At 35.3% G+C, this 57,671-nt stretch carries 57 protein-coding genes (1 of these 57 running past the window's edge); 44 read left to right on the top strand and 13 right to left on the bottom strand.

Annotation, left to right across the window (positions count from 1 at the left end):
* The 22 genes from J8281_RS05285 to J8281_RS05180 all read left to right on the top strand — a co-directional run.
* Positions 1-360, top strand: the 3' portion of a protein-coding gene (locus J8281_RS05285; RefSeq protein ID WP_210196564.1) for a TetR/AcrR family transcriptional regulator. Its footprint begins 210 nt before the window's first position; 360 of the gene's 570 nt are visible here — the last part of the coding sequence; its start codon lies beyond the left edge, outside the window; the stop codon is at positions 358-360.
* A 219-nt stretch (positions 361-579) separates the two neighbouring features.
* A complete protein-coding gene (gene paaE / locus J8281_RS05280; RefSeq protein WP_210196563.1) occupies positions 580-1,653 on the top strand; it encodes a 1,2-phenylacetyl-CoA epoxidase subunit PaaE in 1,074 nt (357 codons plus the stop codon).
* 59 nt (positions 1,654-1,712) lie between these two features.
* Positions 1,713-2,669: a 1,2-phenylacetyl-CoA epoxidase subunit PaaA gene (gene paaA, locus J8281_RS05275; protein WP_210196562.1), complete on the top strand. Its 957-nt coding sequence runs from the start codon at positions 1,713-1,715 to the stop codon at positions 2,667-2,669.
* A 26-nt stretch (positions 2,670-2,695) separates the two neighbouring features.
* Complete coding sequence (paaB, locus tag J8281_RS05270) at positions 2,696-2,977, top strand: 1,2-phenylacetyl-CoA epoxidase subunit PaaB (RefSeq protein ID WP_246848981.1); 282 nt, start codon at positions 2,696-2,698, stop codon at positions 2,975-2,977.
* 67 nt (positions 2,978-3,044) lie between these two features.
* The gene (gene paaC / locus J8281_RS05265) at positions 3,045-3,800 is read left to right on the top strand and encodes a 1,2-phenylacetyl-CoA epoxidase subunit PaaC (RefSeq protein ID WP_210196561.1); all 756 of its coding nucleotides are present in this window, start codon (positions 3,045-3,047) and stop codon (positions 3,798-3,800) included.
* Positions 3,801-3,912: 112 nt separating this feature from the next.
* Positions 3,913-4,416 (top strand): 1,2-phenylacetyl-CoA epoxidase subunit PaaD, encoded by a 504-nt coding sequence (gene paaD, locus J8281_RS05260; RefSeq protein WP_210196560.1) that lies wholly within the window; start codon positions 3,913-3,915, stop codon positions 4,414-4,416.
* A gap of 6 nt (positions 4,417-4,422) precedes the next feature.
* Positions 4,423-5,202: an enoyl-CoA hydratase-related protein gene (locus J8281_RS05255; RefSeq protein ID WP_210196559.1), complete on the top strand. Its 780-nt coding sequence runs from the start codon at positions 4,423-4,425 to the stop codon at positions 5,200-5,202.
* Positions 5,203-5,260: 58 nt separating this feature from the next.
* Positions 5,261-5,623, top strand: a complete 363-nt coding sequence (locus tag J8281_RS05250; RefSeq protein WP_371812585.1) for a four helix bundle protein — start codon at positions 5,261-5,263, stop codon at positions 5,621-5,623.
* A 128-nt stretch (positions 5,624-5,751) separates the two neighbouring features.
* Complete coding sequence (locus tag J8281_RS05245) at positions 5,752-6,924, top strand: 3-hydroxyacyl-CoA dehydrogenase NAD-binding domain-containing protein (RefSeq protein ID WP_210196558.1); 1,173 nt, start codon at positions 5,752-5,754, stop codon at positions 6,922-6,924.
* Positions 6,925-7,008: 84 nt separating this feature from the next.
* A complete protein-coding gene (locus J8281_RS05240; RefSeq protein ID WP_210196557.1) occupies positions 7,009-7,383 on the top strand; it encodes a four helix bundle protein in 375 nt (124 codons plus the stop codon).
* A gap of 34 nt (positions 7,384-7,417) precedes the next feature.
* Positions 7,418-7,846: a PaaI family thioesterase gene (locus J8281_RS05235; protein ID WP_210196556.1), complete on the top strand. Its 429-nt coding sequence runs from the start codon at positions 7,418-7,420 to the stop codon at positions 7,844-7,846.
* Between the two features lie 67 nt (positions 7,847-7,913).
* The gene (locus J8281_RS05230; protein WP_210196555.1) at positions 7,914-8,279 is read left to right on the top strand and encodes a four helix bundle protein; all 366 of its coding nucleotides are present in this window, start codon (positions 7,914-7,916) and stop codon (positions 8,277-8,279) included.
* A 69-nt stretch (positions 8,280-8,348) separates the two neighbouring features.
* Positions 8,349-9,554: a 3-oxoadipyl-CoA thiolase gene (gene pcaF, locus J8281_RS05225; protein ID WP_210196554.1), complete on the top strand. Its 1,206-nt coding sequence runs from the start codon at positions 8,349-8,351 to the stop codon at positions 9,552-9,554.
* A 310-nt stretch (positions 9,555-9,864) separates the two neighbouring features.
* Positions 9,865-12,363: a phenylacetic acid degradation bifunctional protein PaaZ gene (gene paaZ, locus J8281_RS05220; protein ID WP_210196553.1), complete on the top strand. Its 2,499-nt coding sequence runs from the start codon at positions 9,865-9,867 to the stop codon at positions 12,361-12,363.
* A gap of 48 nt (positions 12,364-12,411) precedes the next feature.
* A complete protein-coding gene (locus J8281_RS05215) occupies positions 12,412-12,786 on the top strand; it encodes a four helix bundle protein (RefSeq protein ID WP_210196552.1) in 375 nt (124 codons plus the stop codon).
* A 195-nt stretch (positions 12,787-12,981) separates the two neighbouring features.
* Positions 12,982-13,734 (top strand): enoyl-CoA hydratase/isomerase family protein, encoded by a 753-nt coding sequence (locus J8281_RS05210; RefSeq protein WP_210196551.1) that lies wholly within the window; start codon positions 12,982-12,984, stop codon positions 13,732-13,734.
* Between the two features lie 91 nt (positions 13,735-13,825).
* Entirely contained in the window at positions 13,826-14,422 is a 597-nt protein-coding gene (locus J8281_RS05205) for a transferase hexapeptide repeat family protein (RefSeq protein WP_210196550.1), read from the top strand.
* Positions 14,422-15,198, top strand: a complete 777-nt coding sequence (locus J8281_RS05200) for a DUF3050 domain-containing protein (RefSeq protein ID WP_210196549.1) — start codon at positions 14,422-14,424, stop codon at positions 15,196-15,198. Before J8281_RS05205 ends, J8281_RS05200 begins: the two co-directional genes overlap by 1 nt.
* A 63-nt stretch (positions 15,199-15,261) precedes the next feature.
* Entirely contained in the window at positions 15,262-16,599 is a 1,338-nt protein-coding gene (locus J8281_RS05195) for a dihydrolipoamide acetyltransferase family protein (protein WP_210196548.1), read from the top strand.
* A gap of 88 nt (positions 16,600-16,687) precedes the next feature.
* Complete coding sequence (locus J8281_RS05190; protein ID WP_210196547.1) at positions 16,688-17,761, top strand: branched-chain amino acid aminotransferase; 1,074 nt, start codon at positions 16,688-16,690, stop codon at positions 17,759-17,761.
* Between the two features lie 273 nt (positions 17,762-18,034).
* Positions 18,035-20,098 carry a thiamine pyrophosphate-dependent enzyme gene (locus J8281_RS05185; RefSeq protein ID WP_210196546.1) on the top strand — a complete coding sequence of 688 codons (2,064 nt, stop codon included), beginning with the start codon at positions 18,035-18,037 and terminating at the stop codon, positions 20,096-20,098.
* Positions 20,099-20,207: 109 nt separating this feature from the next.
* Entirely contained in the window at positions 20,208-20,495 is a 288-nt protein-coding gene (locus J8281_RS05180) for a hypothetical protein (protein ID WP_210196545.1), read from the top strand.
* Between the two features lie 91 nt (positions 20,496-20,586).
* Here J8281_RS05180 and ppk1 read toward each other — a convergent pair whose 3' ends face one another.
* From ppk1 to J8281_RS05165, 3 genes are all read right to left on the bottom strand, one after another.
* Entirely contained in the window at positions 20,587-22,662 is a 2,076-nt protein-coding gene (gene ppk1, locus J8281_RS05175; protein WP_210196544.1) for a polyphosphate kinase 1, read from the bottom strand.
* A gap of 293 nt (positions 22,663-22,955) precedes the next feature.
* Positions 22,956-23,723 (bottom strand): hypothetical protein, encoded by a 768-nt coding sequence (locus J8281_RS05170; protein WP_210196543.1) that lies wholly within the window; start codon positions 23,721-23,723, stop codon positions 22,956-22,958.
* Positions 23,724-24,225: 502 nt separating this feature from the next.
* Entirely contained in the window at positions 24,226-24,558 is a 333-nt protein-coding gene (locus tag J8281_RS05165) for a single-stranded DNA-binding protein (protein WP_210196542.1), read from the bottom strand.
* 352 nt (positions 24,559-24,910) lie between these two features.
* On the opposite strand from J8281_RS05165, the gene J8281_RS05160 reads away from it, so the two are divergent.
* From J8281_RS05160 to J8281_RS05115, 10 genes are all read left to right on the top strand, one after another.
* A complete protein-coding gene (locus J8281_RS05160; protein WP_210196541.1) occupies positions 24,911-25,309 on the top strand; it encodes a hypothetical protein in 399 nt (132 codons plus the stop codon).
* Between the two features lie 288 nt (positions 25,310-25,597).
* Positions 25,598-26,434 carry a LytTR family DNA-binding domain-containing protein gene (locus J8281_RS19935; RefSeq protein WP_210196540.1) on the top strand — a complete coding sequence of 279 codons (837 nt, stop codon included), beginning with the start codon at positions 25,598-25,600 and terminating at the stop codon, positions 26,432-26,434.
* A 125-nt stretch (positions 26,435-26,559) separates the two neighbouring features.
* Entirely contained in the window at positions 26,560-27,222 is a 663-nt protein-coding gene (locus J8281_RS05150) for a CPBP family intramembrane glutamic endopeptidase (protein ID WP_210196539.1), read from the top strand.
* Between the two features lie 405 nt (positions 27,223-27,627).
* Positions 27,628-27,876, top strand: a complete 249-nt coding sequence (locus tag J8281_RS05145) for a DUF6364 family protein (RefSeq protein WP_210196538.1) — start codon at positions 27,628-27,630, stop codon at positions 27,874-27,876.
* Complete coding sequence (locus J8281_RS05140) at positions 27,873-28,295, top strand: PIN domain-containing protein (RefSeq protein WP_210196537.1); 423 nt, start codon at positions 27,873-27,875, stop codon at positions 28,293-28,295. The genes J8281_RS05145 and J8281_RS05140 overlap by 4 nt, the downstream gene beginning before the upstream one ends.
* Positions 28,296-28,400: 105 nt before the next feature.
* Positions 28,401-28,772, top strand: a complete 372-nt coding sequence (locus J8281_RS05135; protein ID WP_210196536.1) for a cupin domain-containing protein — start codon at positions 28,401-28,403, stop codon at positions 28,770-28,772.
* 249 nt (positions 28,773-29,021) lie between these two features.
* Positions 29,022-29,618 (top strand): RDD family protein, encoded by a 597-nt coding sequence (locus J8281_RS05130; protein WP_210196535.1) that lies wholly within the window; start codon positions 29,022-29,024, stop codon positions 29,616-29,618.
* A gap of 294 nt (positions 29,619-29,912) precedes the next feature.
* Positions 29,913-30,500, top strand: coding sequence for a hypothetical protein (locus J8281_RS05125; protein ID WP_210196534.1), 588 nt, complete (start codon positions 29,913-29,915; stop codon positions 30,498-30,500).
* Positions 30,501-30,644: 144 nt separating this feature from the next.
* Positions 30,645-31,073 (top strand): DUF1801 domain-containing protein, encoded by a 429-nt coding sequence (locus J8281_RS05120; protein ID WP_210196533.1) that lies wholly within the window; start codon positions 30,645-30,647, stop codon positions 31,071-31,073.
* Positions 31,074-31,133: 60 nt separating this feature from the next.
* Positions 31,134-31,691, top strand: a complete 558-nt coding sequence (locus J8281_RS05115; protein WP_210196532.1) for a GNAT family N-acetyltransferase — start codon at positions 31,134-31,136, stop codon at positions 31,689-31,691.
* Here J8281_RS05115 and J8281_RS05110 read toward each other — a convergent pair.
* The 3 genes from J8281_RS05110 to J8281_RS05100 all read right to left on the bottom strand — a co-directional run bounded on the left by J8281_RS05110 (position 31,688) and on the right by J8281_RS05100 (position 33,203).
* Positions 31,688-32,302, bottom strand: coding sequence for a DUF4230 domain-containing protein (locus J8281_RS05110; protein WP_210196531.1), 615 nt, complete (start codon positions 32,300-32,302; stop codon positions 31,688-31,690). The genes J8281_RS05115 and J8281_RS05110 overlap by 4 nt on opposite strands.
* 90 nt (positions 32,303-32,392) lie before the next feature.
* Positions 32,393-32,947: a DUF4136 domain-containing protein gene (locus tag J8281_RS05105; protein WP_210196530.1), complete on the bottom strand. Its 555-nt coding sequence runs from the start codon at positions 32,945-32,947 to the stop codon at positions 32,393-32,395.
* Between the two features lie 85 nt (positions 32,948-33,032).
* A complete protein-coding gene (locus J8281_RS05100) occupies positions 33,033-33,203 on the bottom strand; it encodes a DUF5522 domain-containing protein (protein ID WP_210196529.1) in 171 nt (56 codons plus the stop codon).
* 29 nt (positions 33,204-33,232) lie between these two features.
* Here J8281_RS05100 and J8281_RS05095 point away from each other — a divergent pair, with 29 nt between their 5' ends.
* The 4 genes from J8281_RS05095 to hemL are packed head-to-tail and all read left to right on the top strand — an operon-like array spanning position 33,233 to position 36,681.
* Complete coding sequence (locus J8281_RS05095) at positions 33,233-33,559, top strand: hypothetical protein (RefSeq protein ID WP_210196528.1); 327 nt, start codon at positions 33,233-33,235, stop codon at positions 33,557-33,559.
* Complete coding sequence (locus tag J8281_RS05090) at positions 33,560-34,501, top strand: 1-aminocyclopropane-1-carboxylate deaminase/D-cysteine desulfhydrase (RefSeq protein ID WP_210196527.1); 942 nt, start codon at positions 33,560-33,562, stop codon at positions 34,499-34,501.
* 7 nt (positions 34,502-34,508) lie between these two features.
* Positions 34,509-35,393, top strand: a complete 885-nt coding sequence (locus J8281_RS05085; RefSeq protein WP_210196526.1) for a glucosaminidase domain-containing protein — start codon at positions 34,509-34,511, stop codon at positions 35,391-35,393.
* A 1-nt stretch (position 35,394) separates the two neighbouring features.
* Positions 35,395-36,681 (top strand): glutamate-1-semialdehyde 2,1-aminomutase, encoded by a 1,287-nt coding sequence (hemL, locus tag J8281_RS05080; RefSeq protein ID WP_210196525.1) that lies wholly within the window; start codon positions 35,395-35,397, stop codon positions 36,679-36,681.
* A 41-nt stretch (positions 36,682-36,722) separates the two neighbouring features.
* Here hemL and J8281_RS05075 read toward each other — a convergent pair whose 3' ends face one another.
* Positions 36,723-37,268, bottom strand: a complete 546-nt coding sequence (locus tag J8281_RS05075; protein ID WP_210196524.1) for a hypothetical protein — start codon at positions 37,266-37,268, stop codon at positions 36,723-36,725.
* 209 nt (positions 37,269-37,477) lie between these two features.
* Here J8281_RS05075 and J8281_RS05070 point away from each other — a divergent pair, with 209 nt between their 5' ends.
* Entirely contained in the window at positions 37,478-37,879 is a 402-nt protein-coding gene (locus J8281_RS05070) for a hypothetical protein (RefSeq protein ID WP_210196523.1), read from the top strand.
* Between the two features lie 284 nt (positions 37,880-38,163).
* Complete coding sequence (locus J8281_RS05065; RefSeq protein WP_210196522.1) at positions 38,164-38,451, top strand: GIY-YIG nuclease family protein; 288 nt, start codon at positions 38,164-38,166, stop codon at positions 38,449-38,451.
* Positions 38,452-38,683: 232 nt separating this feature from the next.
* On the opposite strand, the gene J8281_RS05060 is transcribed toward J8281_RS05065, so the two are convergent.
* Positions 38,684-40,168, bottom strand: coding sequence for a hypothetical protein (locus J8281_RS05060; protein ID WP_210196521.1), 1,485 nt, complete (start codon positions 40,166-40,168; stop codon positions 38,684-38,686).
* A 263-nt stretch (positions 40,169-40,431) separates the two neighbouring features.
* On the opposite strand from J8281_RS05060, the gene yiaA reads away from it, so the two are divergent.
* The gene (yiaA, locus tag J8281_RS05055; protein WP_210196520.1) at positions 40,432-40,905 is read left to right on the top strand and encodes an inner membrane protein YiaA; all 474 of its coding nucleotides are present in this window, start codon (positions 40,432-40,434) and stop codon (positions 40,903-40,905) included.
* Positions 40,906-41,214: 309 nt separating this feature from the next.
* On the opposite strand, the gene J8281_RS05050 is transcribed toward yiaA, so the two are convergent.
* The gene (locus J8281_RS05050) at positions 41,215-41,817 is read right to left on the bottom strand and encodes an SPOR domain-containing protein (protein WP_210196519.1); all 603 of its coding nucleotides are present in this window, start codon (positions 41,815-41,817) and stop codon (positions 41,215-41,217) included.
* 243 nt (positions 41,818-42,060) lie between these two features.
* Between J8281_RS05050 and J8281_RS05045 the strand changes: the two genes are divergently transcribed.
* Positions 42,061-43,806 carry an alkaline phosphatase gene (locus J8281_RS05045; protein WP_210196518.1) on the top strand — a complete coding sequence of 582 codons (1,746 nt, stop codon included), beginning with the start codon at positions 42,061-42,063 and terminating at the stop codon, positions 43,804-43,806.
* A gap of 116 nt (positions 43,807-43,922) precedes the next feature.
* Here J8281_RS05045 and J8281_RS05040 read toward each other — a convergent pair whose 3' ends face one another.
* A complete protein-coding gene (locus J8281_RS05040) occupies positions 43,923-45,476 on the bottom strand; it encodes a hypothetical protein (protein ID WP_210196517.1) in 1,554 nt (517 codons plus the stop codon).
* Between the two features lie 36 nt (positions 45,477-45,512).
* Complete coding sequence (lysS, locus tag J8281_RS05035; RefSeq protein WP_210196516.1) at positions 45,513-47,201, bottom strand: lysine--tRNA ligase; 1,689 nt, start codon at positions 47,199-47,201, stop codon at positions 45,513-45,515.
* A 278-nt stretch (positions 47,202-47,479) separates the two neighbouring features.
* Here lysS and J8281_RS05030 point away from each other — a divergent pair, with 278 nt between their 5' ends.
* The gene (locus J8281_RS05030; protein WP_210196515.1) at positions 47,480-47,638 is read left to right on the top strand and encodes a YqaE/Pmp3 family membrane protein; all 159 of its coding nucleotides are present in this window, start codon (positions 47,480-47,482) and stop codon (positions 47,636-47,638) included.
* 230 nt (positions 47,639-47,868) lie between these two features.
* A complete protein-coding gene (gene lipB, locus J8281_RS05025; protein ID WP_210196514.1) occupies positions 47,869-48,573 on the top strand; it encodes a lipoyl(octanoyl) transferase LipB in 705 nt (234 codons plus the stop codon).
* A gap of 351 nt (positions 48,574-48,924) precedes the next feature.
* Here the strand turns inward: lipB and J8281_RS05020 are convergent, their stop codons facing one another.
* Positions 48,925-51,393 carry a hypothetical protein gene (locus J8281_RS05020; RefSeq protein ID WP_210196513.1) on the bottom strand — a complete coding sequence of 823 codons (2,469 nt, stop codon included), beginning with the start codon at positions 51,391-51,393 and terminating at the stop codon, positions 48,925-48,927.
* 443 nt (positions 51,394-51,836) lie between these two features.
* Complete coding sequence (locus tag J8281_RS05015; protein ID WP_210196512.1) at positions 51,837-52,436, bottom strand: ribonuclease HII; 600 nt, start codon at positions 52,434-52,436, stop codon at positions 51,837-51,839.
* A 146-nt stretch (positions 52,437-52,582) separates the two neighbouring features.
* Between J8281_RS05015 and J8281_RS05010 the strand changes: the two genes are divergently transcribed.
* Positions 52,583-54,556, top strand: coding sequence for a putative porin (locus J8281_RS05010; RefSeq protein WP_210196511.1), 1,974 nt, complete (start codon positions 52,583-52,585; stop codon positions 54,554-54,556).
* Between the two features lie 392 nt (positions 54,557-54,948).
* Positions 54,949-57,255 carry an FdhF/YdeP family oxidoreductase gene (locus J8281_RS05005; RefSeq protein ID WP_210196510.1) on the top strand — a complete coding sequence of 769 codons (2,307 nt, stop codon included), beginning with the start codon at positions 54,949-54,951 and terminating at the stop codon, positions 57,253-57,255.
* Positions 57,256-57,671 lie beyond the last annotated feature (416 nt).

Genomic DNA, 57,671 nt, shown 5'->3' with positions numbered 1-57,671 from the left:
ATTGTGAGTTCTGATATTGCAGCCACTCAAAAGTTAGAACAGATCATTGAATTGCATATTGATGTAACGCTTAGCAACGCTGATGGACTAGCTTCGCTTAATAACGACTGGATGCACCTGGAAGAAAAAAATCTTCAATATTTCGAAAAAATGCGTCATGATTATGAAGAAAATTTCAGAAGCATCATCAAAAAAGGGGTATATCAAGGTGATATCCAACCTTTGAATATCGAAATCATGGTATTTTCTACACTTTCAACATTGCGAACCCTATACTTATGGTATCCTAGACAAAACGATATAGAAGCTAAAATTTTAAAGCGCGATATGATAACAGCGCTATTAAAAGGCATTGTTTAATGCAAATCAGTTCAATAGAAAGTTTCTCATATGTAAAAGCTGTAATCCAAAAGTTATTAAAAAATTTGCTTTTAAAACTAACAATTGTTAGTTTTGTTAAACTATAACGTTATAGTAAATAAGCTCAAGACAAGCCCATGAGGCATCTGGTTGAGAACCAGTTGATATTGATGTGCTTTGTCGGATGTTTACATATCGATTATTACGTAAAACGAATCTATGACCGATTTTTATCCCATACGAGTTGCTGATGTTCGAAAAGAAACAAAAGATTGTACGGCAATTACTTTTGATATTCCTGAAGAGCTTAAAGAAAAATTTTTATTTAAGCAAGGGCAATACTTTACCGTTAAAGCAATAATTGAAGGTAAAGAAGTTAGAAGATCCTATTCTCTTTGTTCTAGCCCGATTGAGAATAAATGGCAGGTCGCCGTTAAAAGAATACCCGAAGGTGTGTTTTCTAATTATGCAAACAACCAGTTGCGAGCAGGAGATGTTCTTGAGGTTATGCCGCCGTCTGGTAATTTTTTTGTTGATGTAGCCCCTTCAAAAGCTAAGCAATATATTGTTTTTGCTGCGGGTAGTGGTATTACTCCGGTATTGTCAATTCTAAAAACACATCTTGCTGCTGAGCCTCATAGTACTTTCAAATTATTTTACCTGAATCGAAATGTAAAATCGATTATTTTTAAAGAGGAGATAGAGGCATTAAGAAATATGTATTTTGGAAGATTTGAAATATTTTATTTTCTAACTAAAGAACAAAGAGATATACCTCTATTAAACGGAAGATTTACTTCAGAAAAAATAAAAGAGCTTACTAATAAAATAATTACTGTTTCTGAAGTAGATGAGTGTTTTATTTGTGGTCCAGAAGAAATGATATTTTTGATTCGAGACGAACTGGTTAATGCCGGATTGGCCAAAGATAAAATACATTATGAGCTTTTCTTTTCAGGAATTACAGAAAAAGATAATAAAAAGGCGGCAAAAGCACTAGAACACAAATATGAAGGAACTCAAGTAACTATTATTGATGGCGGAAAAGAATTTCACTTTGCTATGGATAACGATTATGATAATGTTCTAGATGGAGCCTTGGCTGCGGGAGCAGATTTACCTTACGCCTGCAAAGGAGGAGTTTGTAGTACCTGTAAGTGTAAAGTTGTAGAAGGTGAGGTAGAAATGAAGATTAATTATGCTTTAGAAGATGATGAGGTAGCTAAAGGATTGGTGCTATCCTGTCAGGCAGTGCCTACTACAGAGAAAGTGATAGTAGACTTTGATGTATAAAAGCGTTTGTCATTTCTGCCTAGGCTGAAATCCAAAACCAGAATAAAAAAACAATTGTTATGAGCGAAAAAGATGTAAAAAATTTAGAAGAACTCTTTGAGCAAAAAATTGCTAGAGATGAAAAAATTGAGCCCAAAGATTGGATGCCAGAGAAATACCGGCAGACCCATATTCGCCAGATATCACAGCATGCCCATTCTGAAATCGTAGGAATGTTGCCAGAAGGCAATTGGATTACCCGAGCGCCTTCATTAAGAAGAAAAGTTGCTTTATTGGCAAAAGTGCAGGATGAGGCCGGGCACGGATTGTACCTCTATAGTGCTTGTGAGACTCTTGGAATTTCTCGAGACGAATTATATGGCCAATTACATACGGGTAAAGCCAAATATTCTAGCATCTTTAATTATCCCACAATTACATGGGCAGATATTGGTGCTATTGGGTGGTTGGTCGATGGTGCGGCTATTATCAATCAGGTGCCGCTTTGCAGCACATCTTATGGTCCCTACGCCAGAGCAATGATTAGGGTTTGTAAAGAAGAAAGTTTTCACCAACGTCAAGGATATGAGATTATGACCACTTTGGCAAATGGTACACCTGAGCAAAAAGCATTGGCTCAAGATGCTTTAAATAGATGGTGGTGGCCGTCTTTGATGATGCTGGGACCTACAGATGCAGAATCTGTACATACTGAGCAATCTATGAAGTGGAAATTAAAGCGTAAAACCAATGATGAATTGCGTCAACAATTTATTGACCAAACGGTACCGCAAGCAGATTTAATTGGCTTAACAGTTCCAGATCCCGACCTAAAATGGAATGAAGAAACCGGCCATTATGATTTTGGAGAGATCGACTGGGACGAATTCTGGCAAGTGGTAAAGGGTCATGGCCCTTGTAATAAAGAAAGACTATCTGCACGAGTAAATGCCTGGGAAAACGGTGAATGGGTTAGAGATGCCGCTATGGCTTATGCCAAAAAACAAGAAGATAAAGGGTTAAAGAAAGCAATGTAATAATTCAGAATTCTAAAGTCGTAATTATGAAAAATTGGCCACTATGGGAAGTATTTGTAAGAAGTAAAAATGGGTTAGAACATCGTCATTTTGGAAGCCTTCATGCGGCAGATGCAGAAATGGCTTTAGAAAATGCACGAGATGTATACACCCGTAGAAACGAAGGTGTAAGCATTTGGGTGGTAGAGTCGAAGCATATTAAAGCTTCTAATCCAGAGAACAGCGGAGAACTTTTTGAACCTGCTCAGGATAAAGTATATAGACATCCGACTTTTTACACATTACCAGACGAGGTAAAGCATATGTGATTTGATTTGCAAATCACCTTGAGCGAAGTCGAAGGGTAAATTCCTGAAGTAATACAAGTCTTAAAAGATGAAAAACGAAAATTTAATACAATATATCTACGGAATTGCAGATAATGCCCTTATACTAGGACAACGATTATCTGAACTTTGTGGTCACGGCCCCAGTCTCGAGACTGATATCGCTATGACTAATATAGCTTTGGATCTATTAGGGCAGACCCGTAGTTATTTTCAATATGTCGCTCAGCTGTCAGGCGATAATAAAACCGAGGATGATATAGCGTTCTTGCGAACAGAACGGCAATACAAAAATGTATTACTGGTCGAGCAACCCAATACACACTTTGGATATGTAATCACCAGGCAATTTTTGTTTGATGTGTTTCACTTCTTACTGCTTCAAGAATTACAAAATAGTAAAGACGAAATGTTAGCTGCAATCGCTAAAAAAGCAATCAAAGAAGTAAGTTATCATCAACGATTTTCTTCAGATTGGATAAAAAGACTTGGGGATGGTACTGAAGAGAGTCATCAAAAAGTACAGGAAGCAGTGAATGACTTATGGAAATATACTGATGAACTATTTCATATGACCGGTGATGATGTAAAAACAGAAGAGTTAGGCATAGGGATTAATGTAGCTCTATTAAAAGAACGATATTATCAAAAGGTTAGTGAAGTTTTGGAGGAAGCTTCGCTTACTATCCCAGAAATGAAATGGTTTCAAAAAGGAGGTAAACAAGGTATTCATAGTGAGCATATGGGATATATACTATCTGATTTGCAATACATGCAAAGAACCTATCCTAATATGAAGTGGTAAGAGAATTAAACTGCAAAATGTAAAACTAAAAATGCAAAATGTAAAAATATAATTGTGTAAAATCAATTCACTTTAGACTTTTACATTTAGAGTTTGAAATTTATATTTTTTGATGACAATAACGCTAGAACAACATATCGACCCTCAATTAATTCCTATTCTGGAAAAAGTACATGATCCAGAAATACCCGTATTGTCGATCATGGACATGGGCGTCGTACGTTCTGCAAAAATGTTAGAATCAATTGCTCAGGTTAAAATTACACCAACTTATAGTGGTTGTCCGGCGATGGATGTGATGGGAGAAGATATCATCCGGGCTTTCAAAGAGGCTAATATCAAGGCCGAAGTATCTCTGGTATTAACCCCAGCATGGACTACCGATTGGATCACACCAAGAGGTAGAAAAGCACTTGAAGAATACGGTATTGCTGCTCCTTTAGAAGAAAATGCAGACAAAGAAGCACTTTTGGGGAACAAAAAGGTAGTGAAATGCACAAATTGTGGTTCCCACAATACTACGTTGGTGAGTCAATTTGGATCTACAGCTTGCAAAGCACTTTTTCAATGCGAAGATTGCCTGGAACCTTTCGATTATTTTAAATGTTTAAAGTAAAATAAAATGCCTTCAATAGAATTACAGATACAAAACAACATTGCAACAATTACCCTTAACCGACCAGAAACCTTTAATAGCTTCAATCGAGAAATGGCTTTGCTTTTGCAGAAGACTTTAGACGATTGCAAAACAAATAATGAGGTACGAGCTATCGTTCTAACGGGTAATGGAAAGGCTTTTTGTGCAGGTCAGGATCTTAACGAAGTCACGTCTCCAGAGTTAAATCCGGGGTTCAGAAAAATATTGGAAGAGCACTATAATCCTATTGTACAAAGAATTAGAACAATAGAAAAACCAATTATTGCTGCTGTAAACGGCGTAGCAGCCGGAGCAGGAGCCAATATTGCTTTAGCTTGTGATATTGTTGTGGCTGTAGAGTCAGCGAGTTTTATTCAGGCATTTAGTAAAATAGGATTAATTCCTGACAGTGCAGGAACTTTCTTTCTACCTCGACTAATTGGTTTTCAAAAAGCATCTGCACTTATGATGCTTGGCGATAAAGTAAATGCAAAAGAAGCAGAACAATTAGGGATGTTGTACAAGGTGTTTTCTTCAGAAATTTTTGCGGAAGAGGTTCATAAACTGGCAATACAGCTGGCTCAAATGCCCACAAAAGCGCTTGGATTAACAAAAAGATTATTGAATCAGTCTATGACCAATAATCTTGAACAACAATTAGCAATGGAATCTGAATTGCAAATTGAAGCAGCAGAGAGCGAAGATTATCAAGAAGGTGTAAACGCATTTATAGAAAAAAGGAAACCTGTTTTTAAAGGGAAATGAATAACGAATATCGAATATAGCAACGTTGAATGATGAAGGAAAAACCAAATGAAAAAGAGTGATTAGAAAATATGATATAGAAGAAAGATTAATTCAATTTTCGATTGATATAATAGTATTATGTGGAAAAGTGGAAGGAAATTTTGCTTGTCAACACTTATCTAAACAATTAATTCGATCGGTAACATCTTCTGCACTTAACTATGGAGAAGCACAAAGTGCAGAATCATCCAGAGATTTTTTACATAAAATGAAAATTTGTTTAAAGGAGTTGAGAGAGTCTTTGGTGAATTTAAAAATTCAAAAAGGAGCTGACTTACTAAAAAGCAAAGAACAACTAGATAAGTTGATAAATGAAAATAACGAACTCATTGCGATTTTTGTTGCCAGTATTCGGACTTCAAAAAATAAAACAAAATAGAAGTATGTTTTTTATTAACGACATTATAACCTTCAGTATTCGATATTTAACATTTGATATTCGATATTAATTATGACTAATCAACAATCAATAATCAACAATCAATAATCAACAATCAGAAATCAAAAATGCAAAGGATTGGAATCATCGGATCTGGAACCATGGGGAGTGGAATCGCTCAAGTAGCTGCAACCGCAGGCTGTACCGTAAAAGTATTTGATTCTAACGAACAGGCCTTGGAAAAAAGTAAAGATGCGTTAGAAAAAATTCTTTCTCGGTTGGTCGAAAAGGGAAGAATTGATGAGGTGGAGAAAAATCGTATCCAGGGTAATATATTTTATGTTAGTAATTTAAAAGACCTGGGCGACGCTAATTTAACGATAGAGGCAATTATTGAAGATCTGGAAATAAAAAAGAATGTATTTTCAGAACTAGAGAATTATGTATCTGAAAATACCATTATTGCTTCAAATACGTCGTCATTGTCTATTGCATCCATAGCATCATCTTTAAAAAATCCAAAACGATGTATCGGAATTCATTTTTTTAACCCGGCGCCTTTGATGAAATTAGTAGAGGTGATTCCAGCAGTACAAACTTCACCGGGTGTTACTGAAGAGGTTATAAACACTATAAAGGATTGGAAAAAGGTAGTTGCCCTGGCTAAGGACACCCCTGGTTTTATAGTAAACCGGGTGGCGAGACCATTTTATGGAGAATCACTTCGAATTCTTGAAGAAGGCATTGCTGATGTAGCGACCATAGATTGGAGTTTAAAAACTCTAGGCGGTTTCAGGATGGGACCTTTTGAGCTTATGGATTTTATTGGTAATGATGTGAATTATACTGTGACCGAAGCAGTGTTCAAGGCATTTTATTACGATCCTCGCTACAAACCTTCTTTTACACAAAAAAGACTATCTGAAGCAGGATATTTAGGAAGAAAATCAGGAAAAGGATATTATGAGTATGATGAAGGAAGCGAAAAACCTGAACCGATACAAGACGAAATACTCGCTCAATATATTTTTGAAAGAGTTTTAGTGATGTTAATCAATGAAGCAGCAGACGCCCTATTTTGGAATATTGCTTCTGCAGAAGATATAGATAACGCCATGACCAAAGGTGTAAATTACCCCAAAGGTCTTTTAAGTTGGGCAGACGAAAAAGGAATTGATTGGTGCGTCAATACGATTGATAAGCTATATGATGAGTATCGAGAAGATCGCTACAGATGCAGTCCAATATTAAGAAAGATGGTTAAAGAAAAAAGGAGGTTTTTTTATGGAGTGGTGAGTTAGTGAGAGATGAGTTTGTGAGAAATAGTGACAGATTTATAATAATGAAAAAGGTTTTTGTTTTAGTACCTTAAACACTAAAATAAGATGAAGAGTAGATATCATTTTAAATTCGAAGATTTGATAATTTATAATAAAGCAATTGACTTCGGAGAATCTGTGAATGATCAAATAAATGCTTTTCCAAAAGAAGAAACATACCGACTCGCTTCTCAATTTATTAGAGCAGCAGATTCGTTAGCGTTAAATATTGCTGAAGGTTCTTCAAGTTCAAACGCACAATTTAATAGATACTTGCAAATGGCTTGGGATAGTGCACACGAATGTATTGTTTGCAGTACAAAAGCTAAATTAAGAGGATTTATAACGGAAGAGCAAGATGAAAAGAATAGAGCCGATATTACGGAGTTATCCAAAATGATAACTTCTTTCAAAAAACATCTTATGTTAAAAAGTAAATAAAGTTTTCAAATCGTTGAAGAAATTTAATAGTTAAATGAACTCAGAAACTCACATACTCAAAAACTCACAAACCATTCCGGAAAAGATGTTGTCTCTTGACCCTTTCAGTCAATGGTTAGGAATAGAGGTTATTGAAGTCGAAAAAGGAAGATGTAAAGTAGGGATGACGGTGAGAAAAGAAATGCTTAACAGCATGGGCAAAGCACATGGGGGGATATCGTATAGTTTAGCCGATACCGCTTTTGGATTTTCAGCAAATACGCATGGTAAGTATGCAATTTCGATCGAAACATCGATAAATCATATTGAAGCTTTAGAAGAAGGTGACTATTTAACGGCAGAGGCCGTGACAGATATTGCAAAAACCAAAATAGGATTTAATATCGTTGAAGTAAAAAGAGGGGATCAAATTGTTGCTCTGTTCAAGGGAGTTGTATACAGAACAAACAAAGATTGGGAATAATTGAATGTTGAATAACGAATAGAGGAATATCAAATAATGAAGTATTGATTACAACAGGTTTTTAAAAGTGAAAGAAAAGAAGTATGATTTAGAAGCAAGATTAATTCAATTTTCAGTTGAAATTATTTCGACATGTAAAAAATTAGATGGAAATTATGCTTCTGACCATTTATCAAAACAATTAATTCGGTCATCAACGGCTGCCGCTTTAAATTATGGTGAGGCTCAAAGTGCAGAATCCTTTCGTGATTTTCAACATAAAATGAAATTATGTCTTAAAGAATTAAGAGAATCATTAGTGAACTTGAAAATTCAAAAAGGAGCAAAATTGATTAGGGATGATGAAGAACTAGAAAGTCTTTTAAAAGAAAATAATGAACTAATTGCAATTTTCGTTTCAAGCATTCGGACTTCGCAAAATAAAAATAAATAATAATGTTTATGTGCTGTTTTCAAAACATTTCGATATTCAGCATTCAAAATTTAATATTCGATAGTTAAAATGGAAGCATATATCATAGATGGGATTCGTACCCCGATTGGAAATTATAAAGGAACTTTATCTGCTGTTCGAACTGACGATCTAGGAGCCCTGGTAATAGAAAAACTAGTAGAGAAATGTCCGAATATTCCTAAAGAAGCTTATGACGATGTGATTATGGGTTGTGCTAATCAGGCGGGTGAAGATAATCGAAATGTGGCAAGAATGGCGGCACTACTTGCCGGGTTGCCATTTACTGTTCCGGGAGAAACGGTAAATCGATTGTGTAGTTCGGGGTTATCGGCTATTATCCATGCAAATCGGGCTATAAAGGCCGGAGATGGCGATCTTTTTATATCGGGTGGAGTAGAAAATATGACGCGCGGACCTTATGTGATTTCAAAACCGTCCTCTGCATTTGGTAACGATTCTAAAATGTATGATTCTAGCTTTGGATGGCGTTTTGTCAACCAGAAAATGCATGATCTCTATGGAACCGATGGTATGGGTAATACAGCAGAGAACTTAGTTGAAAAATATAATATCTCTAGAGAAGATCAGGATGCATTTGCCTACTGGAGCCAAATGAAAGCCGCTAAGGCTCAAAAATCTGGTAGATTGGCAAAAGAAATTACAACTGTCGAAATTCCACAACGAAAAAAAGATCCAATTTTATTTTCTGAAGACGAATTCATAAAACCATCAACAAGTAAAGAAGTACTAGCCAAGTTAAAACCTGCTTTCAAAAAGGACGGAAGCGTAACAGCTGGAAATTCTTCAGGGCTAAATGATGGGGCTGCCGCAACAATTATTGCTTCCGAAGATGCAGTAAAAAAATACGATTTAAAACCTCTGGCGAGAATTGTGAGCTCTGCCGTGGTTGGTGTAGAGCCTAGAATTATGGGTATTGGACCCGTCCAAGCATCTAATAAAGCATTAGAAAAAGCTGGAATCACTATGAATGATATCGATGTCATAGAGCTTAATGAAGCATTTGCATCGCAGGCATTGGCATGCATACGTGAATGGGGATTGGCAGATGATGATCCTAGAATAAATCCAAATGGTGGATCTATTGCTATTGGACATCCACTGGGAGTTACGGGAGCAAGAATTGCATATTCTGCTGCTTTAGAATTACAAGAACAGCAAAAACGTTATGCTTTAATCACCATGTGTGTTGGAGTAGGACAAGGGTATGCTTGTGTAATTGAGCGAGTGGTGTAGGTTGTGAGTGGTGAGGTCGTTCACTTCGTTTACTTTGAGTGTTGGATTTTTTTGCCTCATTCACTATGTGGTTTGGGCTTCAAAATTCCCATTCCATCGAAGACTGGAATCCGTTACAAATAGAAATATAAAATGTAAAACCGAAAAATGTAAAATTTAAAAGTTAGCGGTGATAACTAATTTAGGCGGTATCATTTTGGATTTAGAATTTTGACTATATGAAGTGTAAAACTGAAAAATGTAAAAGTTTCCAAGTGACTCGTTTATGTACACTTTTAACTTTATCATTTTACATTTAAAATTTAAGATTTTGAAAATATTAGAAAGTTATATCAATGGTAAATGGGTTTCAGGTTCTGGCGAAGGATTGGTAATGCACGATGCCGTCACGGGTGAAGTAATAGGTCACGCTACTACCGGAGGTCTTGATATTCCTGAAGTTTTGCAATATGGCAGAACCAAAGGAGGAGAAGTCCTTAGAAAAATGACGTTTCAAGAGCGTGGTAATATGCTCAAAAAATTGGCTTTATACCTTACCAAAAGAAAAGAAGATTTTTATGAATTGAGTTATCGAACCGGAGCTACGAGAGTAGATAGTTGGATTGATATTGAAGGAGGTTTTGGTAATTTATTTGCAAATGCTTCTTTGCGTAAACTATTCCCTAATCAACCCTATCATGTAGAAGGAGATCCAGTAGATCTTTCAAGAGGAGGTAGATTTATGGCGCACCATATTTTGGTGCCAAAAAGAGGAGTAGCAGTACATATTAATGCCTTCAATTTTCCAATTTGGGGAATGCTAGAAAAATGCGCGGTAAACTGGATGGCAGGTATGCCGGCTGTAGTTTTACCTGCGCCTCAAACTTCATATTTAACCGAAGCTGTAGTAAGGGTTATTGTAGATTCAGGAATTCTTCCTGAAGGTGCACTACAGCTCCTAAGTGGTATGACCAAAAATATATTAGATACCGTAGCATCTCAAGATGTAGTTACTTTTACAGGCTCTGCTCATACCGGAAGATTATTAAAAGCACACCCTAGATTAATTGAAGAATCTGTGCCATTCACTATGGAAGCAGATTCCCTTAATGCTTCAGTACTTGGAAAAGATGCAGTACCAGGAACACCAGAATTTGATTTGTTTATTAAAGAGGTGAGAAAGGAAATGACCGTAAAATCAGGTCAGAAATGTACGGCTATTCGTAGAATTATTGTACCTGCAGATCTTGTTGAAGATGTTCAAATTGCTTTAGGGAAACAACTAGATAAAGTAACCATAGGTGATCCTAGATTGAAAGAAGTAAGAATGGGTGCCTTAGCAAGTAAACAACAGGTTGAAAGCTTCAGAAATAATGTGTCTAAGATTGCCAAAACTGCTCAATTGGTGTATGGCGATTTAGACAAAATAGAAACCGTAGGCGCTGATGCTCAAAAAGGGGCATTTGTAGCTCCGATCCTTTTAAGAGAAGATTATCCTTTCAAGAATACCGAGGCTCACGTGATCGAAGCCTTTGGACCTGTATCTACCATAATGCCATATGATACTTTGGATGATGCCATTGCACTAACTCATATGGGTAAAGGATCTCTTGTATCGTCAATATTTACGTATGATGATAAAATCGCTAAAGAATTCGTTGTGGGAGCAGCTTCACACCACGGACGTATTTTGGTAGGGAATCGAGAAAATGCTAAACAGAGTACAGGTCATGGTTCTCCATTACCTATGCTAACTCATGGAGGTCCTGGTCGTGCAGGAGGTGGAGAAGAAATGGGAGGTATACGAGGTATCAAGCACTATATGCAAAGATGTGCTGTTCAAGGTACTCCAACAACTTTGACCGAAGTTACTGGTATATACCAAGCAAATTCAGCATATAAACCAGCTGATAAACATCCTTTTGCATATCACTGGGAAGATATCGAACCCGGAATGTCGCTCAAAACACATAAGCGTACGGTTACCGATACCGATATTATTAATTTTGCAAACCTTACCTGGGATCACTTTTATGCACATACGGATATTACATCCTTAGGTGGAAGTATTTTCGAAAAACGTACTGCACATGGATATTTTATCCTTGCCGCCGCTGCAGGATTATTTGTATATCCGAATAAAGGTCCGGTTGCAGCCAATTATGGTCTTGAAGAATGCCGTTTCTTAAGGCCTATATATCACAATGATACTGTTTATGTGAGATTAACATGTAAACAAAAGATAGATCGCGATCATAGGGGTAAAGAATTACCTAGCGGCATTGTAAAGTGGTTTGTAGAAGTATTTGATCAAGAAGATGAATTGGCAGCTATTGCGACAATTTTGACAATGGTACAAAAAAAATCACCGTTTGAACAAGTCGATCGATCAAATATTGAAGGATATTTAGCGAAGCTAACTGAAAATTCTAAACCGAAATGGGGAATGATGACCCCGCAGCATATGGTAGAGCATTTGGAGTATACTATTAGGATAGGTTTAGGAGAAATTCAGGATTTCGACATTGCAACACCAGAGGATAAATTAGAAAAGGTTCAGGAAATGATCTATAACCATAGGCCTATGCCTAAAGAACATAATCATCCTTTACTAAAAAAAGGAACGTTGGAAGACTTAAAACATGAAAATTTATCTGCTGCCAAAGATAAATTACTGGAGGCTTATGATGAGTTTGAGACCTATTTTAAAGAAAACCCGGAAGCCATTACCAAAAATGCTGTTTTTGGAGATATGAACAAGTTCGAATGGAATTTACTGAATTCAAAACATTTTAATCATCATTTCGAACAATTTGGAATATTAGAGTAGAATGTAAAATGTAAAACAGGAAAATGTAAAATGTAAAATGTAAAAGTATTGAAAACAATACAGAAATATGACCTTCAACAAAGATTAGTAAAGTTTTCTTCAAGTATTATTTTGAACATCAATACTTTGAAAAAAAGTTTTGCTTCAGAACACTTAGCGAAGCAGCTAATTCGTTCCACCACCTCTGCCGCTCTCAATTATGGAGAAGCTCAGAGTGCAGAATCCAAAAGAGATTTTATTCATAAAATGAAAATATGTCTCAAGGAACTGAGAGAGTCTCAAGTAAATTTGGAGATATTGAAAGAATCAGAATTAATAGAAGATTCAAAAGGTTTTGAAAATATTATACAAGAATGTAAAGAGTTAGTAGCAATTTTTACTTCTAGTATAAAAACAACCAAAGTGAATAATAGTAACAATTAATGTAAAATGTAAAACTGAGAAATGTAAAATCGCAAAATATAAAATGTAAAACTGCAAAATGTAAAAGTTGAAACTGTATTAAAAATTAACTTTTGACTTTATAAGAATATCAAACCGCAATATGTGAAATGTAGAAGTTTTAGGAGATAAATACTTTTAACTTTATCATTTTACATTTAAAATTTAAAATTTAAGTTGACACAGCCATACGTAAACATAGATATAGAAAACGGAGTAGGAACTATAGAGTTTTTTCATCCTGCCCATAATTCGTTACCAGGAGATATTCTAGCAAAATTAGCACAAACGATTGATGATGCCGGTAATAATGATGATATAAAAGTTATTGTACTAAAAAGTGGAAGAGATCGAACTTTTTGTGCAGGAGCGAGTTTTAAAGAGTTAATTACTATTAATGATGCAGAAACGGGGAAAGTATTCTTTTCTGGCTTTGCCAACGTCATTAACGCTATGCGTAAGTGTCCAAAGTTCATTATTGGTCGGGTACAAGGAAAAACAGTTGGCGGTGGAGTTGGAGTGGCTTCAGCTACCGACTATTGTATGGCAACCCAATATGCATCAATTAAACTTAGCGAGCTTAATGTGGGTATTGGACCGTTTGTGGTAGGACCGGCCGTTGAGCGCAAAATAGGACTGTCTGCCATGTCTCAAATTGCCATAGATGCCAATACGTTTTATAGTGCAGAATGGGCTAAAGAAAAAGGACTATTTACTCATGTTTTTGAAGATATAGAAACACTGGATGCTGAAGTTAAAGCGTTTGCAGAGCACTTATGTACCTATAACCCTGAAGCCATGCGAGAAATGAAAAAAGTATTTTGGCAAGGAACTGAAGACTGGGATACGCTTTTGGCTGAACGAGCTGTGATTAGTGGGCGATTGGTGTTAAGCGAGTTTACAAAAGAAACGTTGAAAAGGTTTAAGTAAAAAAATAAAAATGTAAAATTCAAAAGTTGAAACTATAAAATAAGATTAACTTTAGGCTTTATCATTTTATATTTAAAATTTATCATTTACAATGATTTACGCATTCAAAGGATATATACCCGTAGTACACGAAAGTAGTTTTGTGCACCCACTAGCAGCAGTAACTGGTAATGTAATTATTGGTAAAAACTGCTACATAGGTCCAGGAGCTGCTATACGTGGAGATTGGGGAGAAATTATTCTTGAAGATGGAGTAAATGTACAGGAAAATTGTACAGTACATATGTTTCCTGGCAAGTCTATTGTACTTAAAGAAAGTGCGCATATAGGTCATGGAGCAGTGATACATGGTGCAAATCTAGGACGTAATTGTCTAATTGGTATGAATACGGTGATCATGGATGATGCAGAGATAGGGGATGAGTGTATTGTAGGAGCTATGTCTTTTGTAAAGGCAAAAACGGTGTTCCCTAAGCGTAGCTTAATCGTTGGAAATCCAGCAAAAGTTATTAAAGAAGTGAGCGATAAAATGATTGCCTGGAAAACTAAGGGCACTCAATTATATCAACAACTTCCTACAGATTGTTTTGAATCTCTAGAAGAAGTTGAGCCTTTACGAGAAGTTCCTAAAGAAAGACCAACGCAAGAAGCCTTTTATAAAACTTTAGAAGCGTTTAAAAATAAATAATGAATATAGAGAATATTACAAAAGAATTAGAGCCTTTAAGGGTGCAATTACAAACACATTCATTGTATCAAGATATTAAGGATATTGAAGGTGTTCGTGTATTTATGCAGAATCACGTATTTGCTGTATGGGATTTTATGTCCTTATTGAAAAGCTTACAGTTTCACCTTACTACAGTTAATGTTCCTTGGATTCCTTCTTCGAATCCAAAGACAAGACGTTTCATCAACGAAATCGTACTGGCAGAAGAAAGTGATGTGAATCAAGCTGGAGAGTCTGTAAGTCATTTCGAAATGTACCTAAACGCAATGCAGGAAGCGGGTGCAGATACCCTACAAATAAATAGATTATTGCAGCAATTGTGTGATAATAAAACGGTTGAAGAAGGTCTTGAATCAATAGCAACTATAGATGAAGTAAAGGACTTTGTAGAATTTACCTTTCAGGTTATTGCTACCAACAAACCGCATATTATAGCTGCGGTATTCACTTTTGGAAGAGAAGATTTAATACCAGATATGTTTATTGCCTTGGTAAAAAGTATAGCAAGCAGTTCTGGGTCTGCATTAACACATTTGATATATTACCTTGAACGTCATATAGAATTAGATGGTGACGAACATGGTCCGTTGAGCTTAGAAATGGTAGAAACACTTTGTACAAACAAGAAAGAATGGAACGAGGCTTTATATTATAGTAAAAAGGCACTCGAAAAACGCATTACGTTATGGACGGGAATACATACTATGGTAAAGTGTAACATCGTTTCAGTCTAAATTTTAGAATAAATAAAACTAACAAACATTAGTTTGTTTTAAGAAAAATTTGTTTTTATAAGCATGTCAATAGTAGAACTAAAAATGCCCAAGATGGGTGAAAGCATTTCAGAAGCAACTATCCTAAATTGGTTGAAAAAAGTTGGTGATCCCGTAGAAGAGGATGAAACCATACTTGAAGTAGCTACAGATAAAGTAGATTCTGAAGTGCCATCACCCTGCAGCGGTGTACTTTCTGAAATACGATTTGAACCTAATGAAGTGGTGGAAATTGGAGCCGTAATTGCTTTGATTGAGGCTGATGGTAAACAAAATCTAGCTTCTCCCCCTATCCAGGAAGAGATGCCTATAGGAAATAAAGGGTTCAGTACAGCTAAAACTTCAAAAGAAGTTACAATTTCAGCTTCTCTCCCTCAAGTAGAGATGTCCGTAGGACAGAGAGGGCAATATAAGTTGGAAGGCTCTTCTATGAACGATGGATTCTTATCTCCATTAGTAATTAGTATTGCCAAAAAAGAAAATCTTAGTATAGAAGAAGTACAAAGTATAGAAGGTACAGGAGAAGGGGGACGTATTCGCAAAAGCGATATTATGCAATACCTCAAGAACAGACAGTATCCTCTACCTAGCAGACCTCAAGCAGTAACACCAAAGTCAACATATAATGCCCCTCCAATAAATTTTGTTGAAGGTAAAGATCGTATTGTAGAGATGGATCGTATGCGAAAAATGATTGCTGATCATATGGTATACTCCAAACATACCTCTCCTCACGTGACCAGTTATATCGAAGTCGATGTTACCAATATTGTGAATTGGAGAAATGAAGTAAAAAACGAGTTTTTAGAAAAGTACGGAGAAAAACTAACGTTCACTCCCATTTTTGTAGAAGCTGTAGCAAAGGCGATTGCGGCATATCCAATGATCAATGTGTCGGTGGATGGAGATAAAATTGTGGTACATGATGATATCAATGTGGGGATGGCTACAGCATTACCTAGCGGAAATTTAATTGTTCCCGTGGTAAGAAATGCTGATGAAAAGAACCTTCTTGGGTTGGCTAAGAAGGTGAATCATTTAGCTAATAATGCACGTAACAATGCCTTAAAACCTGACGAGATTGGCGGCAGTACATTCACCATTTCTAACGTTGGAACTTTTGGTAGTTTGATGGGAACTCCAATAATTAATCAACCAGAAGTAGCCATATTGGCATTAGGAATTATAAAGAAAAGACCTGAGGTGATTACTACCGAAAATGGTGATGAAATAGCCATTAGAAGCATGATGTATTTGTCATTATCTTTTGATCATAGAGTAGTAGATGGATTTTTAGGAGGTTCATTTTTACGAAATGTAGGTGATGAACTCGAGGCATTTGATAGTAATAGAAAAATATAACTAAAAGATATGCGCAAGGGATAGAAGCAAGCTACCGTGTAGCGCGAATAGCCCGACCCAAAGGGATGCGCCCAAAACAATATAAAAAATGGAACAGCAGATCAAAATTATAAGAACTTCAAATTCGGGATTGCAACACATTGATTTTGATAATATCCCTTTGGGGACAGTATTTACTGATCATATGTTTGTTTGCGATTATGAAAATGGAAATTGGCGAAACCCGCGTATAGAACCTTTACAGATGATTCCTACGCATCCTGCCGCCATGGCTTTGCATTATGGTCAGGCAATTTTTGAAGGAATGAAAGCTACTGTAGGTAATGATAATACTCCTTTATTGTTTAGACCCGAAGAAAATGCAAAGCGTTTTAATCATAGTGCTGTAAGAATGGGTATGCCCATTGTTCCTGAGAAATTGTTTGTTGAAGCGGTAAAGCAAATTGTTGGTATTGAACATCATTGGATACCACCACAGGATGGTAGCGCCTTGTATTTACGACCGTTTATGTATGCAGATGAACCCTTTATAGGGATGAGAGCCGCCACCAGTTATAAGTTTATTGTGATTTGCTCTCCTGCAGGACCATTTTTTACGAAGAAAATTAGGTTGTATGCCGAGACGGAATTTATAAGAGCGGCAGACGGAGGAACAGGAGAGGCTAAAGCAGCAGGAAATTATGCCGCAGCCATATTACCGACTGAAAAAGCAAAGGCCAAAGGGTATGATCAAGTATTATGGCTAGATGCCAATGAGCATAAATATGTGCAAGAAGTCGGTACTATGAATATCTTTTTTAAGGTTGAAGGTAAATTTATTACACCAAGCACAGATGGATCCATTCTAAAAGGGATTACCAGAGATAGTGTTATTACTTTATTGAAAGATAAGGGATTTGAGGTTGAAGAACGACCGATAACTATCGATGAAGTGATCCAATTTTCTAAAGAAAGAAAGTTAGAAGAAGCTTTTGGAACAGGTACCGCTGTTGCTATTGCAATGGTTGAAGCTATTGGGTATAAAGATGAGGTGATTACTTTACCTAGTGATAATCCCGTGAGTCAAGATATGAAAGCCACATTGGATGATATAAAGACGCAAAAGAGAGATGATAAACATGGATGGATCATTCCTGTAGATGTAGAAGAAAAAGTGGAATAAAAAGAAGTTACGAATTACGAATTTGGATTTACAAATGATAGGATTTAATTCTCCATTAGTACTCCTAATACTGAAATTAACGTCATCCTGAATTTATTCCAGAATCTCATATAGCTTGTTTTCAGTAGGGTAGAATGAGAAGCTGAAACAAGCCTGTGCTGAACTCGTTTCAGTATTCAGCTTGACGAATATCGTTTAAACTATGTTGGGAATATTAAATAAATAGAGCCCATAATTCAAAAATCGTAAATCATACATCAAAAAATTAATACTATGTTAGCTGAAAAAACAATTGCCAAAAACGTATTGCAAGAAGCATTTTTGACACTTTGCAAGGCAAAATCAATGGCAGAATTGTATGAAGAAAATTTTAAAGTGGTTTCTAAATATGTACATGCTACATCGCGAGGTCATGAAGCGATACAAATAGCGGTTGCTATGCAATTGCTGCCTCAGGATTTTGCATTTCCATATTATCGAGATGATGCCATGTTGTTGGGAATCAAAATGAGACCTTACGACCTGATGTTACAATTATTAGCTAAGAAAGATGACCCTTTCTCTGGTGGAAGAACGTACTATTCACATCCAAGCTTACGGGATGATGACAAACCTAAAATACCACACCAGTCTTCTGCAACGGGTATGCAGGCGATTCCGGCAACCGGAGTAGCTTTAGGATTGCAGTATAAAGAGTTAGTCGATCTTGATGATAAAAGCCTTAAAGAAAAACCTCTGGTGCTTTGCTCATTGGGTGATGCTTCAGTTACTGAAGGAGAAATTGCCGAAGCTTTTCAGATGGCAGCTTTAAAACAACTTCCTATTTTGTATTTGGTACAAGATAATGGTTGGGATATTTCAGCAAATGAAGCCGAAACTCGTGCGCAGAATGCTTTTGAATATGCGAAAGGGTTTAATGGATTGGATGCCATCTCAATTGATGGAGCTAATTTTACAGAAAGTTATCTGGCAATACAAGAAGTAATTCGAACCATTCGAGAGGAGCGTAGACCTATGTTGGTGCATGCTAAAGTTCCGTTACTGAATCATCATACTTCAGGGGTGCGTATGGAATGGTATCGAGATGACCTTGAAGAAGCTAGAACCAGAGATCCATATCCCTTGCTTCGCAATCAGTTGTTGGATACTGGTTTTACTGAAGAAGAAATTCAGAAAATAGAAGATAAAGCAAAAAATAGTGTAGCAAAAGATCTCGAAGAAGCGATGAAAGCTGAAGATCCCAAGCCCGAGGATTTGTTTACACATGATTTTGCTCCAACCCCGGTTACCGAGGAGAAAGGAGATCGATCACCTTCAGACAAAGAAGAAGTGGTCATGGTTGACTGTGCATTATTTGCTGTAGAAGAATTAATGAGAGAGCACAAAGAGTGTCTGCTATATGGGCAAGATGTAGGAGGAAGATTAGGCGGAGTGTTTCGAGAAGCGGCAACATTAGCCCAGAAATTTGGTGATGAGCGCGTGTTTAATACACCTATCCAAGAGGCCTTTATTGTAGGGTCTACAGTCGGAATGTCTGCTGTTGGACTAAAACCGATTGTTGAAGTACAATTTGCAGATTATATCTGGCCGGGACTTAATCAGTTGTTTACAGAGGTAAGTCGATCGTGTTATCTTTCAAACGGGAAATGGCCGGTATCAATGATTTTACGAGTTCCGATTGGGGCGTATGGTAGCGGAGGACCTTACCATTCTTCTTCAGTCGAGTCGGTAATTACGAATATTCGAGGTATCAAAATTGCCTACCCGAGTAATGGCGCCGATTTAAAGGGGTTGATGAAATCGGCATATCACGATCCCAACCCGGTTGTCATTCTCGAACATAAAGGATTGTATTGGTCCAAGGTCAAAGGAACGGATGCTGCAAGAACCATTGAACCAGCAGAAGATTACATTTTACCTTTTGGAAAAGCAAATGTTGTACAGCGCATATGGCCACAAGATGAGAAAGAAACGGTAACTGTGGTTACTTACGGAATGGGAGTACATTGGGCATTAAATGCAACAAAAGATGGTCAAGATATTGTAGAGATTATAGATTTGCGAACATTATACCCTTTGGATGAAGAAACGATTATGGAGTCGGTAAAGAAAACTAAGAAGTGTTTGGTAGTTACCGAAGAGCCTAGTAACAATTCTTTTGCAAGAGCATTGGCAGGAAAAATTCAAGAAGAGTGTTTTAGATATCTGGATGCTCCTGTATTAACTATTGGTTCAGAAAATATGCCGGCGATTCCTTTGAACAGTACCCTAGAACAAACCATGATTCCTTCCACAGAAAAGGTTAAAGCGAAGATTCAAGAATTGTTAGCATATTGATATATATGTCCTGATATTTCAAATGCATTAATTTTTAATGCTACCCAACACATGAATATGCCATGTCTACACTATCTTTAGTTAAAGTTAAAATTAAAATTTGATAGCTATGGCGACAAAAGAAACATCACAACGTACCAAAGATCATGAGGTAATTAAAGAATGGGTGGTTCAACGAGATGGTACTCCATCTGTTGTAAAAGAGACTCAAAATGATCAGGAAGAAGGAGCAGTGTTGCGAATTGATTTTCCGCGGAATGAAAACCCTGACCTTGAAGAAATCACCTGGGATCGATTTTTTGAAATTTTTGATAGTAGTGATATAGAATTTCTATATCAAGAAGAAACTGAAGATGGTAACAAAAGTAACTTTTGCAAGTTTGTTTCTGCCAATTAGAGACAAAATGTAATATTGGAATAGGAATTTAGAGCAAAAGCATGGTATAGGATAAATAATAACCGTCAGATCAAGTAGTGGCTAATATACCTCATCTATGGCTAGAGTCGTCTACTTGATCGGCGGTAGTTTTTATTTTTTTACAATTAGTTTTAGAAAGTTGCAGTGTTTGTAATTGAGCCCTATTTTTTCCGAAAGGTTGTACAAATGAGTTATCTTGATTTTCATTAATGATTCTAGCCTTTACATTGTCATCAAGCTGTAATTGAAGCATTTTTTTAATTTTAGAAAATACTTCAGGATCGAGGATTGGGGTGATTACTTCAATTCTATGATCCAAATTTCTGGTCATCCAATCTGCCGAACCGATATACATTTTTTCTTCATCGTTATTACAGAATACGTATACTCTTCCATGTTCTAAAAACCGATCAACGATACTGGTGATATAAATGTGTTCACTTTGCCCTTCAATACCAGGAACCAGGCAGCAGATTCCTCTAACGATGAGTCGAATTTTAACTCCGGCATTATTCGCTTTATACAACAATTCAATCATTTCAGGATCCTGCAGACTATTTAATTTCAAAATGATATACGCATTTTTACCGGCTTTGGCGTTTTCAATCTCATTTAAGACTAGCTTTTCAAAACTGTTGCGCGTAGTAAATGGAGAAATTAACAGGTTTTTTGCTTTGGGAATAATAAGGGTTCCCTCTAACAACTGAAAAACCTGACGCAATTCAGAAGTAATTTTGGGATTGGCAGTCATTAACCCGAAATCGGTATAAATTTTTGCTGTTTTTTCGTTAAAATTTCCGGTACTGATGTATCCATACCCTTTTGATATACCGTTTTCTATTCGTTCTAGTAATAGAATTTTCGAATGTACTTTAATACCAGGGTAGCTATACACGACTTTTGCACCATTTTCTTCTAAAGTTTTTCCCCAGCGAATATTGTTTTCTTCATCAAACCGCGCTTTGGTTTCAATAAATACAAAAACGTTTTTCCCGTTTTTTAAAGCCTTTAATAGGGTCTCGGCAAGACTTGATTTTCGTGCTATTCTATACAAAGTAACTTTGATATGAGTGACATTTTTGTCTTCGGAAGCTTGATGTATCCATCGCAAAACATCATCAAAAGACTCATAAGGATAATATAAAAGTCTATCTTTTTTACTGATGGCATCAAATAGACAGGTGAATTTCTGAAGCTCTGGTGAACGAATGGGGTACAAAGGCGCTAGCGCTAGTTGTTTTCCTGTAGGATTCGGAAAATCGAAGAAATCCTTAAAGTTATGGTACCGCCCACCACGCAATACATCAGTTTCGTTGGCATCTAATATCGTTTTAATACGAGTTAACAATTCTTCTGGTATGGCATCATCTACAAGTAAACGGGTAACCTGTCCAATATCCCTTTTTCCTAATGAATTTTCTATTTTAGTCAGCAAATCGCCAGAGTACTCATTGTCGATGTACAATTCGGCATCTCGAGAAATTTTTATAGCATGAAATATAGAAGTGTCTTTTTGTTGATACTTTTGAGCAAGATTATACTTTATAATATCATCAATAAAGGTAATGTAATGATTTTCGTTTTCTTTTGGGAAAATAATAAACCGTGAAGCATCTGAAGGTATTTTTGTAATGATAAAAGTAGCCTTGTTTACCAGAGCGGTTATATATAATTCTTCGTTTTCAATAAAAACAGCTTCATTTTCAGGGGCTGAGTGTATATGAAGTTTGAGTTTCTCTTTTAAATGTTCTTTATAATACTGTGCTGCAAACTTTTTTTGAGTGTCTGAAAATTGCTCACTGTTAATTAAATATATCCCTTCGTTTCTTAATTGCGGTAAAATTTGACCAGTAAAAATATCACCAAACTCTTCTTGCTGAAGATGTACCTGTTTCTTTATTTTCTTTAAAAGCTTGTTGGGTTTTGTAATTAGTTTTTTCCTTAAGGATTTATCAAGGTTTTTAATTTTCCTTATATCAGATACACGAACTTTAAAAAATTCATCAAGATTTGATGAAAAAATAGCAAGAAATTTAATTCGTTCATACAAAGGATTGTTTTCATCTGCGGCTTCCTGCAAAACCCGATGGTTGAAACGTAGCCAAGATAAATCTCTATTATACTGTTTTTCTGAAATCAATTTCATGCTTGCACATTTATCAAGTCGTAGCGTGTAACTAAAACACCCTTTCAATTTTGCAATAATAAATTAGAATTAAGTTATATTCATGTAAAAAAACCATAAAATTTAAAAATCTAAATGAATATCCGTAATCAATCATATCATACTGTCTCCTCGAGCGTAGTCGAGAGGTTAGTAAATTCAACGAGCTTAAAATCAGGTCTCGACTGCGCTCGACCAGACATTAAAGTTAATTTTATGATATATAGCGGATATTCAAAAATCGATGTGTAATGATAAGCAATACGCCTGGATCATCACTTTAACTCGTGTATCTGATGTTGATATACTTTTAGCGCTTCATTAAAGAAGGCTATACCGTCATCTTGAGCCACCCCTGTAATCGGTAGCACAGCCCCTTCGAAACTAGCAGGCAACCATTTTCCTTTTGAGATCGAATTAAATGAAGATGTTGCTATCTTATTACCTCTTTGGTAGCCATTCAGGTAGAAATAGTAGTCATTACAATACGCATCTGGAATAGCAAGGCCTAATCCAATTGAAAATTCAGGACTATTTTTAAGTTGTGCATAGGCACTAGTATCAAAATGATGAGGCCAGATTCTAATTTTAGATGTTAACTGCTGTTGTTCTAAAAAGGCTTGTAGTGTTTGCTGTGCTAACACTCTATGTTCAGCTAACCTATGAAGTTGATCAACACTTTCGAGTTGAAATTCGTAATCATCGTCAATAGAGGGATATGGTAATTGATAATGAAATTTATACACGTAGGGATCAAGGATATTTGCTTCTTCGGCAGTTTCTTGTATCCATTTTACGATTTCGATATGTTTGGTTTGATGTAATCGTAACGAGCTTTTAGAATTTTTTGAGTTCCATTCTAATGTAAACCGTTGGTAGTTTAGGGAAAGTGTATGGCCAGACGTATTGAGCGGGTGTGTAGTTAAGTTTTTGTCGCTGACAGAAAATTTTAGATTCATATGGCTATCGTTCTCTTTTTTTTTGAGAAAGCTAATGGCAGCAGCTGCGAGGTACTGTGCTGCCAGGTGCATTTGAGTCGTCATGTTTGTGTTTATTTATTTAAGTGTTTGACGTGTGATGTGTTTATTAAATTTTATGGGGTAGGGGGTATTAGTATTAAACTCATTTAAAACTTTATCTGATAATAAAAATATAGGATCCAAACTATATTTTATACTCTAGGAACTGGTTTAAACTTTTTTTAATTTGCTAAAAACATGTTGTTTTGCCCTTCTATTTCATAATTTTTGACTTCAGTAGCGCTCTTATGCAAGTAAAAAATTACTTTATTTACGCACAAAATCTTTCGCAATGGCACCATTTGGCACTTTTCTATTGGTCGATCCTGCTTCAATTAAAAAAGTTTACACCTATTCAAGGTTTTAAATGAGTTCATGGTTAAAAATAGTAAATTTTAACAAATTCGCATTTGTTTTAAGGATACAGTAAAAAGCACTTTTTTTGACGTACACCAAAAAGGGTTATGTGGTTTTACTAAAAAAGCAAGGTGAAACATGGCTGCAGCAAACTACAGCCATGTTGGGCTTATTTTCCTAACATCAAAAGTTCATTACAAACCACCTCTGTGATGTATTTTTTTTGACCTGTGTTATCTTCATAACTGCGAGAAGTTAATTTACCTTCGATAGCAATTTCCTGTCCCTTATTTACATATTTCTCTATAATATCTGCTGTTTTTCCCCAGGCTACGATATTATGCCATTGCGTATCTGTAATTTTGTCTCCTTTTTTATCATAGTAATAGTCATTGGTGGCTAATGAGAATTTAGCTAACTTTTTACCAGATTCCAGGTTTACAATTTCAGGTTCTTGTCCTAAATTTCCAATCAACTGTACTTTGTTTTTAAGCGTGTTCATAATTTTAATTTTTCGTGTTAAACAATTGATACGATGTCCTGAACTGATTTCAGGATCTTTTAAACTAATTATCGAATGCTAAGCATTTTAGTATTTTGAATTATGCTTGTTCAGTTCGACGATGCAAACATAGATTTGGAAAATACTAAGACCCGGTTCGGAAGTGTTTAATTTCGTTTGTATTCGTTTGTAAACGTTTGAAAACTTATAAAATATTAGAAATGATAAGTTTATGAGTACGATGATATTTATACTGTTTTGATGAGAAATGGTAATTTTTAGAATATCTAAAAATATGTATGTACTAATGTGTATATTTCGTTGTTAGCAGGAATATAAAAACTAAAATAAAATGCCCGTAGAAATATGGATTTCAATTTTTGGAGCAATCTCAGCTATAATTGTAGCAGCTATTGGAGCCTTTTTGGCCAATAAAAACAGTATAATTCTTCAAATAAGAAAGCTAAAGGAAGAACATTATGCTTCTTACATTGAATCATTACATAATCACGCAGCCGAAAACTCAAAAGACTCTCTGACTGAATTAGTACTTAGTAGAGATAAGATGTTTTTAATTGCAAGCGAACAAGTAATAAAACAAATGCTAGAATATGAAAAGAATGGAATTGGAAACTCATCAGAAAATCATGACAAATACTTAACGGAATTGATAAAAGCGATTCGGAAAGATCTGAAATTAAAGGATAAGGATTTTCCAAGAGTGAGCTTTAAAAAACCAACCCCTGAATAAAAAAAGCTGCTAACAATGCCTATGAGTTTATTGCGGCGAAATTCCTTAACGGAATTTCACGCGCATTTGCTATCTTAGGCTTTTTAACCGGAATTGCACTCTGTGCCATTCCGTAACAAACCATAGCCGAGACGTTGTGCTTCATTACCAGAAATCACTAATCAAAAAAATCTCTACAAAAACTATACGAAATTTGCTCTCATAAAGATAAAACTGGAAAACATTCTAAATCTGAGCTTAGAGAAATTATTCTTATTTTTGGAATCCTGTAAAAAAAGATTTTAGTACGTGTCTATTGAACAGCTAAACAAAAATAATGTAAAAACAATATGGCAAGAATTTCTTAGTAGTTCAACATGGCATTGGGCACAGAAAGGCATTGTATTAATTCTTTTCTCATTAGTTGTAAATCATATAGCAGCAAGCGATAATTTTCAGGATAATGCATCATATAGATTTCCTTTAGAAGGTTTTTTGTTTACCATTGGTTTTTCTACTCTTGTTGGTATTATTGCGCATTTCAATTTTAAATTTCATAAAAAAAAGTATTTTTCCATAAAGGTAGACATAAATAAAATTGTAAGGTTTATGGCGTCTACATTAGGCTATATTACAATACTTTATATTCCTGCAAATGTTTTTATAGCAGTAGTTATAGATGGAGAAATACAATTCTATTATATAGTAATTGGTTTACTAATTACCTTATTAATATGTTTTATTCTTATAGGCTTATGGTATGCCCAAGACTTATACAATTTATATAGGTTATCTTTAAAAGATTCAGAAATTACTATAGATAGTGGAGCGAAAATAAAGAAACTTACCTACCAAAATATTGCGTGCTTTTATAGCAAGAATAAAATTGTGTATACGGTACAAAATAATGGCACGACAATTAATACCGATTTTACGTTAAATGAGCTAGAAGAAAAAATAAACGATCAATTATTTTTTAGAGCCAATCGGCAAATTATTATTCATAAAGATGCTGTTGACCAAATTGAAAAGATTGAAAATGGTAAGCTACGTATTCTATTAAAAACGTTCATTAAAAAAGATACTATTACTGAAATTACTATAAGCCGTTATAAGCGAAGAGCATTTATGGATTGGTTTCAATAAATGTTACCAGAACATTACCTACTATTCAGTTATTAATTTCGACCATTCAGTAAAAACATAAGTATTTAAAGGGAATTTCAGAGATTTTGTTCATTATTTCGTTTAGAATTTAAAGTCAAAAGACAATGAACAAAATCACTTCGAGACAAATATTAATTCCGTTAATTACCATTGCAATTATCCTCTTTTTTTGGTTTGGGCCAATCCATTTAGGTTTTCTAACACTTATCATTTCTTCAATAGTAGTTTTTATAGGTAGCGCTATAGAATATAAAGGAAAATGGCTTTCTGCACTTGGGTTTCAACGAGAAAAGTTAAAATTTAAAAACATATTTGTTTATGCGCCGTTAGTTGCGCTAGGACTTTTTATTTTTTACATTTTTATATTGATTCCTGGGGTTACAGAACTTACAGGAGTTTCTATAGATTATTCGTTTTTTAGGGAAATAACTAAAGACCTGAAAACCTTTCTTATTAGTTTATTATTAATATTAATTGGCTCTGGTTTTGGTGAAGAAATCATTTTTCGTGGGTATTTTATGAGACAGTTTTTAAAAATTTTTGGAGAAAGCAAGATTAGTATTGTATTAGGTATTGTACTTATTACGGCCTTTTTTGGTTTCATGCACAGTGGTCAAGGTATTACAGGGCAAATAGGCACTTTTGTAATTGGATCGCTTATAGCTTTAATATTCTACTTACGTAAATACGATTTGTGGTTTGTTTGCTCTGTGCACTGCTTTTTTAATACTATAGCTTTAACTTGTATTTACTTTGGTTTGGCTTAACGATATAAAAACACTTAATCCTCGTAATTTGCAAGAAAAACGAATTAATAAAAATAATTATAAGAAATAAAATGACGAAAGCACAACAATATATAAGAAAACATAGGGCGGTTTAAGACGATCCTAAAAGTTCTTGATTTCTTGCTAAGACGCCAAATATAACATTTACAACTAGTGTTTTATTTCATATTTTTGAAATTGTAGTCCTTTGGTTGGCGTTTACAAAAATAATAAAAGCAAAATATTTATATTTGGCTTAGTACCAATTCGAAACTTATTGCTTATCACGAGCCCAACGCTTCTTACACTTAACGTTGGGTGTAATTAATCCACACCGGCAAAAGTCAAAACGAAACTCAACGATACGGATTGTTTTATTATATTTGTACGTATAAAATAATCATTATGGATACTAAACTGACATTAAAACTAAATAAAAGTGTTATTGAAAAGGCCAAGAAATATGCTTCTAATAAGAAAATAAGCCTTTCTCGAATAATCGAAGCTTATTTGCAATCTTTGACTTCAGAAACTGAAAATTCAGAATTTGAAATTTCCCCTTTTGTAAAAAGTATAGCAACAGGGGTTGAAATCCCTGCTGATTTAGACTATAAAAAAGACTACTCTGACTATTTAATGGAAAAGTATAAATGAGCAGGAGAATATTTATAGACACTAATATACTATTGGACTTTTTAGGGGAACGAAAACCATTCTATGACCCAATTGCAAAAATTGCAACATTGGCAGAAAAAGTAAAGCTTACAATGGTGGTCTCACCAATTTCATTTGCAACGGTAAATTATTTTCTCGCAAAATTTGAAACAGCTGAAATCGCCAAAGAAAAATTGAGAAAATTCAAGATTATAAGTGAAATATGTTCACTGGATGAACAAACCATTGAAAAAGGACTTAATTCTTCGATAAAGGATTTTGAAGATGCACTTCAATATTTTAGTGCGACGGTATCTGATTGTGAAATAATAATAACAAGAAACGGAAAAGACTTTAAGAAATCGCTTTTGCCAGTAATGACAGCTGATGAATTTTTAAAAAGTCTAAACAAAAAATAACTACACCCAATAAGTTGTATAGTTCATTTGCTCTTCGGGAAGCAAACGCAACATATAAGAGATGTTGTGAGCAATTACTAAAAATCTAAAATAGTAAGCATTACAATGAATTCAATTGTTAATATAAATAGGGAACTTAAAGATATTAAAACCTACTTTTCACCAAAAGTGGTTGGCGAAGTAAATAATCAATACATAAAGCTGGCAAAAATTTTTGGTCAAGATATCCCTTGGCATAATCACGAAAACGAAGACGAATGCTTCTACATAATAGAGGGTGAACTATGTATGGAAATAGAAAATAGGGAATCTTTTACAATGAAGAAAGGAGACTTATTCGTAGTAAAAAGAGGAGTAAATCATAGAGTTTCTTCTGAAAAAGAGTGCCAAATAATGCTAATAGAACCTAAAAGTACCGAACACACTGGAAAAGTAAGCTCTCGTATTACGAAATCAATTAATGATCAATTAAAATAGCTTATAAGCTTAAAGATGCAAATCTATTCATGATATATTGAACAAAATTGATTAAAAAAGGCATACAACCATTACACAACAAAATATAGTTGTTCTTTGTGACAGCAACGTTTGTTATATTCGCCGGTAAGTAGTAAGATTGCATAAGAAATTAATTGTAATAGAAAGAATTTTATGAATTGGAGTTGGGCATTTATTTTCAGGAAGCAAATGTAAAATAAAGAAACGCTAGCATTAATTTAAAACCATATGGAAAACAAATTTCTAGAAGTTATGTCTCAACGAACTGACGAAGAGTTGATAAAAATATTGACCGTAGAAAGAAGGAAATATAATCCCCTTGCTATAGAGGCTGCCGAATTAGAAATTGAAAAAAGGAATATTGATACATCTGACTTTGAAAAAGTTAGAGAGAAGGTTACTATCGAAAAACAAGAGGAAGAACAAGTTTACTCGAATATTGCTGGTTCAGTAACTAGATTTCTAAATTTAATTATTGACACTGTTATATGGTACGTACTCATTATTATTACTTTTTTTATCATTAACTTATTCATTCCATTTGATCCATCTGTGAGTAATTTATTTATAATACTATTTAATCTAATTTTAATTTTCGGAGTTTTTTTCGCGTATCATTCAATTATGGAAATTAAATTCCAAAAAACTGTTGGTAAATTTGTCACAAAAACAAAAGTGGTGAAGATGAATGGTGAAAAACCTACAAACAACGATATTATTACTCGTACATTTTGTAGGCTTATACCATTTGATAGGCTTTCCTTTGTATTTGTAAAAATTGGAATTCACGATTTCTTGTCAAAAACTACCGTTGTGAAGGACTAAATCGAATTAGAATTTATACTCATAGTAGTATAAGAAAGTAGAAGGTTTTTTATGGTAATATTGACTGAAAAAAATAAGGTCAAATATAGTGCTTCTACTACGATTTTTATATACTTAAATGAATATCCGTAATCCATTATATCACTCTGTCTCCTCGAGCGTAGTCGAGAGGTTGGTAAATCCAATAATCTTAAAATCAGGATTCTACTGCGATAGACCAGACGCCAAAGTTAACTTTATGATGTATAGCGGATATTCAATATACTTATTGTTAACAATTTACAAAAATACCAGATGAATAGAATAATAATTTGGCTGATCTTGACATTTAGTTCAACACATATAAGCTTTGGACAAGATCTTCAAAATGGACAAAAACGTTGGAGTCCTGACCAAAAACTAACAGTCGAGGATTTTAAAATAAGAATTAGCGATAAAAATAATGATGTTGTTTTTAGTCAATTTATGATGTCACATGCTATTAGCGGATTTGACTTTATGAAACGCAATTTAGACCAAAAAATAGAAAATATCTTTCTTGGTAATGCCTCATGGATTGATACCACAAAAGTTGCTAATATTCAAAAACAAATTGATTTCCAGCAAATGCAGTTTGATCTTGCCGAAATTCATGCAAGAAAATTTAGAAAACGAGTATTACAGCATAAGAAAAAAATTGCAAAAGGATTTAATGTAATAAACCGTATCAATAATGAAATTATGGCTGAATTTTCAGAGAATCGTTTACTATTGGTTAAGGAAACTGAAGACGCACAAAATGAAGAAAAAATTGCCGAGTGGAAAGATAAAATTACTACTGAATTAGAGCAATTATATGAATTTCGCTACGAGAATAAAAAGAAAATAAAACTGAATAAATAAACAAATTGGCAATAAGGATAGAGTTGTAATTGCTCTCGATTTCAATTACCTTAAAATTAATTCAGGATTGCTAAATTACTATCGTGATGGCCCCCTCAAAACCTATTACAATTACATCCAAGCACACTAACCCTAAACAATCCAATGAACAAACTTAAAATACATACCCGTCCTGATGTCGAATTAAAATTTAAAATATATCCTAAAGCAATTCAATCTAAATTGAATTTTTTGAGAAACATAATTTTTGAGACTGCTAAAGAGAATGCCGATATTGAGGCCATCGAAGAAACCTTAAAATGGGGAGAACCTAGTTATTTGACTTCAAAAGGAAGTACCATAAGAATCGACTGGAAACCAAAAACGCCCAATCAATATGCCATATACTTTAAATGTACCTCTAAGTTGGTTCCTACATTTAAAGAAGTATATGGCGATACTTTTACCTATGAAAAAAATAGAGCAATTTTGTTTACGTTAGACGATCATGTACCTGTACCCGAATTAAAAGAATGCATTCGTTTGGCATTGCAATACCATCAAGTTAAACATAAACCGAGATTGGGCAAATAATACAGAACGCCGTAATAGACAATTTTGAGTCGGTAATAATAAAGAAATCAAGAGATAGCCATGAATAAACAAGCATTACCAACAAGTAGATTAACACTAAGATTGGTAATAGAAACCGATGTAGATTTAATTCATGAGCTACACCTGCTGCCAGAAACCGACAAATTCAACACACTTGGTATTCCTAAAGATAAAAAAGAGACCAAGGCTATTGTAGATCAGTGGATGGTAAACCATAAAAAACCCAAACCTTATGCCTACACCTATGTGATAGAAAAGAAAGATGATCAAAAATTTGTAGGTCTTATGGCACTAACGCTAAGAAATGAAAAATTTAAAAGTGGAGAAGTATGGTACAAATTGCATCCTAAGCATTGGAGAAATGGATATGCTACAGAAGCATTACTGCGACTCTTAGAATTCGCGTTTGTCGAACTCAAATTGCATCGAATTGAAGCCGGTTGTGCAGTCGAAAACATAGGTTCGATTCGAGTGCTTGAAAAAGTAGGGATGATACGAGAAGGTCGAAAAAGAAAAGTTCTTCCTTTACAATCGGGATGGACAGATAATTTTATATACGCTATTTTAGAAACCGACTCAAGAGACAAACAGGGTTAAAAAACTAAGTTTTGTAGCATTTGCCGATTTTGAATGGAAGTGTCGTCGTACGTCAATGTCCACCCTAGAGAATTGGTCAAAATATAGAGCTTTTGTAGTTCACTAATTAGTCTGTTTTCAGAATTAGTGAGCAATGTCGAATTTTTTACTTTTTCTTTTAGGTGTTGTGTCACTTTTTTTCTAATGGTATTGTGATCTTTCGGTACAAATTGATTAAAAAGATCAGCGGTAATAGTATGATACTCAATATCAGGATTGATTTCAATGTTAGGCTTGGGTATTTTATGAATAGCAAGTGTTTTTGTTTCCTGATCAAGCGTGTATTCAATAGCATTAAGGTCGTAAGCTATTTGTACTTTGGCATTTACAACCACCAAAGCTGTTTTTTTAGCAGTGAATAACCCCGACATAAACTCTTTATTATCTTTGTACGAAATAACTTCAGCAAAATGACCTTCGGTAACAATTAATTTGCCAACATTTTTAATCTGATCCAGAATCAAGTCAGAGGATTGCAATTCGGTTTTTTGAACATTCGATTGATCGATGAAATATTTGATTGCGAATGCCAAAAGCGCCATCAAAGTAGCGCCTAATAAAAAATTACGCATAGGTCAAGGTCTATCTTATTCCGTATAAATGTACATAAAAAAAGCCTTTCGGTAGGGAAAGGCAATTACATACAAATTAAAACGGTGCTATTATTTACGCTCTGGCGGATATTTTTCTAATATCGCACTTACGATCTTATTCATGTTTTCCTGCTTTTTCTCAACTTTGTCGGTCAAAGCTGCGGTACCCATTCCTTGCCAGATTAATTCCTTTTTAGAAGCATCGATTAAATCAATATACAAAGTACCTTCAGTTACTCTGGATACAGCATTTTGGTTGGCACCCATAAACCAGGGGTTCCATCCCCAACCGTAACCCCATCCAGGACCCCAGCCCCAGCCCCAATTCCAGTTGTTGTTGTATACATTTACATTTTCCCGGGTTTTGGTAAATATACTTACAAGCATATCGGGATTTTCAGATTTAGAAAATCCTTTAGCAGTCATATCGGCTTCTATAGCTCTTAAAATCCGTTTTTTATCCAGGTCACTAATTTCTGCTTTATCGATTCCCGGTTTATAAAACGCAAAACTTTTATAGGTATTAAAATTCGCCTGCTTGTCGTAATCTGAAGCTACGCGTACCATACTACAAGAACTTAATATCGTAATAAGGAGTAATGATACTAAAGAAAAAACTTTCATAATCCTCGATTTTATGGTTTAACAACAATTTTTTAACATAAATACAGCAATAATCATACCATGTGAAGTATTGAAATTGTTATATTTAGGTATATCGATTTGTCTTTTTATCATAACCGTAAGGACAGTGTCTACAACCACTCTCACAACAGTAGCCCCGTCTTAAATGATATTGTTCTGTAAAACATCTATACCCTTCGGGCGTCATATAATAATCTCCTTCTTTTGGAGTTATTATTTTTTTAGAGTTACTCATGTTATACAAAAATAGTATCTTACCGGTATATGCGCATTGTTGTTAACAAATATTTGATAGGTCGTCATTTTGTAGGACTAGCACTTTGGCCATTTATCGTGGTTAAAGATTCATTCTTAAAAGAAGACGAGGCTTTTATTAATCATGAAAGAATTCATATCAGACAGCAGGCAGAATTATTGGTGTTACCATTTTACGTTCTTTATTTTATAGAGTATGTAATACGCTTATGCCAGTATCAAAATTCGCAACGCGCATATCGAAATATTTCTTTTGAACGGGAAGCTTATTACAATGAAGATGATCTTTATTATCTAAAAACAAGAAAACCCTGGAGCTTCATTAAATATTGGTAAATGCATATATTTCCTTCGGAAGTGGTACACTCTCAAAATCAACAAATATCTCATACCCTTCTCGACCAAGCTGAAGTCTTTTTAGATATTAAAAGAGAAGATCAGTTACATCCTGAAGTTTCAGGAAACAAATTCAGAAAACTTAAATATAATGTATTAGAAGCCAAAAAATTAGGATATGATACCATACTTACCTTTGGGGGTGCTTTTAGCAATCACATAGCAGCCACGGCCGCTGCCGGAAAACTACTTAATTTACAAACCATTGGTGTAATTAGAGGGAATGAATTAGGTGAAGACTTAGAGAAAACCCTATCTCAAAATGATACGTTGCGATTTGCTTCAACCAAGGGGATGCGTTTCAAATTTGTTAGTCGCGAAGGGTATCGAGATAAAAGTTCTCCTACATTTTTAGAAAGCCTAAAAAATGAATATGGATTATTTTATCCAATTGCCGAAGGAGGAACCAATACACTTGCAGTGCAGGGGTGTCAAGAAATCCTGACCACTCAAGATCATAACTATGACATCATATGCTGTGCAGTAGGTACCGGGGGAACTATTGCCGGTATTATAAATTCCTCAAAAGATTATCAAGAAGTTTTAGGATTTCCTGCGTTAAAAGGTGATTTTCTCGATGCGACCATAAAAGACTATACAACTAAAACCAATTGGAGACTTATAAACGAGTATCATTTGGGAGGGTACGCCAAAGTAAATCAAGAACTTATACAGTTTATAAATACGTTTAAAAAGCAACAGCAAATACCATTAGATCCAGTGTATACAGGGAAAATGATGTTCGGAATTTTTGATAGGATTAAAAACCATGTTTTTCCGAAAAATACTCGTATTTTAGCAGTGCATACAGGTGGTTTGCAAGGCATAGCCGGGATGAATAAAAAATTAGTAAAAAAGAGACTACCCCTGATTACAATTTGATGATGACATGAAAAATTTTATTGCACTCTTGTGTATGACTATATTTTTAATGTCCTGTGGTGGAAGTAAAAAAGTGACATTGACCTCTAGGACAGAAAGAACAATATCCAGACCTACTTCAATCACAAAAATCGAACGTAACACTAAAGAGATTATCGGTACCGATGCTCCCAGCGAAGTGATCAAAAAACCAGCTGCTGCACTTTCATATAAAGAACGAGTTCAACATTACATATACGAGTATGCCGAAATCGCCAAAAATGAAATGAAGGCGTATGGGATACCTGCCAGTATTACCCTTGCACAGGGAATTCTCGAATCAGGAGCAGGATACGGGGACTTGACCAGTAGAGCAAAAAATCATTTCGGTATCAAGTGCCATGACTGGGAAGGAGATCGAGTGTATCATGACGATGACAGGTTACAAGAGTGTTTTAGAAAATATGACCGCGCTAGCGAATCGTTTCGGGATCACTCCTTATTTTTGAAAAACAGAAAACGATATGCCCGTTTATTCACCTTCAACCAAAAAGATTACAAATCCTGGGCCAGAGGTTTGCGAGAAGCCGGGTATGCTACCGATCGTAAATATCCTGAAAAACTGATTAGTATCATCGAAAGATATCAATTGTATCAATTTGATGATGAAGTTTTAGGAAAGAGGAGTCGCAAAAAACCACCTAAAAAAGAGGCGGTCATTATCGCTGCTGTAACCAATACACCTAAAGGTGAGTATATTGTACAAAAAGGCGATACGTTATATTCGATTTCGCGAAGACACAAAATATCGGTGCAGGAATTGAAAGCATTCAATAATTTAGAGAATAATACGATAAAGGTCGGTCAGTTACTCAAAGTAGCCACCGAAGAAGAGGAAGAAGATTTTGATTAATATGATCTACCAGAGAAGCAGTGCGCTATTTGCTGCGGCGCAAAAAGTAATTCCGGGCGGCGTAAATTCACCAGTTCGCGCTTTCAATGCCGTGGGTGGTGACCCTATATTTGTAAAAGAGGCCAAAGGAGCCTATCTATATGATGAAGATGGCAATCGATTAATCGATTATATCAACTCTTGGGGGCCTATGATTTTAGGGCATGCATATTCCCCGGTGGTGAATGCAGTTATCGAGAAAGCTAAAAAGGGAACCAGTTTTGGGATGCCTACCGAAATTGAAACAGAAATAGCCGAACTCGCGGTCTCTATGGTGCCAAATATCGATAAAATACGATTCGTAAACTCGGGTACCGAAGCCTGTATGAGCGCTGTACGCCTTGCTCGCGGATATACAAAAAAAGACAAAATCATTAAATTTGCCGGATGCTATCATGGGCATAGTGATTCTTTTCTAATCCAGGCAGGTAGTGGCGCAGTAACATTTGGAAGTCCTAATAGCCCAGGGGTAACCCAGGGAACAGCAAAAGATACTTTACTAGCGAACTATAATAATCTGGAACATGTAGCACGTATCGTTCACTCTAACAAAAATGAGATTGCCTGTATTATTGTAGAACCTGTAGCAGGTAATATGGGATGTATTCCCCCTGCCAAAGGGTTTTTAGAAGGATTGCGATCGATATGTGATCAACATCATATCCTATTGATCTTTGATGAGGTAATGACCGGTTTTAGACTGGCCAAAGGAGGAGTGCAGGAATTGCTAGGAGTACATGCAGATATTGTTACATTCGGAAAAGTTATTGGAGGAGGATTACCCGTAGGAGCGTTTGCAGCAAAGAAAGAAATTATGAAGTATCTCGCTCCAGAAGGACCTGTATATCAAGCCGGGACATTAAGTGGTAATCCACTCGCAATGGCTGCGGGATTAGCAATGCTTACCGAATTAAATAAGAATCCCGAAGTTTTTACCAGTCTTACTCAAAAAACTGAATATTTACATAAAGGTATTCAAAAAGCACTTGAGAATCATGATGTTGAACATACTATCAATAGAATTGGGTCTATGATCTCGGTACACTTTGATAAAGATCCCGTTATAGATTTTGATTCGGCTGCCAAAGGGAATAACGATACCTTTAAAAAGTTCTTTCACGGCATGTTAGAACATGGGATTTATATCGCGCCCAGTGCTTTTGAAAGCTGGTTTATTACCGATGCGTTAACATACGATGACCTTGATGAGACTATTGCAGCTGTAGGTAAAGTAGCTGCTACCTTTTAAGATGTTTACTTACAATATAGAACAGCAAGGAAGAGATAGCTTCAGGAGGCTAGCCAGGCCCCCAGCTCTTTTGCTTCCCCATTAGGATATTTTACACCATAAACCTCGGCTTCTATTTCATGAATGTAAGGATATTTTTGCAGGTATTCTTCTCCGCTATAATCACTATAGTCTCCCCGAATGGGCAAAAGAGCAATGTGATCCATATCTTTTTGTGCATGCAATTGTCCTAAAACCCATTTCCCAAGTTTGGATTCGATAGCTGTTTCGGTAGCCAGGAATATAAATTTTTTATTCTCCTTGATTTTTTCCTTAAACGCGAGATGAATTTTTTTCGTGGCCTCGGTGGTATTGGCATATAGGCTTTCCTCTATCCAATCGGCATACACCAATTCATCAAATCCATTTAAAAAATTAATGGCACTATCTAATTCTTCAAGTTCGTCATGTTTGTGAAAAATAAATACAGAAGTCATAATATCCCGTGGTTCTTCTTTAAAAAGTTGAAGACTCTCAGGTATTGATTTTGTATAGATTCTCGCACTATTGCGATATTGTTTAAGTCCGTATTGTGGTAAAATACTCATGATTTGCCTGAAAATTTTCTGCAATATAACGTTTTTAAAAGAGGTTTTGTTGTAAGCTGTTATTGCAATTAAATTATACGCAATAGAATTTAAAAATAGATCAAAAATATGAAGTTGCTACCTGATCATAATAAATCCTTTGATTAGGAAAAGCCATAATGCGCAACCTTTCATTTGTTTCTTCATCTTACTTATAAACATAGCAAATCATGAAGACAAGTAAATTGGTAGTTGCATTAGTACTATTTTTTGGAATTTTAACAGGATGTACTAGCGATGATACGAGTGTACCGAATCCAAAACAAAAAGAGCAAAATGATTCTCTTGAAGAAATGCTGGGTGAACTTATTAAAATTTCAGAAAGTGTGAATTGCGTAAATGCCGATGATTGGACATTTACACCTATCGGAAGCAAAGCTTGTGGTGGTCCCACGGGTTTTTTGGCGTATTCAACGACTATAGATACCTATGATTTTCTGCAGAAAGTTACTACCTACGCGACCGCGATGAATGCTTACAATATCAAGTGGAATATTGTGTCAGACTGTTCTGTTCCTGCAACCCCTGTAGATGTAGCCTGTGTAGATGGCAAGGCAGAACTTGTATATTAGAGGATAATTAAGAAGTCATATCCCGTGTGACATAGGGATCGCCCTACGTCATATCTAGTGATCCGACGTTAGGAGGATTGTATCGAGATGTTTTATGAAAACGGAAAGAATATAAATTCACTATTGAAAGGTTCTCGATGCAATTTTCTTCCATTTTATTACAGAAAACCACTCGAACTGACGGCACGGTATGATTTGCACACGCTACGTCACATCGAGTGATCCGACGATAGGAGGGTTGTATCGAGATGTTTTATGAAAACGAAAAACTATATATTTACCTGATGAAAATTTCTTATGTCTATATATTGAAATGCGCTGATACTTCTTACTACACAGGGGTAACATCTAATCTCAACAAAAGATTAACTCAGCATAAATCAGGATTTTATAGGGATTGTTTTACTTATAGAAGAAGACCTGTGGAACTTGTATTTTATGCAGAATTCACTAGTATTTCGATGGCGATCGATACGGAGAAACAAATTAAAAAATGGTCTAGAGCTAAAAAGCAAGCGTTGATCGATGGGGACTATGACAAACTTCCTAATCTTGCAAAAAAGAATTTCTAACTCTTATTAGTTCTCGATACAATTTTCCTCCATTTTATTACAGAAAATCACTCCAACTGACGGTAGAGTAAGATTTGTAAATGCTACGTCACATCTAGTGATCCGACGGTAGGAGGATTGTATCGAGATGTTTTATGAAAACGGAAAGAATATAAATTACAATATTGAAAGGTTCTCGATACAATTTTCTTCCATTCCATCACATAAAACTACTCGAAGTTACTGTTATATATTATTGATTTATAAGCTCTAATGTAGTTGTATACAAATCAGTACCATTCGCCTTGGCTTTTAACCAGGCATAAAAACTCATCTCAAATATATCTTCCTGTAGTCGGGATGGGATAGTAAGGGTGTTTGCTATTTTAATTTTAAAAGGTTCAGTGGCAATTACTTCAGGCTTTCGGTAATATTGTAACACAAGTTTTAAGAAATCCAGAACACGTAGTTCTCCTTGACTTTTTAGGTAACTACCATGTTTTTTTCTAAAACTATTGGCACGGGATGCTACCAAATCTAGATGGTCAAGCTCGACATGAAGTAAAATTTCAACTAGGTTTTTTTTGATTACCCATAAGATTCCTGCCTTTTCGGTGTACCAATGATCACTATGATAAAAATTGTTGAGCGCGCTCCAAGCTTCTTTAAAGCGGGATTTCATAAAGTAAAAAACAATCAAACCTAGCTTAATGTCCAAAATATATGTGATTTGTTCTTTGTGGTGATCGTCGTCAAAAGTTTCGAGATGATGAATAGCTTGATCGATATATCCCGTATAGGCAAGATTGAAATTGTGTAATAAAGTATATTGAGGGAAAAACCTACGGTAGTATTTATTTTGCATCTTTTCCATTTGCTGCATCATGAGGTCAAGATACTGTTGCGAGGTCTTAAATTTTTTATTCCTGAAATAGGTGTTAGACACATAATATAGGATCTGGATATGATAAAATAAATGTTTATCAACCAGATTTTCTTTAGTACCCATTTGAGTATAAGCATCTTCAACAAAAGGTAAAATAGTAAAATAATTGCGTGTAGCCTGGGCAGCTTTGTTGGCAATGCTCAAAATCTTAAATAAGGATCTATAAGTAAGGTCTTGGGAGATCGAGATTCCGAATTTTGACAGAGCTTCTTTAATTACGACTCCGTAATCGCTGCGCTGTTTTGTAAGTTCATTTTGTACGCTCGCATAAAAAAGGTTGAGGTTTTCTTCTTGCTGTATAGCGTCTTTATTGTTTTTAAAATCTGTAATGAGCTCATCGAGTACTAGTGTAGCATTCTTGTGTGCATATTGTATTTTGGTATAGTAGATTTCGTTGAGAATTGTAAAGAAATCGTAGCTTTTTGCTTTGTATTCTGCTTTTCGCAATGTTTTAAAGCCAATTTTGTATTGTTTTTGTTCAAAAAAGATTCTGCTGGCGAGTAGAAGTTTCATAATGTCCATCTCTTCAGAAGTTTCACCTTCAAAACTTTTTGAGGCTATAAAATCAATGAGACTATCATGTAATCTTTTACTGAGCGCATGCAACGCTGCTCTGGCAGGTTTTCCATAGAGTTGAATATCAAGATCCTGTATACGTTCTTTGGTGTCTAAAAGCTTAAATAACTGAATGTTTTTGGTGTCGTTTCTTTTGTTTTTTTGACGTAACAATCCAATAAAGTTTCGTTTTTCTTCAGAAGAAAGTGTACCAATAATGGAAGAGGTAGTATTCATTATATCGTAAGTTTTTTATAATATAATCAAAATTTGTATAGTACAGGCTATCAATACCCCAAACAAGTTGACTGCAGGGTAAGATTTATGCACTACCTCACATCGAGTGATCCGACGGTAGGAGGGTTGTATCGAGATATATTATAAAACAAAACAGCCAAAATTTACACTAATTATATCGTAAGTTTTTATCAAAAATTGAGTTTACTACTTCATAAGATCGTTGCACATTTGTACTGTTAAATCATCAAAATTAAATAAGTATGGATTATCAATTTAGCAACGATGTATCTGTAGATACAAAAGACAAAAAGGAAAAGAAACAACCAAAGGTATATGATCAAAAGCCAACACCGGCTTTTATATCAGCTTCATGGTCGGCTCTATTTATCGGTATGATATCCTATTGTATTGGATTATGGAACGCCGACATGCTGCTGAATGAGAAAGGATATTATTTTACAATCTTATTATTTGGATTGTTCTCTGCAGTATCTGTTCAAAAAAGTGTTAGGGATCGATTAGAGGGGATTCCGGTTACCGAAATCTACTATGGGATTAGTTGGTTTACCACACTAACCTCTATTTTACTACTTATTATCGGGTTATGGAATGCAGATCTCGAGCTTAGTGAAAAAGGATTTTATGGAATGTCTTTTACGCTAAGTCTGTTCGCAGCTATTGCCGTGCAAAAAAACACTAGAGATAAAAAGTATATAGACGATAGCAATAAGTAATCAAAAGAAGGAGTCGGGTCAATTTGATATGTTTATTAAATTGATTTTGGGGTAGGCTCTTTGTTTTGATGATCAGAAAAGATGGTCGTATTCTTATGACCATCTTTTTATTGGCACCATCAAAGGGTATCATACCCCAAGGTAGTTTGCTTTTTAAATAAAATCAATAGTGTAAACTCACAAACGAATACTCTCCTGACTTAGCTTAGCATACAAGATTTGAATATGCTCAACAGTAGATACAACAACTTAACCCTATATGGTATTGTACTCAATACTTGGTACTAACTACTCTGTACTGCTAATTGTTTACCAGGCTTCTTCAATTTTGATTCGCTTATCATTTTGATAAGAGGCAATAAACGCATTTCTAAAACCCATTTTAATAAGTTCTCTGCGAAATTTCTTGGCTTCATTCAACGTTTCAAAATTTCCAATGGCGTATTTGTTAAATCCCTCTTTCTTAATTTCTCTAAAATTGACAAAGTTTTCAGAATATAACGACAAATTTCTCTCTTCAAAAGCACCAATTTGAACGGCATATACGATCTGATCATTAAGCGAACCGCTACTTTCTGCTGTATTGCCATCTACTTCCTGATTCATAGAAAGGTTTTGAACCGTCTCTTCCAATTCACTAACCTTCGTATTTAGCTTTGCTACTTGTGCCTTATGATCCTTTTGTGAAATCATGTTTGCCGGAGTATTAAAGTTCATGAAATAAATTGTACCTGCTACTCCCAACAATGCAACGATACCTAGAATAATCGTTGCGATCTTAAATTTATTAGCATTTTCTTTTTCATCTCTAACGGCTTTTTCTCGCATGTAATTTGAGGAACGTTGTGCCTCTTCGGCTTTCTCTATTTGATTCTTGAAATCCTGTAATTCTTCGTCTGTAATAAAAGGCATGGTCGTTTGATTTTATACATTCAAATATAGGAATTCTTGAAAAACTGAACGCTACGAAAGCTTTTATTCAGTAACCGCAGCATATACATCATTTTGATGAATTGGTTAACAGCAACCTCGTTCAACATTCAGGAGGTACTTTTTAAGAGTATACAATACATAAATTAAGATTTATTTAATTAGTGCGTAACATGTATTTATTGAAGTGAAAATACCTTTATGTCTTATTAATTTCACACAACAATGGATAGAAGAAAATTTTTTGAAAAATCACTTTTAGCAACCGGCGGACTGCTACTGGCACCTATATATATTAGTTGCACTAATGATGACGATAGTTTACCCATAGTGCCTACTGATCTTAGGAGAACTAATTTTTTAGAGGGTGTAGCGAGTTTTGATCCAACTGCCAGTCGGGTTATTATCTGGACTAGGTATACTGTAGAGGCCAAAGAGTCTCCCTTAGAAGGTATAGTGCTTAATTGGCAAGTCGCAACCGATGCTGCTTTTGATAACATAGTTCGCAATGGTACCGCTCTGGCTACTGCCGAACATGATTATACGGTAGCCGTAGATGTGCAGGAGTTGGATAGCAATAGTACATGGTATTATCGTTTTTTCAATATAGCATCGAATACAGTTTCTGTAATAGGAGAAACTATTACATTACCAGCAGCTGCAGATAACGTGGCCGATGTAAAATTAGCAGTATGTTCTTGTGCAAATTACGCCGCTGGTCTTTTTAATGTGTATGATGCCATGGCTAATTCTGATGCAGATGTTATTGTTCACCTTGGCGATTATATCTACGAATACGGTGAAGGGGAATACGGTACGAATGAAAATACAGTAGCGTTAGGAAGGGTACACAAACCTAAAAATGAAATTGTAAGCCTGCAGGAGTATCGAGAACGTTATAAACAATACCGAAGTGATAAACAATTACAGTTAGCGCACCAAAAGAAACCGTTTATTTGCGTCTGGGATGACCATGAAATTACGAATGATGCTTATAGTGAAGGTGCAGAGAATCACCAGAGTGATGAGGGTTCTTACGAAGCAAGAAAAAAGACAGCTATACAGGTGTACAGCGAATTTTTACCCATTCGATCATCAGATCCTGCAAAGATATATAGATCTTTTAATTTTGGATCGATGTTGAGCTTACACATGCTGGATACCAGAATTATAGGTAGGGATAGGCAATTATCGTATAATGATTTTTTTAATTTTTCTACAGGTGAGTTGGATAGTGAAGCTTTTCAGGCAGCTCTTTTAGACTCTGGCAGAACGTTATTAGGTGCTGAGCAATTGAATTGGTTGTCTGGTGTAATTTCTTCAAGCACTACAACTTGGCAAGTACTAGGGCAACAGGTATTGATGGGCAAAATGTTTATTCCTTCAGAAGTTTTAATTATTTTAGGGCAGGTTGTTGCAGAAGTAAGCGCCACGGGATCTGTTTCTGCTGAGACTGCGTTTGCATTTCAGAATTCACTATCACAATTAACAGCTATTAAAACGAGACTGATAGCAGGCGATGAGTCCCTTACAACCGAAGAGATTACAAGGATTCGAACCGTACTGCCTTACAATTTGGATGCCTGGGATGGTTATTTTGCAGAAAGAGAGCAGATTTTTACTGCTTTGGCTGATAAGAAAATGGTTTGCCTTGCCGGCGATACACACAATGCATGGCATAGTATTCTTAGAAATTTACAGGGAAATGAAATTGGAGTGGAATTCGCAACCTCTTCTGTAACTTCTCCGGGATTTGAAAATTTTGCAGGTTTACAAGATGATCAAATTCCTGGATTTGAAGCTGCATTAGCTACGCTAATAGATGAGCTACAGTATACCGATGCTTCCAGGAGAGGGTATTTAAAAGTGACATTTACCAAGGGTAACGCTACCGCACAATGGAGCTTTATCGATACTATAGCGCAAAACAATTATTTAGAAACCGTAGGTCATACCTTCTCTTATAGCTAAAAGCTATATGATAAAGAAGCTTTTGAAAAAAACATAACCATATAGGCGTATTCAAAACATGTCAAAATGAATAAAGCTTTCCATAGCACTTTTTTCTTTGTCAAAAGAAAGTGGTATTACTCCTGACAAGCAGAAAGTGCTTTGCAAAATTGAAGTAAGCTATCTTGCGTATTTTTAAATTCATTTTTACTGGCACGCTCGGCAAGATTTACGCATTCACCTGCGTATTTCACTAGCTTTTTTCTTAAGTCAAATATAAATTCTGAACTGAGCGTCGAGGTACCTATCTCACTCTCTGGAGTTTTGAGTATAAGTTCTTTATTGTCATATAGAAACAAGCTGATTTGATCAGATTTATGAATGATTTTAACAAATTTGGGAGTAGTTTTTCCATTTGTAGCTTCTTTGAAGGTAACCGTTGTATAGATATCACCGTTTCCTAAAGCTAATGTTTTGCTGTTTTCGGCATCAAAAGGAGTGGTTCTTACGGCGCCGTTTTCATCCTGTACCTGAAGCGCTACTTGATATCCGATTTCAGTAATTGCGGGTTTCGTGATCTGTGCCGCAATCGTATCATTCGCTGCCGTAATTAAGTAAGCAATAATATGATCTTCTGGTTTTTCTATTTCTTCTACAGTAGTTTCATCATCAAACGGAGTCTCCGTAAGATTTGTAAGATCTTCTGTAAAAATATCAAAATGTCTAGATGATGTTTGATTAATCTCGAATTTCTCTTGTAATAGATCGGCTTTTTTGAGCCACGCTCTACCTTCACTTGCATTAAAATCATTCGTTATCATTTTTAACGCATATTCTCTGGCTTTACCTGGATTATCAAAGAAATAATAGATTTTAGAAATATTGGAATAACTGGCATGGCGCAATTTTCGTTCTTTGCGTTTGGTACTAGTATAGTTTTGAGCGATTTTATCAAATGAGGCAATAATAGGTTGAGCCCTAAGAAAAAGAGCCGATATAGGTGCTTTATAATACATTCTATCAAAGATGTTCTTTAACTCTTCATAGGCTTTTTGATGAGTGCTATACTCGGGATGTTTTTTTGAGCTTACTATTAAAAAGGTTTCATTGTTGCTTTCAGAAGGGATGTATCCATAGGTACTATTGAGGTAGTTACGTATTCGTCTAATGATACGAACCCATTGCTCTGATCGATACCTTTTTTTAATAGTACTATTGTTGTTATAGTAATACTTCTTTGCTTCTTCAGCAGTACTAAATGTATTGCTTCTTAATGTATTGTTTTCAGAAAAAGATTTTTCTACCGCTTCGGCTGTAAGTGAATTACTTATTTGAATAGTAGCATTAGAGTTATAATCGACCAGAATCCTATATAAATAGTATGATGAGGTTATTGTGCCATTGTCGTCCTTTTTCTCTATAAGCTCTCTTTGAATCTCATATTCTCCCGCAGATATACCTTGATAGTCCAAAGTGATATCAAGGGTTGCTCCCGAGTTAACTTTAGAAAAACCTCTTAAAAAAATATACTTTGAATTTGTAGTATATGTTCTTCTGCTATCATCTAAAACGGGTTGCGAGGGTAGCTTAATATATGAAGTTTTGAAAGGTTTATTGGCTAAGTTTGTACTTTGACCGATAGATAAACCCCAACAAAATAGAGCGATAATACAAAATAATTTTTCATTCATACTTTATGGCGTTGATAAAGGGCATACGCACAATGTTTAAAGTAACGCTACCAATAACCCGGCTTCAGTCTTATCTACTTTGGCCAACTTGTTTTTGGTAAGTCCTTTGATTGTTTTGTCCCATTTCTTATTACTTAACCCCGACTTTGATTTTAATTCATTGAGATCAATAGGAGATGAATTTTTTAAAATGTCGAAAACAGCTTTTTCTTCGTCACTAAGCGCGATGGCTTTTTTCTCTGGTCGCATCTGAGGAAAAAATAAAACTTCTTGTATGGATTGATTATCTGTTAGATACATGATTAATCTATCCATGCCAATTCCCATTCCCGATGTAGGAGGCATTCCATACGCTAACGCACGTAAAAAATCCTGGTCGATAAACATGGCTTCGTCATCGCCTTTCTCGGCTAGTTTGAGTTGTTCTTCAAAACGTTCACGTTGATCGATGGGATCATTTAATTCTGAATATGCATTGGCAATCTCTTTCCCACAAACCATCAATTCAAAACGTTCTGTTAGTTCGGGATGATCTCTGTGTTCTTTGCACAATGGGCTCATTTCTTTAGGATAATCGGTTATAAAGGTAGGTTGTATATAATTGCCTTCACACTTTTCACCAAAAATCTCGTCGATAAGTTTTCCTTTACCCATAGTGTCGTCGACCTCAATACCCATATCTTTAGCTGCATGACGAATTTCATCTTCAGTCTTTCCGGTAATATCAAAACCCGTAAAATGTTTAATTGAGTCTGCCATGGTTATCCTGGGATAAGGCGCTTTAAAATCAATCGTATTTCCATCAAAAGTAGCTTCTGTTGTTCCATTAACTGCAATGGCACAATGCTCTAGCAACTGTTCACAAAAATCCATCATCCAATTATAGTCTTTGTACGCCACATAAATCTCCATAGCCGTAAATTCGGGATTGTGAGTGCGATCCATACCTTCATTTCTGAAGTTTTTAGAGAATTCGTACACGCCATCAAAACCACCTACTATTAATCGTTTAAGATATAACTCATTAGCGATTCGCATGTATAATGGAATATCTAAAGAATTGTGATGGGTTATAAAAGGTCGGGCTGCTGCACCACCTGGGATAGGTTGTAAGATCGGAGTTTCTACTTCGAAATAACCACGGTCATTAAAAAACTCGCGCATTGCGTTAAAAAGCTTGGTCCTTTTAATAAAGACATTTTTTACATTAGGATTTACCACCAAGTCGGCATATCGTTGCCTGTAACGTAATTCGGGATCATTAAACTCGTCATAGGTATTCCCTTCTTTATCTGTTTTAGGTAGAGGGAGCGGTTTCAAAGCTTTGCTTAACAGCACAAAATCTTTAACCATCACCGTTTTTTCACCTACCTGAGTGGTGAAAAGTTCGCCTTCTATACCAATAAAATCTCCTATGTCTAAGAGTTTTTTATAGATTTCATTGTATTTTGTTTTGTCTTCGCTTTGGCAGATTTCATCTCTATTAAAATAAACTTGTATACGGCCTTTAGCATCTTGTACCTCTGCAAACGACGCTTTACCTTGTATCCTTCTAGACATCAGTCTACCCGCTATAACCACCTGTTTGCCTTCTTCAAATTCATGTTTAATTTTTTCTGAAGTATGATCAACTGGGTACAGCGCCGCTGGATACGGATTTATCCCCAAGCTGCGTAATGTGTTTAATTTTTCTCTTCTAACAAGTTCTTGTTCCGATAGTTGCATAAATCTGCCTTTTTAAGCCTGCAAAGATACAAACTATGGTCTAATCTTTCAATCCTAATTTTTACGAAAGACTTGTTAGCAAGAGTTCAACGCTATAGGATCATTAATAACTTAATCAATGTAAGATAAAGGGGCTTATTATAGCTAAACCAGTTCTTTTTATTAAGCTATAATCTTTATGCTACCTGAATTGGTTACACGTAAAAATCTTGTAACAAAACTAACTTTGCATAGTCTAATTAGTCAGTAATTAAATCGTAACTTTGTAATTGATCAAAATGAGTATTTGGAGAGTTGTATTGGCTATATTTTTTCCACCTTTGTCCGTTATAGATAAAGGATGTGGATCATTGCTTATCGTATTATTATTAACACTCTGTGGTTGGGTTCCGGGAGTTATTGCCGCATTAGTCATTATAAATAATCCAAATAGTTAAACCTGGATTATGCAGTATACCATCCCCGCCTGCCATTTTATTTAAAAAAAGGCGAGCAGGTATTACGACTTAACATACCTTCAAAAATAAACGCTGTGCTGTATTTTTCAATGTCACCGTAGCGATGCTGGAAAGAAATTGAGAAAACACCTTTTTTATTGGAATTTCAAGCCTTATTACGAAATTCTAATACATAATCTGGGTTAAACTATTGTATTTGAACAATAAATATGAATAAAAACATTGAAGTTAGAGAGTTAGGCAATAAAGACTTTAAAGAAACCTGGTCATATCAGGAACAACTATTTCAGGAAATCTTGAACACCAAAATCAAAAACCGTAGAGAAGCTGCCGGATTAAAAACTTCGAATTATTTTTTGTTTGTAGAACACCCACATGTATATACCCTTGGTAAAAGTGGGGATATGAGCAATCTTTTATTGTCTGATAAGCAACTAAAAGAAAAAAACGCAACATTTTACAAGATCAATCGAGGAGGCGATATCACCTATCACGGACCAGGACAAATCGTTGGGTATCCTATTTTAGATTTGGATAATTTTTTTACCGATATACATAAATATCTTCGACTTTTAGAAGAAATGGTCATTCTCACGCTAGCCGAATACGGTATCAAGGGCACAAGAAGTGAAGGTGAAACAGGAGTTTGGCTTGATGTAAATACTCCATTTGCTCGAAAAATTTGCGCTATGGGAGTTCGTGCAAGTCGTTGGGTAACTATGCATGGATTTGCTTTAAATGTAAACGCAGATTTAGGATATTTTGATCATATTATACCTTGTGGAATAAAAGGGAAAGCAGTGACTTCATTACATGTTGAATTGGGTCTGGACAGGGTAGATACAAATGAAGTTAAAAATAAATTATTAAAGCATTTCAAAGCCTTGTTTGAAGCAAAACTTATACTAAAATGAATGAACTCATTTGACTTATTTTTAGAGTTATTTTAGTAGCATCTTAAATTGAAATTGGTTTTATACTTTATATGATTTCATAGTCCGTTATTATACCCAAAATTCAACTAAGAAGTCATCCTGAATTCATTTCAGGATCTCATCAAGTTTAGTTTAAGTAAATTAAGATAAGAAGCTGAAACAAGCCTGTGCTGAACTCGTTTCAGTATTCAGCTTGACGCAAACCGTTTAGGTTAAATTACGGATATTCATATTATATAATTTTATAAATAACAGAAATTTTGCTCAACATTTCTATGGATATTGCCGGAGGGTTCAATGCCCTCGAGATTTTGCCTCCGAGGTGGTTTACTAATTTATCTGATAGATAAGTAAACCATCTTCTTCTCCTTGCACTACAAATTCTAATTTGTCATCTTTATCCATATTACCAAGACGCAATACAGAATTACCATACACCGGAAAATTTGGAAATAGCTCTGCATTACTGTCATACAAATACACTTTGTTGGACTGTATGTCGGTGATCGTTATGTAAATTTTATTATTAATATAGTACAGTTTAGGTGCCGTATACACCCCGTAATCAAGTGCTAACGTTCTTCCTTTAATGGATAGTTTGTTTTCAGACAGGATAACCCGTGTTTTATTAGTAGCTACTAAGAGATTATCTTTATTTCCGTTTAAGGGCTGCATGGCAACACCACCATTCTCATCGATTTGTATCAGTTTACCATCTTTGGTAAGCGACGTAAACTTATCCTGGTATTGGTACCATTCATTTTTAGAAAAATCGATTTTGTTCTTCACTGCAACGCGGGTTCTTCCTAATCGGTCAAGAATACGTAAGGTTCCATTTTCTTGAGGTATGACTATATAATCTTTCGTGCCTATTCTGATATGTTTAGGAGGTAAAATAAGATCACTTTCAGTTTTTTTAAATTCAAATCCAGATACGATTTTACCTTTAGCATCAAACATTTGTATCTGGTTACCTTGAGTAATAACGATGCGATATCTTTTGCTTTTGTCATAATCGAATAACGCTAGAGGCTGGGTGATTGTTTTTTCAAACTTCTTAGGGTAGGGCGCTACATCTTTTCCGTCGCGGTCGACAAGGTAAAGCGTATTAGAAGTTGTAAAAAGTAGTTGATACCTTCCGTTTTTATAAATATCTATTTGTTGTATGTCTCCCAGGATTTCTCCATCGATTTTTTTCTTCCAAAAAATAGCTCCTTTATCTGAAATCAGGTACAAGTTATTTTTAATATCCTGAACAACAATATCCATTCCTTTGGTGCGATGATTTTTAACGAGAATGGGTGGGGTAAGTAACTTTTCTTCAAGTGTTGTAGAAGCAACTTGTGTTACTGAAGTCGCAGCTCCTTTGGCAATAGTTTTTTGTAGAACACCATGGATATGCGCAAAGTCATTTTCTTTAATAACCTGCAATACCGTGATGGGATACCCTTTAGTCTTAAGTGTATTCCACTGTTTGGTATATTTGCTATCGACATGATCTGTAATATAGTCTTTTAAGAACGACAGGCTGCCTGCAACAAGGATAGAAGAATTATCGGATAGGCCTTTAACAGCATCTTTATAATAGTTTTGTTGATGCATCAGCGTTTGATTTTGAATATTGGCAATAATATCTTTTAAGACGTTTACAGAAGTTCCTAAAACAATAAATTCTTCATAGGCGAAGTAATACTTAGCTTCGAACTCTTTGACTAAGGGATTCAAAATTTGCGAAAAAGCATCAGTATTTTGATAAGAATGAATAGCAATACCTCGATAGGTGTTTATTTTATTTCCTCCCAAGCTTTTGGCAGCGGTCTCTGCATCCAAACACGTTAAATATAAAGCATCTTCTTTTTCCATAAAGGCAAAACCAAACTCAGATACACCTGATAAAATTTCATCCAGGTCATTAGGGATATCCTCTAGCGCTCTATCTTGGGCCATAGCCAGGTTTTTCTTTATTACCTCAAAGTCATCATATGTAAATGAAATAAATCCTTTTGCAGTAACAGGTACTACTCTTGCAATTTTATTTTCTTGAGCAATGGTATTATCAAATATCCCAATGGTGCTATGTAAAGAGTCTTTTTCTATAGCAATTCCATCCACCCGAATAGAATTTTGATCAATAGAGGCATCTAAAGCTGCCCATCCACTAAAATTATCCAAATGCTTTGAAGTGGCTTCAGGGAGTAGAGAATGATAAACATTAGTTAACTTTTTTCCATTGATAAGAATAGACAATGGATTATCTGTGCCCGCAACGTCAAATACCTTTTGCAAGCCTGGTGCTATAGGTAAAGGATTGGCTTGAATGCGTATTGCATTTTCAATAAGAAGTTGAGAAGAAGAAGCTACCAATATACTATCAGAACGAGTAGCGTAGAATGTTTTTCCTTTTGCGGTTACTTTGAAAATCGTTTTATTTGAATAATCGATAGTTTCTACATTTTCGGTAACTGCTCCATCCACATTGAGCGTTGCGGGATCAAATTTTGAAATATAAGTGTAGTCAAAATCATTCTTTCCTCGCGGAGAAAAACAAAGAACCCCTTCTTTTTTAGAGGTCTCATTAAGCACCGATACCTTTTTAAAGTAATCGAAAAAAGCAATATCTGCAGTATTCTTGATAAAGCTATTATCCCGAAGTTTCCCAGAGGCTTCTTCTAAGTCATTTATTTTGATTACAACCTGCGAATCGATTGGGATATGGTCGATTAAAGCATTAGACTCTTCGGTATCCTGGGTACAAGAAATGGTGATACATACCAAAAGATATAGAAGTAGGTGTCTCATGACTTGGGTACGTTTTGTGTGTTTCGGCTTAGTGTCCAAATTTAAAATTTTTGGCTTTCTGGTTTGCAAAATATAAAGTCTGTATGAAAAGCCGAAATATAATTACGATATATTAGCTTTTTTTGTTGATAATTAAGTTTGATCAATAGCATTCTAGCTACGCTCTGCCTTAGGTTTAGCAAATAGACACAAAAGACTTTCAGGATTAAGATCCAAGACAAAAGGATAATCTAGTTTCTTGATTCCCAAAGCGAAGCGGCCTTGATTCTAATACGCTGATAGCACTACCTAGGATAAGCTATTTCATTCTACACTTTAATAAACGTAACTTTTTTGAAACGAGTTTCTGTCCTTATTTATTTTAGAAAATAGAAATAAATAATTTTAAAAATTTTAATGGTACCGCCAAAGGGTATAATGCCCTAAGGTAGTTTACTTTACTATTATAAACGTAACGTAAGCTGATTAGGCAGTAATCTGAAACTCTTTCTGTGATATTTCGTAATACCATGTTTACGAATAGCTTCACGATGTTCTTTAGTAGGATATCCTTTATTTTTTTTCCAATTGTACATTGGGTATTCTTCATGAATACGTTCCATATATTCGTCCCTATATGTTTTTGCCAAAACTGAAGCTGCTGCAATATTTAAGTACTTTCCATCTCCTTTTATAATACAGGTATGTGGGATACTTTGATAGGGTTTAAATTTGTTCCCGTCGACAATAATATGCTCTGGTTGGGGTTTTAATTGTTGAATAGACTGCTGCATGGCAAGAATAGATGCGTTCAATATATTGATCTCATCGATCTTTTCCATAAAAATATGTGTAACACCATAGGCTATAGCGCAGTCTTCTAATAAAGGTTTTAAGTGTTTTCTTTTGATTTCTGTAAGCTGTTTAGAATCATTTAAAATGATGTTGCTAAAATCGGAAGGAAGAATAATAGCAGCCGCAGTAACTGGTCCGGCCAAACAACCTCGACCAGCTTCGTCGGTTCCGCATTCTAATAGATTGGGATGTAGTTGTAATGTTAGCATATTGCGAATATACAGTAAGGATAAAATTACAAAAAACAATTTTGCAGAATAGATAAAAACTTTATCCGGGTGAAACCAAACAAACCATAAGTATCATGTACTTTCGTTTAAAAAAAAGTATATTTTTGCCTCAGTTTAGCATGTTAATGAAAAAAATTCTGATAATTTTAGTTGCACTTCTTTCAAGTTCTTTACTAAGAGCTCAGGTAGGAAATCCAGAGGAGACAGGAACCCAATCCAAAGGCCCTGAGAGAAAGTTTGCTCCCAAAGAAAAAAGGGATAAACCGCCCATTAGCGATTATAAGATCATTACCGTGCAAAACGATACTACTTATGTCGATACCACACTTACGTTACAAAAAGATTATAAGTTTAACTACCTTCGTAGAGATGATTTTGAATTGCAGCCCATTCATAATGTAGGGCAATCCTATAATAGTCTGGTCAAGCAAGAAGAAAGAGATCGGTTACTCCCTCTATTTGGAGCACGAGCAAGACATTTTAATTTTATGGAAGTAGAAGATATTAATTATTATCACGTCCCTACACCATTAACAGAATTGTATTTTAGAACAACCTTCGAACAGGGGCAACAACTTGATGCTTTTTTTACGGTAAATACATCACCGCGACTCAATCTGTCTTTAGCATACAAAGGAGTGCGTTCTCTGGGTAAGTATCAACATGCATTAACCAGTACAGGTAATTTTAGAAGTACATTAAATTACACAACAAAAAATAATAGATATCGTATAAAATCTCATTTTGTTTCACAAGACCTGCTTAATGAAGAAAACGGAGGTCTATCAAATCAGGGTTTAGAACAATATTTGGCGTTAGGTGCATTTTCAAGTGACCAGGCACAAGAGGATTTTCAGGATCGTGGCGCTATTTCGGTAAATTTTGAAAATGCCGAAAATATTCTCCTGGGGAAACGGTTTTATTTAGATCATGAATTTGCAGTACTACATCAAACAGATAGTACAGATACTACAGAGTTAACTGTGGGGCATATTCTGGATCTTAGCGATAAATCATATCGTTTTGATCAAACCCAACCTAATGATCTTTTTGGGCAGTCCTACGAATCTACTGCTGTTGCAGACGATGTTGCTTTAGAAGATTTTAGCAACCAGGTATTCCTGGAATTTAAAAATAAATGGTTAGGCAAGATTAAAATTATAGGAAGCAGTTCTAATTACAATTATGGCTATAATACAATTTTAAGTCAGATCGATGCCGAAGGCAATCCAATTAATATCGTTAATCGTCTAAAAGGAGAAATATATGCCATTGGGGGAGCATATCAGAACACCTATAAAGGGTTTCAGTTGTTCGCCGATGGGATGTCTATAGTATCAGGCGAATTCGAAGGAAATTACGTAAACGCCGGAGCCGGCTTTAGCCTAAATGATCGCTATCAACTGCATGCCAAAATAAGTACAAGTTCTGTGGCGCCAAACTATAATTTCTTATTATATCAAAGTGACTACATAAATTACAATTGGCAAAACAATTTTGAAAATGTAGCAACTCAAAAAGTTCAAGTTCGTTTAAAAGCGACAAAAATTGCAGATATTGAAGCCAGCTATTCTACAATAGATAATTTCACATATTTTACTAAAGATGCAGATTCGATAACTGTGCCCAGGCAAGCTTCAGAAAGTATTAATCTTTTAAAAGTTAAGCTCGTTCAGGGAGTCAAATGGTGGAAGTTAGGTCTAGAAAATACGATAATGTACCAAAGTGTAAGCGGTGGTAATCAAATCTACAATGTACCAGAAATTATTACTAGAAATAGCTTGTATTTTGAAGATTACTGGTTTAAAAATAATGCTCTTTTTCTACAAACCGGGGTTACGCTAAAATATTTTAGTGCTTATAACGCCGATGGCTACGATCCTGTGCTGGCCGAGTTCTACACTCAAAACGAGCAAGAAATAGGAGGGTTTCCTCAAATTGATATTTTCTTCAATGCTAAAGTGAAACAAACTCGGGTTTATTTCAAGGTTGAAAACTTCGGAGAGGCCTTTGGTTCTAATAATGAATTCTCGGCCCCAAGGTATGCAACACGAGACGCGGTAATACGTTTTGGCTTGGTTTGGAACTTCTTTTTATAATACCAACTTAGTATAACATTTAGGGCACCCGGGCAGGCTATCCGTTGCAATTCCTCTTCGCTTTAGGCGAATGCGGGATTTTCACTACTATCCTTGGTGCATTTTTAAGATTTAGATGTATCTTTAGACAAGTCATTACAAATAATACCAAATCTACTATAAAATGGCATAAAAGATGCAAAGTTGCTTTTTCTCTTTCGAAACCGTAAAATTATTGCATAGCTACGGAATTATTTTTCAACGAAGTAGGAGGGAAAATGAACAAGGAGATTTGTGCTATCTTATGGTAGATTTAGTATAATATCCTTAGCGACTCTTATATGTTTTACAACGAACAGAAAAGTTTAAAATAGGAACGTCAAGATGATTTCAATATCTATAGAGTGTAGCTTATGAATACTGATAAAAAAAGAAATGTTTCCATTGTAGGGTCAACGTCATTTACAGGAATACGATTAGAAGAGCCGGCAGATTATGCAGCTGGTGTTCCTGCTGTAAAAGTAGCTTTGCAACACGCCTTCAAAGAAATGGGAATGACAAAATCAATGACTGGGCTGGTAAAAATGAATCAAAAAGATGGCTTCGATTGTCCCAGTTGCGCATGGCCAGATCCTAAAGAAAGATCCAAAATTGCAGAGTATTGTGAGAATGGAGCCAAAGCACTAGCAGATGAAGCTACTAACAAAACAATAGATCACCATTTTTTTGAAAAATATTCAGTCGAAGAAATCTCTCAATGGTCAGATTATACAATCGGTCAAAAAGGACGCTTGATCGAACCTCTAATACTCAGACCCGGGAGTATACATTATGAACCTATTTCTTGGGAGCAAGCCTTTGCCACAATTGCTAAGCAATTACACAAGTTAAAATCACCCGATGAAGCAATTTTCTATACCTCTGGAAGATCAAGCAACGAAGCGGCCTTTTTATACGGACTCTTCTCAAGAGCCTTCGGCACCAATAACATGCCCGATTGCTCAAATATGTGCCATGAATCCAGTGGTGTTGCTTTAAACGAAACCTTAGGTATCGGTAAAGGCTCGGTAAAACTAGAAGATTTCTATGAGGCTGAGGTCGTGATGATCCTAGGTCAAAATCCTGGAACAAACCACCCTAGAATGTTATCTGCGCTAGAAAAATGCAAACAAAATGGTGGGACTGTAATAAGTATTAATCCCTTAAAAGAAGCAGGACTTGTTCGATTTAAAAATCCGCAATCAGCCAAGGGGGTACTTCTTTCGGGAACCTCGATTTCAGATCACCATCTTCAGGTAAAAATTAATCAGGATATCCCTTTATTAAAGTTAATCATAAAAAAACTCTTACAACTAAATCAAAATGACACGTCTGTATTTGATCATGATTTTATTCAGAAATATACTCAAGGATATGAGGCTTTAGTAAAGGATGTAGATCAGTACTCAAATGATCAATTGTTATCCCTTTGCGGAGTTAAGGAAGAACAGATAGATAAAGTCGTCGAAATTTTAGCAAAAAAGAATAAAATAATTATTTGTTGGGCCATGGGATTGACCCAGCATAAAAATGGTGTTGAAAATATAAAAGAATGCGTTAATCTTTTATTATTAAAAGGAAGTTTAGGAAAACCTGGAGCAGGCACTTGTCCGGTTAGAGGGCATAGTAATGTTCAGGGTGACAGAACTGTAGGGATTATGCATTTTGTATCAAAAGAGTTAAATAAAGCTATAAAGAATACATTCGGATTTACACCTCCAGATAAAGAGGGTTATGATACCGTACATGCTATGAAAGCAATGCACGATGGTCATGCAAAAGTCTTTATGAGTCTGGGGGGCAATTTTTTATCGGCTGCATCAGATACCAAATATACCGCAAAGGCTATTTCTCAATGTGAGCTTACTGTTCATATTAGTACCAAGTTGAACAGGTCTCATTTAATCACCGGCAAAACGGCTATTATCCTACCTACATTGGGAAGGTCTGAACATGATCACAAAAACAATAAGGCTAGATATTTTACTGTAGAGAATAGTATGGGTAAAGTTCATCGCTCAAAAGGTATATTGCCTCCCGTTTCTGATAACTTACTAAGTGAACCAGAAATAATAGGAAATATCGCCACGTCTTATTTTGGATCAGAACACCCTGTAGATTGGACATCGCTTAGTACAGATTACGAGTTTATGAGAGAGAAAATGGCCAAAGTGATAAATGGGTTTAAAGATGTAAACGAAAAATCAAAAAACCATGGCTTCTACTTACCCAATAATGTTCGAGAATTAGATTTTAGCAAACTTCCTGATAAAAAAGCTCAATTTAGTATTTGTGGTTTGCCAAATCACAACGTTAACGATAAACAGTTTATGTTAATGACTATTCGTTCGCATGATCAATTTAACACAACTATTTACGGTTTAAACGATCGGTATAGAGGTATTTATAACGAGAGAAGAGTGGTGTTGATGAATAAGAACGATATGAAAGAGCTTCAGTTAGAAGAACTCGATGTTGTTAATTTAATTAGTGTGTACGATGATATAGAAAGAAAGGCTTCCAATTTCTTGATAATCTCATATAATATACCTGAAGGAAACCTGGCATCATATTTTCCTGAAACAAATATTTTAGTCCCCTATAATCATTTTGCAGACAAAAGTAATACCCCAATTAGCAAATCTGTAATTGTTCATTTAGAAAAAGTTGCAAAAATCTAAAGGAATTTGAAAATTTCTCTCTCTGTAACCTCAAGGTTATAAGAGTATTAAGGGTGTGTTAAAAAAAAGGTGCTAAATTCCATTGTGGATTAAAAAAAGGGTTTTAGTTTTGCGATCTCTTTTACGGGATTTGTTTTTTGAATTTTTGTTGTTTTTTTTTGGTTTTGAGATGGTTTTAGAAAAAACTCAAAAAAAGTTTTGGTGGTTAAAAAAGGGGTTGTATATTTGCACCCGCTTTGAGAGACAAGCGACGTTCATAGGAAGGGTTAGATGGGATTTTTACTTTTAGTGATAGGGGTAAATTAGGGTTCGACTCCCTGGGTAATAGCAAAGAGAGTTTAGTATCATTATTAAGAGTGGTGATACGGGCTTTACGAGTTCATTGATATATTGATTGACAGCGCGTATAGATTGCT

It is taken from the genome of Aquimarina sp. U1-2 (genome assembly GCF_017897595.1).
In the GTDB taxonomy this organism is placed as follows: Bacteria; Bacteroidota; Bacteroidia; order Flavobacteriales; family Flavobacteriaceae; genus Aquimarina.
The sequence above is the reverse complement of the archived record's forward strand: the minus strand, read 5'-3'. Positions and strand labels throughout refer to the sequence as shown.

Bases quoted from the DNA above. Each gene is read 5' to 3' on its own strand.
- J8281_RS05050 (WP_210196519.1), bottom strand. From the start codon at position 41,817: ATGCCTTTTATTACAGACGAAGAATTACAGGATTTCAAGAATCAAATA.
- J8281_RS05235 (WP_210196556.1), top strand. From the start codon at position 7,418: ATGAACTCAGAAACTCACATACTCAAAAACTCACAAACCATTCCGGAA.
- pcaF (WP_210196554.1), top strand. From the start codon at position 8,349: ATGGAAGCATATATCATAGATGGGATTCGTACCCCGATTGGAAATTAT.
- ppk1 (WP_210196544.1), bottom strand. From the start codon at position 22,662: ATGAAATTGATTTCAGAAAAACAGTATAATAGAGATTTATCTTGGCTA.
- yiaA (WP_210196520.1), top strand. From the start codon at position 40,432: ATGGATTATCAATTTAGCAACGATGTATCTGTAGATACAAAAGACAAA.
- paaA (WP_210196562.1), top strand. From the start codon at position 1,713: ATGAGCGAAAAAGATGTAAAAAATTTAGAAGAACTCTTTGAGCAAAAA.
- lipB (WP_210196514.1), top strand. From the start codon at position 47,869: ATGAATAAAAACATTGAAGTTAGAGAGTTAGGCAATAAAGACTTTAAA.
- paaC (WP_210196561.1), top strand. From the start codon at position 3,045: ATGAAAAACGAAAATTTAATACAATATATCTACGGAATTGCAGATAAT.
- J8281_RS05015 (WP_210196512.1), bottom strand. From the start codon at position 52,436: ATGCTAACATTACAACTACATCCCAATCTATTAGAATGCGGAACCGAC.
- J8281_RS05180 (WP_210196545.1), top strand. From the start codon at position 20,208: ATGGCGACAAAAGAAACATCACAACGTACCAAAGATCATGAGGTAATT.
- J8281_RS05125 (WP_210196534.1), top strand. From the start codon at position 29,913: ATGAATAGAATAATAATTTGGCTGATCTTGACATTTAGTTCAACACAT.
- J8281_RS05195 (WP_210196548.1), top strand. From the start codon at position 15,262: ATGTCAATAGTAGAACTAAAAATGCCCAAGATGGGTGAAAGCATTTCA.
- J8281_RS05140 (WP_210196537.1), top strand. From the start codon at position 27,873: ATGAGCAGGAGAATATTTATAGACACTAATATACTATTGGACTTTTTA.
- J8281_RS05090 (WP_210196527.1), top strand. From the start codon at position 33,560: ATGCATATATTTCCTTCGGAAGTGGTACACTCTCAAAATCAACAAATA.
- J8281_RS05045 (WP_210196518.1), top strand. From the start codon at position 42,061: ATGGATAGAAGAAAATTTTTTGAAAAATCACTTTTAGCAACCGGCGGA.
- J8281_RS05095 (WP_210196528.1), top strand. From the start codon at position 33,233: ATGCGCATTGTTGTTAACAAATATTTGATAGGTCGTCATTTTGTAGGA.
- J8281_RS05075 (WP_210196524.1), bottom strand. From the start codon at position 37,268: ATGAGTATTTTACCACAATACGGACTTAAACAATATCGCAATAGTGCG.
- J8281_RS05190 (WP_210196547.1), top strand. From the start codon at position 16,688: ATGGAACAGCAGATCAAAATTATAAGAACTTCAAATTCGGGATTGCAA.
- J8281_RS05105 (WP_210196530.1), bottom strand. From the start codon at position 32,947: ATGAAAGTTTTTTCTTTAGTATCATTACTCCTTATTACGATATTAAGT.
- J8281_RS05040 (WP_210196517.1), bottom strand. From the start codon at position 45,476: ATGAATGAAAAATTATTTTGTATTATCGCTCTATTTTGTTGGGGTTTA.
- J8281_RS05245 (WP_210196558.1), top strand. From the start codon at position 5,752: ATGCAAAGGATTGGAATCATCGGATCTGGAACCATGGGGAGTGGAATC.
- J8281_RS05160 (WP_210196541.1), top strand. From the start codon at position 24,911: ATGCCCGTAGAAATATGGATTTCAATTTTTGGAGCAATCTCAGCTATA.
- paaB (WP_246848981.1), top strand. From the start codon at position 2,696: ATGAAAAATTGGCCACTATGGGAAGTATTTGTAAGAAGTAAAAATGGG.
- J8281_RS05110 (WP_210196531.1), bottom strand. From the start codon at position 32,302: ATGCGTAATTTTTTATTAGGCGCTACTTTGATGGCGCTTTTGGCATTC.
- J8281_RS05005 (WP_210196510.1), top strand. From the start codon at position 54,949: ATGAATACTGATAAAAAAAGAAATGTTTCCATTGTAGGGTCAACGTCA.
- J8281_RS05100 (WP_210196529.1), bottom strand. From the start codon at position 33,203: ATGAGTAACTCTAAAAAAATAATAACTCCAAAAGAAGGAGATTATTAT.
- J8281_RS05150 (WP_210196539.1), top strand. From the start codon at position 26,560: ATGAACAAAATCACTTCGAGACAAATATTAATTCCGTTAATTACCATT.
- J8281_RS05170 (WP_210196543.1), bottom strand. From the start codon at position 23,723: ATGACGACTCAAATGCACCTGGCAGCACAGTACCTCGCAGCTGCTGCC.
- J8281_RS05165 (WP_210196542.1), bottom strand. From the start codon at position 24,558: ATGAACACGCTTAAAAACAAAGTACAGTTGATTGGAAATTTAGGACAA.
- J8281_RS05065 (WP_210196522.1), top strand. From the start codon at position 38,164: ATGAAAATTTCTTATGTCTATATATTGAAATGCGCTGATACTTCTTAC.
- J8281_RS05060 (WP_210196521.1), bottom strand. From the start codon at position 40,168: ATGAATACTACCTCTTCCATTATTGGTACACTTTCTTCTGAAGAAAAA.
- J8281_RS05255 (WP_210196559.1), top strand. From the start codon at position 4,423: ATGCCTTCAATAGAATTACAGATACAAAACAACATTGCAACAATTACC.
- J8281_RS05020 (WP_210196513.1), bottom strand. From the start codon at position 51,393: ATGAGACACCTACTTCTATATCTTTTGGTATGTATCACCATTTCTTGT.
- J8281_RS05030 (WP_210196515.1), top strand. From the start codon at position 47,480: ATGAGTATTTGGAGAGTTGTATTGGCTATATTTTTTCCACCTTTGTCC.
- J8281_RS05135 (WP_210196536.1), top strand. From the start codon at position 28,401: ATGAATTCAATTGTTAATATAAATAGGGAACTTAAAGATATTAAAACC.
- J8281_RS05185 (WP_210196546.1), top strand. From the start codon at position 18,035: ATGTTAGCTGAAAAAACAATTGCCAAAAACGTATTGCAAGAAGCATTT.
- J8281_RS05070 (WP_210196523.1), top strand. From the start codon at position 37,478: ATGAAGACAAGTAAATTGGTAGTTGCATTAGTACTATTTTTTGGAATT.
- lysS (WP_210196516.1), bottom strand. From the start codon at position 47,201: ATGCAACTATCGGAACAAGAACTTGTTAGAAGAGAAAAATTAAACACA.
- J8281_RS05200 (WP_210196549.1), top strand. From the start codon at position 14,422: ATGAATATAGAGAATATTACAAAAGAATTAGAGCCTTTAAGGGTGCAA.
- J8281_RS05120 (WP_210196533.1), top strand. From the start codon at position 30,645: ATGAACAAACTTAAAATACATACCCGTCCTGATGTCGAATTAAAATTT.
- paaE (WP_210196563.1), top strand. From the start codon at position 580: ATGACCGATTTTTATCCCATACGAGTTGCTGATGTTCGAAAAGAAACA.
- J8281_RS05010 (WP_210196511.1), top strand. From the start codon at position 52,583: ATGAAAAAAATTCTGATAATTTTAGTTGCACTTCTTTCAAGTTCTTTA.
- hemL (WP_210196525.1), top strand. From the start codon at position 35,395: ATGATCTACCAGAGAAGCAGTGCGCTATTTGCTGCGGCGCAAAAAGTA.
- paaD (WP_210196560.1), top strand. From the start codon at position 3,913: ATGACAATAACGCTAGAACAACATATCGACCCTCAATTAATTCCTATT.
- J8281_RS05240 (WP_210196557.1), top strand. From the start codon at position 7,009: ATGAAGAGTAGATATCATTTTAAATTCGAAGATTTGATAATTTATAAT.
- J8281_RS05145 (WP_210196538.1), top strand. From the start codon at position 27,628: ATGGATACTAAACTGACATTAAAACTAAATAAAAGTGTTATTGAAAAG.
- J8281_RS05115 (WP_210196532.1), top strand. From the start codon at position 31,134: ATGAATAAACAAGCATTACCAACAAGTAGATTAACACTAAGATTGGTA.
- J8281_RS05130 (WP_210196535.1), top strand. From the start codon at position 29,022: ATGGAAAACAAATTTCTAGAAGTTATGTCTCAACGAACTGACGAAGAG.
- J8281_RS05085 (WP_210196526.1), top strand. From the start codon at position 34,509: ATGAAAAATTTTATTGCACTCTTGTGTATGACTATATTTTTAATGTCC.
- J8281_RS05205 (WP_210196550.1), top strand. From the start codon at position 13,826: ATGATTTACGCATTCAAAGGATATATACCCGTAGTACACGAAAGTAGT.